This is a genomic window from Teichococcus wenyumeiae (assembly GCF_003696345.1).
Classification (GTDB): Bacteria; Pseudomonadota; Alphaproteobacteria; order Acetobacterales; family Acetobacteraceae; genus Pseudoroseomonas; species Pseudoroseomonas wenyumeiae.
The window spans coordinates 111108-164908 of the sequence record NZ_RFLX01000001.1 but is presented as its reverse complement, the minus strand read 5'-3'; the positions used below and the strand labels follow the sequence as shown (position 1 = coordinate 164908).

Genomic DNA, 53801 nt, shown 5'->3' with positions numbered 1-53801 from the left:
CTCTCATGACCAGCCCGACCCTTCCACAGCCCCCAGCTCCCGATGAGCGGGCAGGCGAAGACACGCAGGCCGCCCGCCATGCCTCGGCGCGCGCCGGCCGCGCCTCAGCGGTGCTGGAGGATTATGTCGAGCTGATCGACGATCTGCTGCGCGAGCATGGCGAGGCCCGGCCCACCGACCTGGCGCGCCGGCTTGGCGTCTCGCATGCCACGGCCATCAAGAGCATCGCGCGGCTGAAGGCGCTGAACCTGGCGCATTCGCGGCCCTATCGCGGTGTCTTCCTGACGCCGGAAGGCCATGCCCTGGCGGACAAGGTGCGCACCCGCCACCGGGTGGTGGTGGACCTGCTGAAGGCCGTGGGCGTGCCGCCGGATGTGGCGGAAAGCGATGCCGAGGGCCTGGAACACCATGTCAGCGACGCGACGCTGGAAGCCTTCGCGAATTTCCTGCGCCGGGGCTGAAGGCTGAAGGCCAAGGGGCGCTGCCCCTTGGAACCCCGCCGTGGTGGTTGAACCACCCCGGACCCCCGACATTCACGGCTTTGAACACTGGTCGCGCCGGAGGTCATGGACCTCCGGCGACGCCGCCTCAGCCCATGTGAACTTTAGAAAATGAATGCGGGGGCCTGGGGGAACTCAGTTCCCCCAGCGGGGTGGGGCCAGGAGGGGCGGCGCCCCTCCTGGCCCCGGCTGGAAGTGCTCAGTTCTTCCCCAGCTCGCCGTCCGTGCGCCGCCACAGGCCCAGCGGATTGCCGTCGCGCAGCGATTCCGGCAGCAGGTCCTGCGGGAAGTCCTGGTAGCAGACCGGGCGCAGGAAGCGGCGGATGGCGAGCGAGCCGACCGAGGTGGTGCGGCTGTCCGAAGTGGAGGGGAAGGGGCCGCCATGCACCATGGCATGCCCGACCTCGACGCCGGTGGGGTAGCCATTGACCAGGATGCGGCCGACCTTGCGTTCCAGCACCGGCACCAGCTGCTTGGCCAGCTCCAGGTCCTCGGGCTCCATCAGGATGGTGGCGGTGAGCTGGCCTTCCAGCCGCTCGGCCACCGCCAGCATGGTGTCCACGTCCGGGCAGCGCACCACCAGGGAGGAGGCGCCGAAGACCTCTTCCAGCAGCGTCTCGTCCTCGTTGAAGTGCTGCGCCGTGGTGGTGAAGAGCGCGGCGCGGCCCTGGTAGGGGCCGGGGCCGGGCTGGCCTTCCGCCACTGTTTCCACCCGGTTGTTGGTGGAGAGGCGGGAGACGCCTTCCTCATAGGCCTTGTAGATGCCGGGCGTCAGCATGGTCTGCGCCCCGCTGGCTTCCAGCGCGGCGCGGGAGGCGTCGAGGAAGGTCTTCAGCCTGTCGTCCTCCACGCCCAGCACCAGGCCGGGATTGGTGCAGAACTGCCCCGCGCCCATGGTGAGCGAGCCGACAAAGCCCTTGCCGATGGCTTCCGCCCGCTTGGCCATAGCGCCGGGCAGCAGGAAGACCGGGTTGATGCTGCTCATCTCGGCATGGACCGGTATGGGCTCGGGCCGGTTGGCGGCGATCTTCATCAGCGCCGTGCCGCCGGAGCGGGAGCCGGTGAAGCCCACCGCCTTGATGCGCGGGTCCGCCACCAGGGCGCTGCCCAGCGTGCCGCCATTGCCGAAGAGCAGGCTGAAGACGCCTTCCGGCAGGCCGCACTGCTGCACCGCCTTCTGGATGGCGCGGCCCACCAGTTCCGAGGTGCCGGGATGCGCCGAATGCGCCTTCACCACCACCGGGCAGCCGGCGGCGAGCGCCGAGGCCGTGTCGCCACCGCCGACCGAGAAGGCCAGCGGGAAGTTGGAGGCGCCGAAGACCGCCACCGGCCCCAGCGCCACATGGCGCTGCCGCAGGTCGGAACGCGGCAGCGGCTGGCGGGCGGGCATGGCGGGGTCGATGCGGGCCTCGATCCAGCTGCCTTCCCGCACCACGCTGGCGAAGAGGCGAAGCTGGCCGACGGTGCGGGCGCGCTCGCCCTCGATGCGGCCGCGCGGCAGGCCGCTTTCGGCGCAGGCGCGCTCGATCAGCTCGTCGCCGATCTCCATGATGCCCTGGGCGCAGGCTTCCAGGAAGGCGGCACGCTGCTCGGGCGCGGTGTTGCTGTAGGTGTCAAAGGCGGCGGCGGCCAGGGCGCAGGCCCGGTCCACTTCCGCCGCGCCGCCGCCGCCGAAGGCGGGGTCCATCTTCTCCCCGGTGGCGGGGTTGGTGGCGCGGATCTCGCTGTCCCCGCCGCGCAGGGCGGTGGCGCCGATCAGCATCTCGCCGGTAACGCTCATGGCTGTTTCTTCCCTCGAACCTTGCCCGGCGCGGCTGGCACCGGATTCGGAGATCATGATTGAGGCGTCCGGGGGTGGCCGTCGAGTCCTGCTATATCAGTTTTCGGATAGGATCACGGGAAGCCCACGAAGACATAGCCCACGCCGCGGACGGTGCGGATGCAGCCGTCCACCCGCTCATCGCCCAGCTTGCGGCGCAGCACCACGATGGCATTGTCCACCGAGCGGTCGCCGAAGCGCCAGGCGCGGCCGAAGGCCAGCTTCGACAGTTCCTCACGCGAGACCGGCTGGCCCTGGCTGCGCACCAGCGCCTGCAGCAGCTCGAACTCGGCGGTGGTCAGGTGGATCGGCTGGCCATTGGGGCGGAACAGGCTGCGGGTTTGTTCCACAAAGCGCCAGCCCGGCGCCTCGGCCGGCATCTCGCTGGGGCGGCGCAGGCGGGCGCGTAGCCAGGCGATCACCTCGCGCCCCGAGACGGGCTTGACGATGAAGTCGTCCGCGCCGGTCTCCAGCCCCAGCACGCGGTCCACCTCGCTGTTGTTGGCGGTGATGACGATGATGGCGGCGCGCGTCATCTGCCGCAGCTGCGCCAGGCGGGAGACGGTATCGACCTTGCCCAGGTGCTGGTCCAGCAGGATGGCGTCCGGCTGTTCCTCGGCCAGCAGGCTCTCCAGGTCCTGCCAGTCATAGCCGGTGCGGATGCGGTAGCCGTAGCGGCCGACAACGGAGGAAAGCTCGTCCGCCCATTCGCGCTGGTCGTCGATAACATAGACCAGCGCCTCGGTGCTGCGGGGAGGTGGGATGCTGATCTGCGGCTCGGCACTCATGATGGCTGGCTTTCCCTGGAGATGCTCTGGGCAGGCAGGGCCGCCCCGGCCGTGCCGGCAGCCTCGGCGATCGGCAGGCGGATGGAGAAGGCGGCGCCGCCCTCGACATTCTCGCCGGTGATCTCGCCGCCGAAGGAGCGGATGATGCCGTGGCAGATGGACAGGCCGAGGCCCATGCCCTGCCCGGCAGGCTTGGTGGTGAAGAAGGGCTCGAAGAGCCGGGCCATGGCCTCGGGGGAGAGGCCACGGCCGGTATCGGTGACGCGCAGCTCGATGCGCCGGCCGCTGATCTCGCCGGCGCGCAGCGTCAGCCGGCGCTGGGCTTCCGGCACGCGCAGCATGGCGTCGCGGGCATTGATGGCCAAGTTCATGATCACCTGCTCCAGCATCACCTGGTTGGCCGAGACCAGGGGCAGCCCGGACGGCACCAGGTTCTCCACCTCGATGCCGGCGCGCTTCAGCACACTGGCGCTCAGCAGCAGGGCGCCGTCCAGCGCCTTCACCAGGTCCACCGCCTCGGTGGCACCGTCATTGGCGCGGCCGAAGACGCGCAGGTGCTCCACCAGGCTCTGCGCCCGCTGCGTCTGCTCCAGAATGCGGTTGAGCTTGGAGACCATCACCGGCACGGCGGCGCGGCCTTCCGTCTCATGCGCGTCCAGCGCGTTCTCGGCGGCCAGCATCATGACGCTGATGGGCTGGGTGATCTCATGCGCCAGCGCCGAGGCCATGCGGCCCAGCGTGGCCAGCTTGGCGCTGGCGATCGCCTGGGCCTGCAGCATCTTCTCGCTCGAGACATCGGCGAGGTAGCCCATGACATCGGCGCCGCCATGCTGCCCCACCGCCAAGACGCGTGCCTGCGCCCGCAGCCAGATGACGCGGCCATCGGCATGGTGGAAGCGGTATTCGGCGGAGGATTCGCCCTCGCGGTAGAGCGTGTTGAGATGCTGGGCCAGCACAGGCTGGTCGGAGGCCGGCACGCGGTCGCGCCAGGCATTGGGGCGCAGCATGGCGGCCTGGTCGAAGCCGGTCAGCCGCTCCACATTCTCGCTCATGCTGGTGATGGAGAAGGAGCGGTCGGCGAAGATCTCGGCGCGGTAGAGCGTGGCGGGCATGGAGCCCAGCATGTCGTTGATGCTGCGCAGCGCGTGGTCGCGGATATGGGTGGTTTCCTCGGCATGGCGCAGGTGCATCCGCCGCAGGTGCCGCCCCACCCAGAGCAGCAGCAGCAGCGTGGTGCCGAGCTGCAGCGCGATCAGCAAGGCTCCGGAGAGCAGCACCAGCCGGCGCAGGCCGCCCTGCGCCGGCAGCGCCGAGGCTTCCAGCACCACCGCGGCATGCACCGCCGGCAGGGGCGCAACCAGTCGGTTCACCGCACTGGTGCCGGCTGAAAGCGCGGCGGGCACTTCGCCGCCGGAAGCAAGGCCGGGACTGGTGATGAGCTGCTCGACGCTGCTTTTCGTCACCTTCAGCAGCGTGCCGTCCCGCAGCATCAGGGCGATGTGGTTGATGCCCTCGCCCGGCGAGGCGTGGCTCTCCTGGGCATGGCCGATGATATGGGCCAGCGCCCGGGGGCGCAGCGCCGCCTGGTAGCTGTGGCCAGGGCGCTCCGCCGCCGGCGGCAGCAGACCGGCCAGCACCAGGGTGCCCTTGTTCCAGAGCAGCGTCGGCAGGGGGAGGTTCCCGTCCATGGACAGCGGCTCAGCAAAAACCTCGCCCACCGTCAGCATGGAACGGCCGGCGGCATCGAGCAGCCGGATGCCGTCCAGGCTGCTGTCCGACACGGAGAGCGCGGTTTCCAACGAAGCTTCCAGCGCCGCGCGCTGAAGCGGCGAGCGGGTCTCGCCCAGCAGCTGGCTGGCCAGGGTGGCGAGGCTGGAGGCCCGCTGCTGGGCGTCGTTCAGCCCCTGATGGATATGGACGGAGGCCTGCGCCATCTCCGCCTCCTGCGCCGTGCGCTGCTGCCGGCCGGTCCATTGCAGGGCCAGCACGGTCCAGAGCAGCGCGGTCAGGATCACGCAGAAGCTGGCGAGAGCAAGCTGTGGCCAAGCCTGCCACAATGGCTGCGCCTTCTCGGCGGGACGGCGGATAAAGGCTGTGGTCTTGCCGGTGGCAGACTGCTGCGCCGTGTCAGAGCGAATTTCGTCTTTGGATCGTCCCATCCCCGCCTCTGAGTTGATCCTCACCGCGCCGCGAGATGAGGTTCAAGTAAACGTGAGTTTTGCATCACGCCAGGGGACTCTGCAACCAATAGGCGAGTTTTTTTCTCATTTCTTGGCAGTTTTGCCGTGATCTGTGACATCCCTGCGCCAGTTTACGAAAATATCTTGACCAGTTTTGTCATGCTCAACGCGCTTTTTCGCCGCTTTCTGGTCCATAAGTCGCGAGATCGTTACTGCGAGTTGCATTTGGCTTCTGTGATGCCACTCTGGCGTTCCGTTCCAAGCTGAGTCCATGCGCTGCCAGATAGAACCCGTCGCTTGTCACCTATGGGTGAGGCGGAAAAGCGCAAGCCAGACAAAAGGATGAGAGCCGCATTTAGCGCGCATCATGACAAAACCCGACAAAGTGCCGTCCTGCGCCTCGATGCCAACGACCTTTTCCGGTGCATCTCGACTGTTACCGGCAACGCGCCGCGAGACATGCTGGTGCCGCCGGCAGCTGTCTTTTCGCAAGCCGGCGCGGGGCAGAACAGGAAGGGCGATAACATGGGAAGCGGCTCAATGAGCATGGGAGGGCCTGGTGCCTCCACCGTCGATGCGCATGTGGCGAAGCGCCTGCGCCTGCTGCGGATGGAACGCCAGATCACCCAGCTGCAGCTGGCCGCCAGCCTCGGCGTCTCGACGCAGTTGATCCACAAATACGAAGCCGGCCGCACCCGCATCAGCCCGGGCCGGCTCTATCTCTGCTCCCGGCTGCTGAATGTACCAGTGGAATATTTCTTCGCGCCCCTGGAAGGTCTCCAGGGTCCCACGCCTCTGCTGCCGCGCCGCGCTGGCGCGGCGAACATCCCCTCTGGCACGGTGTGGCATACCGGGATGTCCAGCGGCCACAACTGAGCCACTCGCCGGCGGGGCTCCCCTCAGGCCCGCCGGCAGCCTGCCTGCTTTTGCGGCCTCATGCGCAGGGCTCTTCCCCTGACCGCCTGGATGCGGCCAGCGGCTCAGGCATCCCCTACCGTCACGGCCACGGTGCCCCGGCCATCACAGGCGGGGCAGGGCTTGTTGTCCAGCCGGCCGCTGCCGCCGCAGCGGCGGCAGGTATTCTCGGCCGTCTGCGGCGCGGCGGGCTCGCCGGCGGCGGGGGTGCCGATCGGTGGGGTCTTGGGCATGGCTTCCTCCGGTGCTGCACCTTTTTCAACACCGGCGCGGCGGCTGGCGTTGCCGACAAGACCAAGGGAAGAGGCATGCCCGGGACACGGCACGTGCCATCCGGCCCTCCGTGGCTTCAGGTCTCGATGTCGTGCAGCACCAGGCCGGGGCCGGGGGCCGGCGCTTCCGCCAGCTTGCGCAGGCCCCGGCGCAGGGCCTCCTCCCCCGCCTGCCAGCGGTCGGCGGTGGTGGCGCGGGAAAAGTCGAACAGCTTGCCGGCCCCGGCCTCGTCCGGCGGGGCGCGGTAGCCGATGCGCAGCACAATGGCGCGGGCGGGCGGCCCGGCCTCGGCCAGCAGCGCGGCCACCTCCGGCTCGGTGCGGCGCTCTTCCGGCACCAGGGCTGCCAGGCGGTGCAGGGAGTCGCGCAGCCGCAGCAGCCGCGCATGGCCTTCCAGCAGCCGCTGCGTCTGGTTGCCCAGCGCCAGATCCCCCGCCCGTGCCAGCGAGCCGGACAGATTGCCCGGCGGCGCGCCAGCGGCGGCGAAGAGTTCCGCCAGGATGCAGAGCACCTCCTGTTCTTCCTCCAGCACCAGGTCCACCGGCGCATTGGAGGCCAGCCCGCCATCCCCCAGCAGCCGCCCTTCCACCTCCACCGGCGCGAAGAGCGGCAGCAGGGCGCAGGAGGCCACCACATGCTCCGGCCCGATGCGGGTGCCGCGGGCGGTGTCGAAGACCACGCGCTTCCCGCTGGTGACATCGGTGGCCACCAGGGTGACGCGCAGGGGGCCGGCATTGAGGCGGTCGAAATCGACCAGCTCCGGCAGGCGGCGGCGCAGCGGCGTGAGGTCGTAGAGCGAGGGCGCCCGCCCCATGATCGCTTCCGGCAAAAAGCGGGGCATGAAGAGGCCGGGGCGGCCGAAGAGCAGGCTTTGCAGCGCCGCCGCGCGGTTATGGGCGCGCCGGAGCGGCCCATCGGCCATCGGCGCGCCGAAGAACAGGGAGAAGCCCGGCAGCGGGTCCTCCGCCATGCCTTCCCAGAATTGCCGCAGCCGCGCCGCCCGCTGTTCCGGCGGATTGCCGGCGAAGATGGCGGCATTGACCGCGCCGGCGGAGGCGCCAGCCACCCAGTCGGGGCGCGGCCCGCCTCCTGCCTCCAGCGCGGCGCAGATGCCAGCCTCGAAGGAGCCGAGCGCGACACCGCCCGACAGCACCAGTGCGTTCAGCATGCGCGCGCCTTCAACGCGACACCGGCCCAGGCTTGATGGCCGGCTGCATGGCTTCCAGCATGCGGAAGCCGGTGGTCATGCTGATATCGGCCATGCGGAAGGGGATGGAGGCCATCTCCACCGACAGCGCCGCGATCGAGGTCGCGGTGGCCAGCGGCGCGCCGCCGCTTTCCGGCTGGGCGCGCCAGCCGCCATCCACCGCCATGTTGTCCTGGGCCGGCTGGAAGAGCGCGCCGGTGCTCTCGCCGCTGGGGCGGTCGGACAGGAAGCCGCGATGCAGCAGGCGGCCGGTCATCCAGCTGGTCAGATGCGGCGCCATCTGCTTCTGCGCGGCGGCCAGCTTGCCGAAGCCGCCGACGATCACCTCGTCCTGCGGCCGCTCGGCCAAGCCCAGCACCGCATCGGCCACTTCCTCGGCGGTATAGACCGGGGGCGCAGCGCGCACGGCGCGGCCGCTGAAATTGGCGGCGTGCTGAAAGAAGGGCGTGTCGATCACCGAGGGCAGCACGGTGCAGACATGGATGCCCGGCTGGTCCAGCACCTCCTGCCGTAGCGCCTCGGAGAATCCGCGGATGGCCCATTTGCTGGTGGCATAGGCGGTGCTGTCGGGCTTGGCGGTGATGCCGACAATGGAGGCATTCTGCACCAGCGTGCCATGCCCCTGGGCGCGGAACTGCCGCATCGCCACGCGGGCGCCGTGCATGTAGCCGAAGACATTGACCTCGATCACCCTCCGCCAGGCCTCGGCCGGGATGGATTCCAGCCGGCCGAAGACCCCCACGCCGGCATTGTTGAACCAGAGGTCGATGCGCCCGAAGCGTTCCAGCGCCGCCCGGCCCAGCGCTTCCACCTGCGCTTCGTCGGTGACATCGGTGGTCTGGACCAGCGCGATGCCGCCGGCTGCCTCGCAGGCGCGGGCGGTTTCCTCCAGCTTCTCCGTCCGGCGGGCCGCCAGCACCAGCCGCGCATGCTGACGCGCGAAGGCCATGGCGGTGGCGCGGCCGATGCCGCTGGAAGCCCCGGTAATGACGACGACATGGCCTTGGGTCTGCGGTTCCATGGGCTTCCTGCTGTCGGGCATGGTGCGAAAGCCGGCGGCGGCGGGTGCCGCCCCGGGCATGACCGACTCAACCGCGCCGCACCAGTCGGGTTGCCGGCGCCTTCCGGGTTTCGCGGCAGTGCAGCATTGCCACGACCTCGCAACAGCCGGCGGTTTCGGGCGTTTACCGAGCCCCAGCAGAAAGCGGAGAGACCATGAGCGGCACGCCCTCCTCCACCTCCGCCGGCACGCCCGGCAAGCCTGGCGACGATGCGCCCGTCGGCACCGAGGGCACAGGTGACGACATCTGCCCCGAATGCCAGGGCACCGGCCGCATCGAGGGCCGCAGCTGCGAGGCCTGCCGCGGCACCGGCATCGTCAACAAAGGCATCGGCGGCGCCTGACATCGCGGGCAGGCGCCGCATCGCCAGACCCTGGCGGAAGATGCCAGTGGCGCCCCGCGCCGGAGAGTTGACGCTGGCACCGGGGCAGCGCCCCATCCATGAACGATCCCTGCCGCCCTTGCGGCAGGGCGGCTCCCAAGGACTGACCGCATGCCCGGCTTTGTGTTCGACAACAGTTACGCGCGCCTGCCGGAGCGCTTCTTCGCCCGGTTGAACCCGACCCCCGTGCGCGCCCCCGCCCTGGTGCGGGTGAATGCCCCGCTGGCGGAAACCCTGGGCCTGGACCCCGCCGCGCTGGCCAGCCCCGAAGGCGTAGCCATCCTGGCCGGCAACAGCATCCCGCCCGGTGCCGAGCCCATCGCCCAGGCCTATTCCGGGCACCAGTTCGGCGGCTTTTCCCCGCAGCTCGGCGATGGCCGCGCCATCCTGCTGGGCGAGGTGGTGGGCCGCGACGGCCAGCGGCGCGACATCCAGCTCAAGGGCTCCGGCCCCACGCCCTTCTCCCGCCGCGGCGACGGCCGGGCGGCGCTGGGCCCGGTGCTGCGCGAATACATCGTGGCGGAGGCCATGGCGGCGCTGGGCATCCCCACCACCCGGGCGCTCGCCGCCGTCACCACGGGCGAGACGGTGCAGCGCGAGACCGCCCTGCCGGGCGCCGTGCTGACGCGCGTCGCCGCCAGCCATATCCGCGTCGGCACCTTCCAGTATTTCGCCGCGCGCGGCGACCTGGAGGCCGTCCGCCTGCTGGTCGATTATTGCATCGAGCGCCATTATCCCCAGGCTGCCGCGGCACCCAACCGCGCCCTGGCGCTGCTGGAGGCCGTGGTGGCCGCGCAGGCGGATCTTGTCGCGCGCTGGATGCTGATCGGCTTCATCCATGGCGTGATGAACACCGATAACACCACCATCTCGGGTGAGACCATCGACTACGGCCCCTGCGCCTTCATGGATGCCTATGATCCGGCGGCGGTCTATTCCTCCATCGACTATGCCGGCCGCTATGCCTACGGCAACCAGGCGCAGGTGATGCAATGGAACCTGGCGCGCCTGGCCGAATGCCTGCTGCCGCTGCTGGACGAGAATGAGGAGGCCGCCCTGGCCGCCGCCCGCCAGGCGCTGACCGGCTTCGCCCCGCGCTTCGAGGATGCCTGGAACAGCGGCCTGTGCCGCAAGATCGGCCTCACCACGGCGGAAGAAGCCGACGTGGCGCTGGTGCAGTCGCTGCTGGACCTGATGGCCACGCAGAAGGCGGATTTCACCCTGACCTTCCGTGCCCTCTGCGGCGCCGCGCTGGGGGATGACACGGCGGCGCGCGCGCTGTTTTCCGACCCCGCCGGCTACGACGACTGGGCTGCCCGCTGGCGCCAGCGGCTGGAGCGGGAGGAAGCGGCACCGGAAGCCCGCGCCGCCGCCCTGCGCGCGGTGAACCCGCTCTTCATCCCGCGCAACCACCGGGTGGAGGCGGCGCTGAACGCCGCTGTCTCCTTCAACGATTACGGGCCCTTTGAGACGCTGCTCGACGTGCTCTCCCGCCCCTTCGAGGACCAGCCGGGGCGGGAAAGCTTCTCCCTGCCGCCGGAGCCGGAAGAGATTGTGCAGCAGACCTTCTGCGGGACCTGAGAGGGCCGGGGGAATGAATTCCCCCGGACCCCTTTCTTTTTTCTTCGAGTCCGGCTTCGGCTGCGCTGGGAACCCGAAAAGAAAAAAGAAGGGAGCTTGAGGGAATTCATTCCCTCAGCCTTTCCGACACCACCAGCCGCCTCATGCGTTGCCCTTGCGCGAAACAGCACAGGGAGCGCCTTGGCATGCAGCAGGGATGGCCCGACCGGCTCTGGATTGTCCGGCATGGGGAAAGCGCCGGCAATGTCGCGCGCGCGGCGGCGCAGGCGGCGCGGCAGGCACGGATCGACATTGCCGAGCGCGACGTGGATGTGCCGCTCAGCACGCTGGGGGAGGAGCAGTCGCGCGCACTGGGCCGCTGGTTCGGGGACCTGCCGCCGGAGGAGCAGCCGGAGGTGATCTTCGCCTCCCCCTATCGCCGCGCGCGCCACACGGCGGAGCTGATCCGGCGCGAGGCAGGGCTGGAAGGGGAGAAGGTCGGCTTCCTGCTGGATGAGCGGCTGCGCGAGAAGGAATTCGGCGTGCTGGACCGGCTGACCACGCATGGCATCGCCGAGCATTTTCCGGAACAGGCCGCCTTCCGCCGTTCCCTGGGCAAGTTCTACCACCGGCCGCCGGGGGGCGAGAGCTGGTGCGACGTGATCCTGCGGCTGCGCTCGGCGCTGGACAGCATTTGCCTGCGGCATGGCGGGCGGCGCGTGCTGATCGTGGGGCACCAGGTGGTGGTGCTCTGCCTGCGCTACCTGCTGGAAGGGCTGACGGAGGAAGAGATCCTGGCGATCGACCGCGAAGGCGACATCGCCAATTGTGGGCTGACGGAATATGCCTACGACAGCAGCCAGGGCCCGGATGGCGGCATGGTGCTGCGGCACTACAACATCACCGCGCCGCTGGTGCGCGAAGGCACCGAGACCACCGCCGAGCCGCATGGCGGCGCGCCGCGATGAGCGCCGCCACACCGGTGGATGCCGCCCTGCTGCGCGGCATGCCGCTGCCGAAGCATGATGGCGGCGGCAGCAAGGATGTGCGCGGCAGCGTGCTGGTGGCCGGCGGCAGCGAGGAAGTGCCGGGCGCCGTGCTGCTCTCCGGCACCGCGGCATTGCGGGCGGGCGCGGGGCGACTGCGGCTGGCCATCTGCGACAGCATGGCGCCGGCGCTGGCGGTGGCGATGCCGGAGGCGCGGGTGATCGGCCTGCCGCGCACGCCGGAGGGCGGCATCGCCGCCACGGCCGCCGCGCCGCTGCTGCGTTATGGCAACCAGGCCAAGGCGCTGGTGCTGGGGCCGGGCATGAGCGGCGGGCGGGAGGCCGAGGCACTGGTGGCCGCGCTGCTGCAGGAGCTTTCCGGCCCGGCGCTGGTGCTGGATGCCGCCGCCCTGGCGCCGCTGGCCGGCTGCCGGGAGGCGCTGCGCCGCCATGCCGGCCGCGCCGTCATCACGCCCCATGACGGCGAGATGGCGCGGCTGCTGGACATCTCGCGCGAGGAGGTGCTGGCCGACCCGCTCGGCATGGCGCGGCGTGCGGCGGCGCTGTTGCAGGTGGTGGTGATCATGAAGGGCGCCTGTTCCCACATCGTCACGCCGGACGGCGATGCCTGGGCCTCGGACCACGGCAATATCGGGCTGGCCACCTCGGGCTCGGGCGATGTGCTCTCCGGCATCATCGCCGGGTTGCTGGCGCGCGGCGCCACGCCGCTGCAGGCGGCCATCTGGGGCGTCTGGGTGCATGGGGAGGCGGGGCACCGCCTCGCCCGCGCCCAGGGCCCGGTGGGCTACCTGGCGCGCGAGCTGCCGGCGGAGGTGCCGCGCATCCTGGCCGACCTCGCCGCCTGAGCGGCGGTAGCCAGCTCAGGCGCCGGGCTTGCTCCCGGTAGGCTTGCCGCCGGCACCCTCCGGCCCGGCACCGCGCCCGGCGCTGGGGCCCTTGTTGGCATAGTCCAGCACCTTCCAGGCCATGGCCTCGGTGTCGCTCGCCGGCTTGCCGCCCTCGGGGTCGAAGGGCTTGTCCTCAGTATCGGGCTCATGCTCCGCGGGGGTGCCATGGGCATTGCCCGGCCCCTGCGCCCCCGGGCCCTGCGGCGTCTTGCCGCCGCCGCTCATGACTCACCCCGCTTCACGGTGCCGGTATCCGCGCCGCCCGTGCTGGCGCCGCCGGTGCCCATGCTGCCGAAGCCGGCGCCCGGCTTGCTGCTGGGCGCCATGCTGCCCGGATTATGGGTGGAAGCGATGCCTTGCGCACCCGTCGCTGGCGGCGTCGGCGGCGTACCCTGGCCGCCGGTGGTGTCGTCGATCAGGCGATCCACGGCGGAACTCTTCTTGGTGTCGTTTGCCATTTTGCTGCTTCCCTGGCTGAGAAGGGGAAAAAGGCGCCAAGCCTGGGCCCGCCGGAGCGTCGGCGTGCCGGTGCCGGCTGAAGGTCTGCACGGCCTTCCCCGGTTTCTCGTTAACCCCGTGATCGGGGGCCGGGTTCCCCATCCGCCAGCGCTTGTTTCCGGCCGACTTTCCCCGCCGCCGGGCGTTAAGGCCCTGCGCCATTCGGCGGCGCAAACTCCTCTGCCAGGACGACACGATGGACTCTGAGCCCGAAGGCCTGCTGGCCGCGCAACTGCTGGAAGCGGCCGATGACGCGGGGGGGAGGGGGCTGATCCATGTGGCGCGCTCCACCGCACGTGCCGAGCGCCTGTTCCAGGCCGCCCGTGCCCTGGCCGACGGGGCGGAAGTGCTGCTGCTGCCGGGCTGGGACTGCCTGCCCTACGACCGTGCCTCGCCTTCCGGCGCCGTGATGGGCAGCCGCATGGCCACCCTGGCGGCGCTGGCCAGGCCCGCCGCCGGCCCGAGGCTGGTGATCGCCAGCCTCGGCGCCGCCACCCAGCGCCTGCCGCCCCCCGATGCCCCCGACAGCCTGGAACTGCGCCAGGGCGAGGTGCTGGACCTGGAGGCGGTGCAGCACCGCCTGCTGTGCCTCGGCTACCGCCTGGATGCGCGGGTGGATGAGCCGGGGGAGGCGGCGGTGCATGGCGCCGTGCTGGATATCTTCCCCGCCGCCGAGGAGGCGCAGCCCTGCCGCATCGAGCATGCGGAGGGCCGCATCGCCGCCATCCGCCGCTACGACCCGCTGACCCAGCGCAGCGTGGCGGAGGTGGAGGCGGTGACGCTCTGCCCGGCCTCCGAGATCGTGAATCCCCAGGACGTGCCGCTGCCCCTGCCGCCGGGCGCCGAGCACGGGCTGGCCGGCTTCTACCCGGCGCTGGTCACGCTGTTCGACCTGCTGCCCGGCGCGCCCGTGGTGCTGGAGCCCGAGGTGGCGGAACTGCGCGCGGAGCGGGAGCGGGAGGTGACGGCCGCCTTCCGCACCCGCCTCGCCCTGCTGGCCACTGAGGAGGAAGCCCCGGCGCTGAGCGAGCCCGCCGCCCTGTTCCTGGATGCCGCGGCCTGGAAGGCGGCGCTGGCCGGCCGCGTCGTCACCACCCTGGCGGAAGCGCCGGAGGAATCGCCGGGCCAGCTCCCGCGCTTCGCGGAAGCGGAAGACCCGGAAGACGCCTTCTTCGATTTCCTGGACAGCGAGCGCGCCGCCGGCCGCCGCGTCGCCCTGGCCGGGCCGCCCCGCGCCGCGCGGGCCCTGCTGCGCCAGGCGCGGGAGCGGCTGGAGGAGGATGCGGTCCCGCTCTCCGGCTGGCTGGCGCTGCGCGCGGCGCCGCCGGGCTGCTTCGCGCGCATCGACGGCGCCCTGGCCGCCGGCTTCCGCACGCCCGAAGCCTCGGTGGTGGCGCTGGCGGATGTGCGACCGTCCTATGCGCGGGAGCGTGGCCAGCCTTCCCCGGAACTGGCCTTCGGCGGCGGGCAGTTGCAGCCGGGCGATGCGGTGGTGCACCTGGACCACGGCCTCGGCGCGCTGCGCGGCGTCGAGACCGTGACGGTGGATGGCGTCAGCGAGGACCGGCTGCTGCTGGATTACGCCGATGGCGCCACCAAGCTGGTGCCGGCGGACGAGACCGACCGCCTCTGGCGCTACGGCGCCGAGGCCGAAAGCGTGACGCTGGACCGCCTGGGCGGCGAGGCCTGGCCGAAGCGCCGCGCCGAGGTGGAGGCGCAACTGGCCGAGACCGCCCAGGCGCTGCTGCGCATGGCGCGGGAGCGGGAGGCGCTGAAGGCGCCGGCACTGCGCCCGCCGCGCGCCGCCATGGCGCGCTTCGCCCAGGGTTTCCCTTATTCCCTGACCCCGGACCAGGAAACCGCCATCGAGGCGACGCTGCAGGACCTCGCCGCCGGGCGGCCGATGGACCGGCTGGTTTGCGGCGATGTCGGCTTCGGCAAGACCGAGGTGGCGCTGCGCGCCGCCGCCGCCGCCGTGCTGGCCGGCTACCAGGTGGCGGTGCTGGCGCCCACCACGGTGCTGGTGCGCCAGCATCTGGACACCTTCCGCCGCCGCTTCGCCGGGCTGGGGGTGCGGGTCGAGGGCCTCTCCCGCCTCAGCGCGCCGGGGGAGGCGCGGGCGGTGCGCGCGGGGCTGGACAGCGGCGAGGTCGGCATCGCCATCGGCACCCAGGCGCTGGCCGCCAAGGGCGTGCGCTTCCGCAAGCTGGGGCTGGTGATCGTGGATGAGGAGCAGCGCTTCGGCGCGCGCCAGAAAGCCATGCTGCGCCGGCTGGGGGAAGGGGTGCACAACCTGTCCCTGACCGCCACGCCGATCCCGCGCAGTTTGCAATCCGCCTTGATCGGCCTGCAATCCCTCAGTGTCATCGCCACGCCGCCGGCGCGGCGGCAGCCGATCCGGACCCTGCAGATCCCCGCCAGCGACGGGCTGCTGAAGGAGGCGCTGGCGCGGGAGAACCGGCGCGGCGGGCAGAGCTTCGTGGTCTGCCCGCGCATCGCCGATATCGCACCGATGCGCGCGCGGCTGAAGCGGCTGATGCCGCGCCTGAAGCTGATCGAGGCGCATGGCGATATGCCGGCGGAGGAGATCGACGAAGCCATGGTGCGCTTCGCGGAAGGCGAGGCGGATGCGCTGCTGTCCACCAATATCGTGGAAACCGGGCTGGATGTGCCGCGCGCCAATACCATGCTGGTCTGGCACCCCGACCGCTTCGGGCTGGCGCAGTTGCACCAGTTGCGCGGGCGCGTCGGGCGTGGCCGGACGCGCGGCAACATCATGCTGCTGACCGACCCGGAGGACCCGCCCAGCGCCGCCGCCGCCCGCCGGCTGCATACGCTGGAAGCCTTCGACCGGGTCGGCGCCGGCTTCGCCATCAGCGCCCGTGACATGGACCTGCGCGGCGCCGGCGACCTGCTGGGGGAGGAACAGGCGGGGCACCTGAAGCTGATCGGCATCGGCCTCTATCAGCACATGCTGGACCGCGCCCTGCGGCAGGCGCGCGGGGAGGCGGTGGCGGAGGACTGGTCCCCCACCCTGGCCACCGGCATCAGCGCCGGCATCCCGGAGGATTACATCAGCGACGACGCGCTGCGCGTGGAAACCCATGCCCGCCTGGGCGAGATCCTGCGCCATGGCGACATGGCGGCGCTGGAGGACCTGGCGGAGGAGATCGAGGACCGCTTCGGCCCGCCGCCGGAGCTGGTGCGGCACTGGCTGGCGCTGGCGCGGCTGCGGCTGCGCTGCAAGCGGCTGGGGGTGCGGCGGCTGGAAGGCGGGCCGCAGGGCGTGGCGGCGCAACTGCCGGGGGAGCGGCTGATCCTGCGCAAGCCCAGCCAGACGGCGGAGGAGCGGCTCTCCCTGCTGGTGCGGCTGCTGGACAATGTCCGCCGCCACCGGGGCAAGCAGGCGGCCTGAGGCTCAGGCCAGCCGCGCCAGGGCCTCGGCCGGGTTCAGGCCAGTGCCGCGCAGGGCGTGGCGCGGCAGGCGGGTGAGGCTGGCGGCGGCGGAGAGGGCAAAGGGCAGGGCCCGCGCCGCCCCCAGCAGCAGCGCCTGCCCGCCGGGCCGCACCAGCAGGCGGGACAGCAGCGTCGCCCGCGCCACCAGCGGGCCGACATCGTGTGCGAGGCGGTGCTGGAAGGCCGCCGCATCCTCTCCCCGCAAATGGCAGGCGGCGGCCAGATGCGCGCTGTGCAGGGCGATCGACATGCCTTCCCCGGCAAAGGACGGGATCACCGCCGCCTGGTCCCCCAGGCGCCAGCAGCCGTCGCTGCCGCGCTGCACGAAGCCATAGGGAATGGCGGCGATGGCCAGGGGGCGCTCCCACAACGGCATGGCGCCGGACAGGCGCCGGGCCAGATGCGGGCAGCTTGCGGTGATGGCCGCCAGCAGCGCCGGCCATTGGCCACCCAGCGCCGCGAAAGCCCCGCGCCGCACCAGCAGGCAGAGATTGGCGCGGCCGCCCTCCACCGGTTGCAGGCCGGCATAGCCGCCGGGAAACAGCCCGATCTCCACCCCGCGCCCCAGCGCCATGGCCTGTTGGCGGGCGAGGCGCAGGTGCAGCTTGAAGCCCAGCAGGTCCGGCTGCCGCCCTGGCGGGCGCCGCCAGCCGCGCAGGTCGTGCTTGCCGGTGGCCAGGAAGGCCTCGCGCGCTTGCACCCGGCTGCCATCCTCCAGCCGCGCCTGCCAGCCGTTGCCGTTGCCGTCGCGCTCCAGCACCCGCACGCCGGCGCCGCGGCGCAACTCTGCCCCGGCAGCGGCGGCATGGGCCAGCAGCGCCTCGTCCAGCCGGCGGCGGGACAGGCTGAAGGCGGGAAAGGGCAGGCGGCAGCAGCGCCCGGCCTCGCCGCGCCCGGCGATGCTCAGGCTGTCCAGCGGCAGGGCGCCCAGCGCGGCGGGGTCCAGCCCGAGCCGGCGCAGGTAGAGCACCGCCTCGCCGGACAGGAACTCGCCGCAGACCTTGTCATGCGGGCCGGATTGCCGCTCCAGCAGCAGCACGTCGCGCCCGGCGGCGGCCAGTTGCCGCGCCAGGGCGGCGCCCGCGAGGCCACCGCCGACCACCAGCGCGTCGTGCCGCCGGCTCACGGCTTCAGCCGGGCGACGCAAAGGCGGAAGGGCGTCCAGCGCGAAATAACGGCGGCATCCGGCGCGATGCCGGCCTCCGCCAGCAGGCGCTGCCAGTCCTGCGTCACGAAGCCCCGCGCGATGGAGACCGGCCCGTCATGCTGCACGAAGCGGTGCATCCGCAGCAGGCGGGAGGCATGGGTGAAGACGTGATAGGGCAGCGGGTGCCGCTCCAGGTCGTTGATGAACCAGCCCAGGCCGGCGGTTTCCTCCATCCAGTGCAGGAAGCGCCGCAGCGCCGCATCCTCCAGGTGGTGGGTGAAGAGGGAGCTGATCACCAGGTCCACCGGCGCTTCCGGCCGGTGCCGCAGCACGTCGGCGGTATGCCAGGTGATGGGCAGCGGCGCCGGCGTGGCCTCCCGCGCGGCGCGGGCGGACCAGGGGCTGAGGTCCACGCCCTCCAGCGCCACGGCCACATCGTGCCGGGAGGCCCAGCGCGCCACTTGGCGCAGCGTGTCGCCATAGCCGCTGCCGGCATCGAGGATACGCAGGGCACGGCCACGCGGCAGGCGCCCGTCGCGCCGCAGCCCTTCCAGGAAGCCGAGGGTGGGGCGGTAGGCCAGGGTCAGGCGATTGGTGCGCTCCAGGTCCACCAGGCAGCCGCGGAAGGTCTCGAAATCGCAGGACGCGTCGTCCATCAGCTCCGGCGCGGTGGAGCGGCGGGCGAAGTCGGGGTGGCTCATGCCGGGCTGGCGGTGTGGAAGAGCATGGTCTCGGCCACCATGCCGGGGCCGAAGGCCATGGCGCAACCACGTTGGCCGGGGCGCGCGGCCTCCAGCATCCGCCGCAGCACGAAGAGCACGGTGGCCGAGGACATGTTGCCATGGTCCCGCAGCACGCCGCGCGAGGTCTCCAGCGCCGTGGCAGGCAGCGCCAGCGCGCCTTCCACCGCATCCAGCACCGAGCGGCCGCCGGGATGGATGGCCCAGAGGTCGATCTCCTCCGGCGCCGCGCCGCGCAGCACGGCTTCCGTGCCCTGCCGCAGCCCTTCCGCCACGCCAGCCGGCACATGGCCGGAGAGCACCATGTCGAAGCCGGCATCGCCGATGCGCCAGCTGATATGCTGCTCCGTTTCCGGCACCAGCACGGCCTGGAAGCTGTCGAGCGCCAGGCCCTCGGGCGCCGCCGTCACCAGGGCCGCGGCGCAGCCGTCGCCAAAGATCAGGAAGGACAGGACCTGTTCCAGGTTCTCCGATTCCTGCAGGTGCAGCGTGCAGAGTTCCAGGCTGACCAGCAGCACCTTGGCGCCGGGGTCGGAGCGCACGATGTGCCGCGCCAGCTTCAGCGCATTGATGGCGGCATGGCAGCCCATGAAGCCGACGCTGCTGCGCTCCAGGCCCGGATTCAGGCCGAAATGGCGCATCAGGGCGAAATCCACCCCCGGCGCCGCGAAGCCGGTGCAGGTGATGGTGATGAGATGCGTCACCGCCGCCGCCTCCGCGCCGAGGCCCAGCGCCTCCACCGCGCGGATCGCCAGTGGTGCCGCCTCCTGCTCGTAGCGCCGCATGCGGGCGGCGGTGGAGGGGAAGCGGCCGAGGGTATAGAAGCCCGCCTCGTCGATGCGGTCCTCCCTCTCGGCACCGCAGGGCAGGCAGGACCAGCGGCTGTCGATCTGGCTGCGCTCGGCCATGCGGCGGAACAGCGCCAGGGCGCGGCGGTCGCGCAGCAGCTTGCCCGCCCGCGCCACGAAGGCGCCGTGCACCTCATGCTCCGGCACCACCGTGGCGATGCGGTTGATATAGGCCGTGGCGCTCAAGGAAGGCTCCGATCCCATGCGGGGCTGCGGGTGATGCGAGAATCGTCTCAGGCTTTGTCGTAGGCGCTGCCATCCTCCGCGCGGCGGGGCGCATCGACGAAGCGGCCATGGGGCGGCACCGCCAGTTGCCGGAATTCCTGCGAGAGCCGGTGCAGCGCCGCGCGCATGTCGGCGCCGCGCATGGCGAGGCCATGGCCGGCGACCACCAGCTCCGGCTCCAGCGCCGCCAGCTTCGCCACCGAGGCCTCGGCGGCCTGCCAGTCATGCGTGAAGTATTTCGGCGGCCCGTGCAGTTCCGGCTCCTGCACGGCGGTGGCATAGGCGCTCTCGCCGGCGGTGGTGATGATGGCATCGCCCGCGATCAGCGTGCGGTCCGCATCCCGCCACAGCGAGACATGCCCGACCGAATGGCCCGGCGTGTGCAGCCAGCGCCAGCCTGGCATCTCCGGCACGCTGCCATCGGCCGGCAGGTCGCGCAGCCGGCTGCCGACATTCACCGGCGCGCGTGGGTAGAGCGGGGACAGCAGCGCCATGGCGCCGCCGCCCACCGTGGGGTCGGGCGGCGGATAGGCGTTGCTGCCATCGAGATAGGGCCGCTCCAGCGGATGGGCATAGACCGGCACGTCCCATTCGGCGGCGAGATCCTCCAGCACGCCGACATGGTCGAAATGGCCATGGGTCATGATGATGGCGGCAGGCGGCACGCCCTCGCCGAAGCGCGCGGCGGCGGCGCGGCGGATGCGGCCGGCGCTGGCGGGAATGCCGGCATCGATCAGCACCCAGTGCCGCTGCCCCGCCTGCCCGAAGAAGAGAACATTGACGAAGACGAGCTGCTTGTAGGCGAGGTCGTCCAGCACCTGGATGATGCCGTCGTCCTGCTGCTCTCCGGTGATGTCCGACCGGTCGAGGGGAACCTGCTGGGCCAAGATTCGCACTCCGCGTCGCTGGCGCGGCCCGCCGGCCGCCATGCTGCGATAACGCGGGCGGCGGCGCCGGGTTCACCGCCGCGGAATTCTTGTGGAGAGAGCAAATTCCTTCAAAAGCAAGAAGCTTGAGCTTGCCTTTTCCACTGTGAATCACAGCCTTGTTCATGCTGTCGAAACTATTGTTGGGGCTGCCCCATTCTTGCTTCGCCAAGGCCATTGAAGCGCGCCCGGCAATCTGGCCGGCGCTGCCCGCAAGTGTTGGAAGAGGATCGGCCATGAGTTCAACCTATCCCACCCAGGGGGGGCGCCCCGATACGACGCCCAACAAGCCGGGCGAGGGCCCGGCCCAGGACCAGGTCCGCATGGCGGCAGAGGATGCCAAGAATGCCGGCGCGGCCCTGAAGGATGAAGCGCAGCGCGTGGCTTCCGAAGTCGCCTCCCAGGGCGCCAAGGTGGCCGAGGATGTCAAATCCGTCGGGCAGGAGCTGGGCTCCGCCGCCGCGGACAAGGCCGAGGCGCTGGCCGAGCAGGGCAAGCAGGCCGGTGTCGAGCGCGGCATCGGGCTGGCGGATGCCACCCGCCGGGTGGCCGATGACCTGGAAGGCACCTCCCCCGAGATTGCCCGCCATGTCCGCACCGCTGCCGATTCCATCGAGAATGTCGCGAACTCCCTGCGCGAGCGCAGTGTTGGCGACCTGATGCAGGATGCGACCAGCTTCGCGCGGCAGCAGCCGGGCGCCTTCTTCGGCGCGGCGGTGCTGGCGGGCTTCGCCATCGCCCGCTTTGCCAAGAGCTCGGCCAGCGGCGTGCCGTCCCAGGGCTATTCTGGCAGCGGTCATGCGGGGCAGGGCCATTCCGGCCAGGGTTATGCCGGCGGCGGCCAGTCCGGCGGCGGCTATGCCGGCCAGCAGCATGGTCGCGGCGGCATGGGCGGCAGCAGCACGACGGTGGGCCGCGCCCATGGGAGCAGCACCACCGGGAGCAGCGGCACCGCCGGCGGCACCACCGCTTCCCCCGCGACGCCCGCCACCACGGACCGCGCGCCCGGCTGGGTGCCCGTCACCGAGGCCGGCAGCAGCGAGACTCTGAAGCCCGCCACCATGCCTGCGGCCACGCTGGGCGGCGCCGCCGCGCATAAGCCGGGCGATGCCAAGCCGGGCAGCATGCCCACGATTGAGAAGGGGACGCCGTGATGCCCTCCGATCTCAACCGCAGCGTGCCGGACCTGATCGGCGACCTGCTGCAGCAGACCTCGACGCTGGTGCGCAAGGAAGTCCAGCTTGCCCGCGCCGAGCTGAACGAGAAGCTCGCGGTGATGGGCGCCGCCGCGGCCGCCATCGGCGTCGCGGCCGCGCTGCTGATGGCGGCGCTGGTGATCATCCTGCAGGCCATCGTGGCCCTGCTGGTCACCTTCGGCCTCTCCATCTGGCTCTCCGGCCTGATCGTGGGCGTGGTGGTGGCCATCATCGCCTATGTGCTGCTGCGCGGCGGCATCAACCGCATGAAGGCGGCCAGCCTGACGCCCGACCGCACCGTCAATCAGGTTTCCCGCGACGCAACCCTGGCCAAGGAGGCTGTGCGATGAGCGCCACCACCGACCCCGGCAACCGCTCCGCCGCCGATATCGAAGCGGATGTCGAGCAGACCCGCGTGCGCGTGGCGCAGACCATCGACGCGCTGCGCGACAGCATGTCCCCCGGCCAGATCATGGATCAGGTCGTGGATTACGCCCGCACCTCCGGCGGCGCCGAATTCACCCGCAACCTCGGCGCGCAGGTGCGCGACAACCCGCTGCCGGTGCTGCTGATCGGCGCCGGCATTGGCTGGCTGCTGCTCTCCAACGGCAACAAGGCTACGCAGGCCGCCGGCCCGGTGCAGCCGCTGCCGCCGCAGCGCATGCTGCCGCCCCCCGCGCCGTCCTCGCCCTCCACCCGGATGCATGTGGTGCACCAGTCCTCCGGCCCAGGGATGATGGAGCGCGCGGCCCAGGCCGGCGCCGCGGTGCGCGATGGCGTGGAGCAGACCGCCAACAGCGTCGGCTCCACCATCGGCCAGGCCGCCAGCAGCGTTGGCGGTGCCATCAGCTCGGCGGCGGGTGCCGTCACTGGTGCCATTGGCGCGGCGGCTTCTTCCGCCAGCAATGCGGCTTCCTCCGCGGCGGGGGCGGTGTCCGACGCGGCTTCCTCGGCGGCCGGCACGGTGTCCGGCATGGCCGGCAGCGCGGCCTCGGCCATGGGCTCGGCCCATGACTCCGCCCGCGCCTATGGGCATGACGCCACTCATGCCGCGAGCCAGGGCATGTATGCGGCGGCGGGCAACGTGAACCAGTTCGGCCAGCAGGTCGGCAACATGGGCGACCAGCTTCGCCACAGCTGGAACCGCGCCAGCACCGAGCAGCCGCTGCTGCTGGGCGCGCTGGGCCTGGCGCTGGGTGCCGTGGTCGGTGCCCTGCTGCCGCGCACGCGGACCGAAGACCGCCTGATGGGCGAGGCGAGCGATGCGGTGACGCAGCAGCTCAGCAGCGCCGCGCAGGAACAATACGCGCAGGCCAAGGATGTGGTGGCCGAGCGTGTTGGCGAAGTCCGCGAGAAGCTGGGCGATGGCGCGCCTTCCGTCTCCTCCCTCGGCGATGCCGTGGTGGGCGCGGCGCAAGGCGTGCGCGAAGCGGTGAGCCAGACCGCGCGCGACCTGGGCGATAGCGCCAAGGCCGGCCTGGACAAGCAGGAAGAGGCGGTGACGGGCCAGAAGTCCGACAAGCCCGCCGACAGCAAGCCCAGTGAGAACAAGACGGGCGAGAACAAGATGGGCGAGAACAAGATGGGCGAGAACAAACCCTTCGACGCCAAGCCGGGCGAGACCAGGCCGACCGACGACAAGTTCGTCGCCAAGCCGGACAAGCCGATGCAGACCATCTGACGCGAACCAGGCCAGCAGCCAGGGCGGCGGACCGGGAAACCGGTCCGCCGCTTTTTCTTATGCCCTGTCCGGGGAAGATGCCGGGCAATAAAAAAAGACCCGCGAAGGCGAGCCTTCGCGGGTCTTTCCTGTGGTGAGCCGTGGCCGCCTTAGATGCCGGCCTTCTCCCCCTGCGCGCGCAGGGAGGCGTATTTGCGCGTGATGGCGTCGAGATTGTCCTCGCACCACTGGGCCATCCGCTGTTCCTCGTTCAGCGACAGGTTCAGCACGGCGGGCGCGCGGGTATCGCCGGCAAGGTCGGCCAGTGTCAGCAGCGACTTGTAGGACGCGATCTCAAAATGCTCGAAGGCGTAGTTGGCCAGGGAGTTCTTGATGATCTCGTCCTGCATCGGGACATGGCCCATGGCGGCCATGTTGCCCATCAGGCCGGTGACGAAATCCTTCACCGAGGAATGCGAGGTGCCCTGCGCTTCCAGCAGGCCGTCCAGGCGGTTGCGCTGTTCCTCGCTTTCCGCGAGGTGCTTGCGCAGCACCGCCTCGACCTCCGGATAGCTTTGCAGGCGGTCGAGCTGGCGGGAGATCAGCTCGATCGCCTGGGTCTCCAGCGCACGGGCATTCACCAGGCCGGTGACGTAGGTCTCGCGATAGCTTTCCTGCATCGACTTCTTCTCCTTTGTGGTGATGACTGTGGTATCAACGTCCTGACCGCGTGACCGATGCAGCGCCACCGAACGAAGAATGCCGCTGCCGCGATTGCCGGCCATCAGATGGAGGACGGCATGTTCCTGTTCCCTGCTCTGGCCTTTCTGATCGGTGTGATTGCGGGCCTGCGGGCCATGGTGGCGCCGGCGGCACTCTCCTGGGCCGCCTGGTTCGGCTGGCTGCATGTCTCGGACATCTGGCTGGCCTTCCTGGGCTGGGGCTTCATGCCCTGGCTCCTGACTCTGCTGGCTCTGGCCGAGCTGGTGCTGGACCAGCGCCCCGCCATCCCCAGCCGCAAGGTGCCGCTGCAATTCGGCACGCGCCTGGTCAGCGGCGCGATCTGCGGCGCCGCGCTGATGATGGCGCTGGACCTGAACACGGCGCATCTGAGTCCTGGGGAAATGGCCACCGAGGGGCTGGTGGCCGGCCTACTTGGCGCCGTGGCGGGCACCCTGGGCGGTGCCGAGGCGCGGGCATGGCTGGCCAGGCGCTTCCGGCGCGATTCCCCGGGCGCCCTGCTGGAGGATGCGGCGGCCGTGCTGGGCGCCGTGGGCATCGTGAGTGCCATGGCGTGAGGCGCTTCGACGCCATCGTGGTGGGGGCCGGGCAGGCCGGCCCCTCCCTGGCTGCGCGCCTGGCGGGGGCCGGCCAGCAGGTGGCGCTGGTGGAGCGCGCCGAACTGGGCGGCACCTGCGTCAACCGCGGCTGCATGCCCACCAAGACTCTGGTGGCCAGTGCGCGCGCCGCCCATGTGGCGCGCCATGCCGCCCGCTGGGGCGTGCTGGCGGAAGCGCCGGTGCGAGTGGACATGCCGAAGGTGAAGGCGCGGGCCGATACCGTTGCCGCCAATGCGCGCGGCAACCTGGAACGCTGGCTGGGTGGCCTGGAGGGGCTGACCCTGCTGCGCGGCCATGCGCGCTTCGAGGCGCCGGATGTCCTGCGGCTGGGCGAGGAAAGGCTGACGGCGCCGCGCATTTTCCTGAATGTCGGTGCCCGCGCCAGCGTGCCGCCGATCCCCGGGCTGGATGGCATCCGTTACCTGACCAGCACCAGCATCCTGCAACTGGACCACCTGCCGCGCCACCTGCTGGTGCTGGGCGGCAGCTATATCGGGCTGGAATTCGCCCAGATCTACCGCCGCTTCGGCGCGGAGGTGACGGTGGTGGAGCGCGGGCCCCGGCTGCTGCCGCGGGAGGATGCGGATATCTCCGCCGCCATCCGCGAGATCCTGGAAGCCGAGGGCATCGCCATCCACACCGATGCCGGCGACCTGCGCTTCGCGGCGCAGCCGGAAGGTGTGGCGCTGCACCGCGAGGGCAGTGCGCCGATCCTGGCCTCCCACCTGCTGGTGGCGGTGGGGCGGCGGCCCAATACCGACGACCTGGGGCTGGAGGAAGCCGGCATCGCCCATGACGCGCGCGGCTATATCCAGGTGGACGACGAACTGGCTACCAATGTGCCGGGCATCTGGGCACTGGGCGATTGCAACGGGCGCGGCGCCTTCACCCATACCTCCTACAACGATTACGAAATCCTGGCCGCCAATCTGCTGGATGGTGAGGCCCGCCGCCTCAGCCAGCGGGTGCCCTGCTACGCGCTCTACATCGACCCGCCGCTGGGCCGCGTCGGAATGACGGAGGCGGAGGCGCGCGCCAGCGGCCGGCCGCTCTTGCTGTCCCACCGGCCGATGTCGCGCGTCGGCCGCGCCATCGAGAAGGGGGAGACCGCCGGCTTCATGAAGGTGGTGGCGGATGCCGAGACGCGGCGCATCCTCGGCGCCGCCATCCTGGGGGTGGAGGGGGACGAGGCCATCCACATGCTGCTGGGCGCCATGGATGCCGGCACGCCCTTCACCGCCTTGCAGCAGGCGGTGCCGATCCATCCCACCGTGGCGGAGCTGATTCCGACTCTGGTACAGGGCCTGCAACCGGAAGCCTGATCGCCACTGGCCGCCGGGCGCGCGCATCCCCATCTGAGGGCCAGCCATGGACATCGAGATCCCGCCCATGGTCGAGCGCATCCTCAGCCGCCTCGACCGCATCGACACCGGCCCGGCCGAGGCCTTCCACCAGGCCGGGCTGCCCGAGGATTTCCTGGACCGCCTGCGGGACGGCCGGCTGCCGGTGCCGCGCGGGCAGCGGCTGGTGCGGCTGGCGGAGGCGCTGGGCACCTCGGTCTCCTACTTGGTCGGCCTCGACCCCGACACCCAGCCGCCGACGGAGCTGCTGGAAGAGGACCAGGCCTCGCTCGGCCTGCTGGCGGGGGATGAGGAGGCGCTGCTGCGCGCCTATCGCCGGCTGGACGTGCCGGGCCGCGCGGCGCTGCTGCATGTGCTGCTGCGCATGGCGGGGCCGGAGCCGGAGACAGCCACCGGCGGCACCCGCAAGCGGCGCGGCGGCTAGGCCGGCGCCTCAGCGCGCCGGGTAGGAGAAGACGAAGTCGGCCCGCACGTTGTGGCTTGTCTTGCCGGCATTCAGGTAGCGGATGCAGAAGCGTGACCGGCCTGGGTCCAGCAGGACCTGCCGCGTGCCGGGCAGGAAGCCGCCATCGCCGAAGCAGGGCGTGCCGCTGGGGCAGGTCCAGGTCTTCGTCATGTTATCGTCGCCAGGGGCGGCATCCTCGCGCTGGCCGCCTGTGCCGGGGGGCTGCTGCGCGGGGGCATCATCCGGCGGGGCGGCCTCGATGCGCTGCGGGGCGCCGGACGTGCCGGGGCTGGCAGCCCCGGCATCCTCGGTGCGGCGGCAATGCACGGCGCTGACAGTGGCGATGCTGTCCCGCGTCAGGCAGAGGCTGGCGGTCTGCCCGGCGGCGACCGCCTGCTCCACCGTATTCTGCCGGGACATGGGCGGGGTATTGGCGGCCGGCCCATAGGGGGGCGCGCAGGTCAGGTTGTCGATCTTCGGTGCGAAGCTGTCGATCTGCTGCGCCAGGCCCGTGCCGGCCCAGGGGCCGGATGCCAGCAGCAGGATGGCAAGAAGCGGTCGTTTCAACATCAACCTCCAGGATGGCGCCTGTGGCCCCAGGCGGCAGGATGCCACGCCGGGGCCGCGCTGTCGTCTGTGGCCGGCGCGGGGGAGGGCGCTGCTTTCCGCCCCGGGAGCCGGCAGGGCTGAACCACCCCGCCCGAGCGGCGTTCATCCTTCATGCCATCCGCAGCACAGGCCGCCGCCGCTCCGCTGAAGGAGCCCTTCGATGTCGACGAGGCCTTCCGCCGGCTGCGCGCCGCTGTCGCAGGCGTACCCAAGGCCGCGATGTTCGAGCTGCGCGACCGGGGCTATGGCAGCCTCTTCGAGCAGCTCGTGGCCAGCCTCATCTCGGCCCGCACACGAGACGAGACGACCATTCCCGTCTGCCTGCGCCTTTTCGCCGTGGCCCGCACTGCGGAGGAGATGGCGGCGCTGGACGAGCCCAGGCTGGTGCGCCTGCTGCATGGCGCCACCTTTCCGGAGCCCAAGGCCCGCGACATCCTGGCCCTGTCGCGGCAGATTATGGGCGAACTGGGCGGGGCGGTGCCGGAGACGCCGGAAGGGCTGATGGCCTTTCGTGGCGTCGGGCCCAAGATCGCGGCGCTGGCCCTCGGCGTTGCGCTCGGGCAGCCGCATATCGCGGTGGATATCCATGTCCACCGCGTCACCAACCGCTGGGGCATCCTGGCCACCTCGACGCCCGAGCGCACCCAGGCCGCCCTGGCTTCGGTGCTGCCGGAGCGATACCGGGTGGAGATCAACGAGCGCCTGGTGCCTTTCGGCAAGCATGTCTGCACCGGGGAGCGGCCGCGCTGCTCCCAGTGTCCGCTGCTGAGCATGTGCCGGCAGGTGGGCGTGACCACGCATCGCTGAGGCATTGCCGCCGTGGCGGTGGCGCCCCGGCCCGGAAGCTCAGGCCGCCTGCCGGAACCTTACCGCCGGTTCCGCAGCCACAGCGTCAGGAACATCACGGCGACCATGATGATGACCCCTGTCCGGTGCTGCGCGATATATTCGAGAGCCTGACCTAGCAGCACGGAGCCATCCTTTTCCGGCCGGCCACCGGGCCGCCTTGCCCCTTGTGTTCATCACATCCGCCCCTGGCTGAACAGTCCTGCCATGGGGGAGGGGGGCAGCAGGCCGCCGGAAACAGGAAAGGCCCGCCGAAGCGGGCCTCTTGTCCGTCGTTGTTCCCCCTGGAAGGGAAACTGGAGCGGGCGAAGGGATTCGAACCCTCGACCCCAACCTTGGCAAGGTTGTGCTCTACCCCTGAGCTACGCCCGCGCTCCATTCGGCGTGGGCGGGCATTTGCCATGCGGGCGGGCTTCGCGCAATGCCTGGATGTGGCAAGGGAGGGTGCGCGGCAACACATGGCCGGACGGGCCCGGAAACAGAAAAGGCCCGCCGAAGCGAGCCTTTGCTGATCACCTGAACACTTCCTTTCGGAAGTTGGAGCGGGCGAAGGGATTCGAACCCTCGACCCCAACCTTGGCAAGGTTGTGCTCTACCCCTGAGCTACGCCCGCGCTCCGTTCGGCGTGGGCGGGCATTTGCCATGCGGGCGGGGCTGGCGCAACCCCCTCCTGCTGGCTCCACGGCGATTTTTCTTCAGGCTTCCTCTGCGGCCACCGCCACTGTCTGGCAGACATCCACCCATTCCGCCCCCACCAGCGCCGCCATGCGCTCCGGCGCGATGCGTAACGCGCTGTTGACCGAGCCCGCCGCCGGCCAGACGGCGTCGAATTCGCGCAAGGAAACATCGCAATAGACCGGCAGCGGCTGCCCCAGCCCGAAGGGGCAGACGCCGCCCACCGGGTGGCCGGTCAGCGCCACCACCTCTTCCGCGCCGAGCATGCGCGGCTTGCCGCCGAAGGCCGCCTTGGCCTTCTTGTTGTCCAGCCGCGCATCGCCGCGCGCCACCACCAGCAGCACGCGCTCCCCCACCCGCAGCGACAGCGTCTTGGCGATCTGGGCGGGCTCCACCCCATGGGCGGCGGCGGCCTCGGCCACGGTGGCGGTGCGCGCCTCGGTTTCCAGGATCTCGAGGTCGGGCGCGTGCTCGGCCAGGAAGGTGCGGACGCTGTCGAGGCTCATGACGGGCTCCGGGCTGTTGCGAGGGGCCGCGACCCTATCCGCCCCGCCAGGGCCATGAAAGGTGGCTTCCGGGCCCATGGCGAGGGGTGGGCGGGCTTGCTTCCGCCCCGGCCGCGCGCATCTATGCGGGAACGAGATTTCTGAAAGCCGGTATGTTTCCCATGGACGCGAGCCTCAACCCCAATCCCGCCCCCTCCGCCGCCGACCTCATCAAGGACAGCGACCAGAAGGGCTTCATGCAGGATGTCGTGGCCGCCAGCCGCGAGGTGCCGGTGCTGGTGGACTTCTGGGCCACCTGGTGCGGCCCCTGCAAGCAGCTGACGCCGACGCTGGAGAAGGTCGTGAAGGCCGCCGGCGGCCGCGTGCGGCTGGTGAAGATCGACATCGACCAGAACCGCGCGCTGGTGCAGCAGCTCTCCCAGATGGGCCTGCCGCTGCAGTCGGTGCCGACGGTGGTGGCCTTCTGGCAGGGCCAGATCGCCGACCTCTTCCAGGGCGCCCTGCCGGAATCCGAGGTGAAGAAGTTCATCGAGGGCCTGCTGAAGGTGGCCGGCGGCCAGATGCCCGGCGCCGATCTGCTGGCCGAGGCCAAGGCCGCGGCCGAGGAAGGCGACCACCAGACGGCGCTGGAGATCTTCGCCGCCCTGGCGCAGCAGGAACCCGAGAATCCCGAGGCCTATGCCGGCCTGGCCCGCGCCCTGATGAACCTGGGGCAGGAGGAGCAGGCGCTGGCGGTGCTGGACCAGGTGCCGGAGAAGCTGCGTACCCACGCAGAGGTGACAGGCGTGCGCAGCGCCCTGGAACTGGCCGCCGAGGGCCGCAAGGCGCGGGAGCGCCTATCCGAGTTCGAATCGCGCCTCGCCGCCAATGAAGACGACCACGAGGCGCGGATCGAGCTGGCCGTGGCGCTGAATGCCATGGACCGCCGGGCCGAGGCGGCCGAGGCGCTGCTGGCCGCCATCAAGCGCGACCGCGCCTGGAACGAGGAAGCGGCGCGCAAGCAGCTGCTGAAGTTCTTCGAGGCCTGGGGCCCGATGGACCCGGCCACGGTGAAGGCGCGGCGCGGCCTTTCCACCCTGCTGTTCCGCTGAGCAGCGGGATGGCCGGCAGCGGGCGGGAGTCTGACTCCGCGATGACCACCCTTCCCGGTGGCCCCGCCCCCCTGCCGGCCGAGATCCCGATCTTTCCCCTGCAGGACGCGCTGCTGCTGCCGGGCGGCCGCCTGCCGCTGAATATCTTCGAGCCGCGTTACCTCGCGATGGTGGAGGATGCTCTGGGCGCCGGCCGCCTGCTGGGCATGGTGCTGCCGGACCCGGCCCTTCCGCGCGTGGCGGGGCGCTCCGGCATCTACCGCACCGGCTGCCTCGGCCGCATCGCCTCCTTCAGCGAGACCGGGGACGGGCGCTACCTGATCACCCTGCTCGGCCTGCTGCGCTACGACGTGCTGGAGGAATTGCCGGACCACCCCGCCGGCTACCGCCGCGTGCGGGCCGATTTCACGCCCTATGAGGCGGACCTGGAGCCGCCGGAGGCGGAGCCGGACCGCACGGCGCTGCTGGCCGCCCTCTGGCCCTATTTCGCCACCCGGCACATCGAGGTCGACCGTGCCGCCATCGAGCGCATCCCGCCCCTGGACCTTGTCACCACGCTCTCCATGATCTGCCCCTTCGAGGGGCGGGAGAAGCAGGCGCTGCTGCTGGCCCCGGACCCGCGCCAGCGCGCCGAACTGCTGACCGCGCTGCTGCGGATCGGCGCGGCCTCCAGCGATGCGCCGGGGCGCCCCATCTGACCACGGCCCGCGGCGATGCGAGTTGACGGCCCGCCCGCCATGGCGCAGGAGTCAGGCTCCATGAGCACCCCGACCGATACCCCCGCCTCCGCGCCGCCCGTCGGCGGCCCCGTGGATCCCCGCCTGCTGGAGATCCTGGTCTGCCCCGTGACCAAGGGCCCGCTGGTCTATGACCGCCAGCGCGGCGAGCTGGTCAGCGAGAAGGCGGGCCTCGCCTATCCCATCCGTGACGGCATTCCCATCATGCTGCCGGACGAGGCGCGCCGGCTGGACTGATGTCCGCCGCCCCCACCGAGCTGCGCCTGCGCCGCGCCGAGAAGCTGCTGGAAGTCTCCTTCCCCGATGGCGCGCGCTTCAGCCTGCCGGCCGAGTACCTGCGGGTGGAAAGCCCCTCGGCCGAGGTGCAGGGGCATGGGCCCGGGCAGCGCAAATGGGTGGCTGGCCGGCGGCATGTCGGCATCATCCGGCTGGAACCGGTGGGGCATTACGCGGTGCGACTGATCTTCGACGACCTGCACGACAGCGGCATCTACAGCTGGGCCTATCTGCGCCAGCTGGGGGAAGAGCAGGCGGAGCGCTGGGCGGCCTATGAGGCCGAGCTGGCGGCGCGCGGCCTTTCCCGCGATCCGCCGCCGCGGCGCTGAGCATGACCGAACCACTTTTCGAGGCCGCCGTGATCGGCGGCGGATTCGCCGGCACCTCGCTGGCTTTGCAATGGCGGGCGCAACTGCCGCCCGGGGCGCGCATCGCGCTCTTCGAATCCGGGCCACGGCTGGGGCCGGGCCTGGCCTATGGCACCACCGACCCCGGCCATGTGCTGAACGTGCCCGCCGGCAGCATGAGCCTGTGGCCCACGCAGCCCGCCAGCTTCACCGAATGGCTTGCCACCCGCCCCGATGCGCCGGAAGCGCCGCCCGAGGGTGGCCCGATCTTCGCGCCGCGCCAGCTTTTCGGCGCCTATCTGGAAGACCAGCTCGCCGCCGCCCTCGAAGGCGCCGGTGCCGCCATCCAGCCGCTGCGCCAGCCGGTGGAGGCGGTGGAACGGCTGCCCGACGGCGGCTTCCGGCTGCGCTCCGGTGCCGAATCCTGGCAGGCGAAGCGGGTGGTGCTGGCGGTGGGCGGCTTCGCGGCCAGGTCCGGTGCCGGCGAACCGCCGCATCTGGCCGGCAATCCCTGGGACCCCGCGACGCTGGAAGGCATCGACCCCGAGGCCCCGGTGCTGCTGGTCGGCATGGGGCTGACCATGGTGGATATGCTGCTCTCGCTGCGGCGGCGCGGCCACCGGGGCAAGGTCATCGGCATCTCCCGCCACGGCTGGCTGCCGTCGGCGCATCCGGCCGGCCCGCTGCCGCCGCCCTGGCCGGTGGAGCCGCCGGACGGCGTCAGCCCCGTGGCGCTCTGCGGCCTGCTGCGCCGCGCCATGGCCGAGGCCACGGCCGCCGGCCGGCCCTGGCAGGCGGTGATCGACGGCATCCGCCCGCATGTGCAGCGCATCTGGCGTGGCTGGAACCTGCAGCAGCGCGCCAGCTTCCTGCGCCATGGCCGCAGCCTCTGGAATTTGCACCGGCACCGGCTGGCGCCCTCGGTCGCGCGCTTCGTGGCGGAGCAGCGGGCTTCCGGCGCATTGGAAACCCTGGCGGCGCGGCTGGGCGAATGGCAGCCGGCGCCGGATGGCACGGTCTCCGCCACCCTGCGCCTGCGTGGCGGCGGGGAAAGGCAGCTTTCGGTGGGCCGCATCATCCTCTGCATCGGTCCCGATGGCGGCAGCGGCTGGCGGGAGGCGGCGCCGGTGCCGGCGCTGCTGGAAGCCGGGCTGGCGCGGCCGGACCCGCTGGGCCTGGGGCTGGAAGTGGCGGGGCCGGACGGCACGCTGCTGGATGCCGAAGGGCAGCCGGTGCCCGGCCTGCAGGCGATCGGACCCCTGACGCGCGGCGGGCTCTGGGAGATCACGGCGGTGCCGGAGATCCGCAGCCAGGCCGCCCTGGTGGCGGGTGCCTGAGATGGACACGCTCGCCCCCGAGGACATCACGCTGTCCGACCGTCTGGAGGCCGCCTCCCGCCGCCATGCGCTGCCCTGCGGCGCCGGCGAGATGGTCTGGCATGAATGGGGCGCGCCGGATGCGCCGCCAATGCTGCTGCTGCATGGCGGCGCCGGCTCCTGGCGCCATTGGGCGCGCAATGTCGAGGCCCTGGCCACGCGCCGCCGCGTGCTGGCGCCGGACCTGCCGGGCCTGGGCGAATCGGCACCGCCACGGGCGGGCATCGACCTGCCCGGCTATGCCGCGCTGATCATGGCGGGCTTCCGGACCCTGGTGGGGGAGGCGGCGCGCTACGACCTCGCCGGCTTTTCCTTTGGCGCCATCATCTCTGGCCAGATCGCCTCGGAAGCGGATGCGCGGCTGCGCTCGGTGACGCTGCTGGGCGCCGGCGGCATGGGGCTGGCGCGGATTCCGGTGCGGCTGGCGAAGGTGCGGGACAAGCGCGGCGAGGAACGGCAGGCCGCGCATCGCGCCAACCTCGCCATGCTGATGATCGGCGACCCGGCGCGGATCGACGCGCTGGCGATGCACATCCAGGAATGGAACAGCGACCGCGCGCGGCTGAACAGCCGTGGCCTGGTGACCGAGGGCGCGCTGCGGCGCCTGCTGCCCGGCATCCGGGCGCCGCTGGCCATGGTCTATGGCGAGCGCGATGCCATCGCCTATCCCTTCATGGAGCAGCGCGAGGCGGCGCTGGCTTCGGCGCTGCCGGGATCGAGCTTCCAGGTCATCCCACGCGCCGGCCATTGGGTGCAGTTCGAGGCGGCGGAGGCCATCAATGCCCTGCTGCTGCGCCGGCTGGACGGGGCGGAACCGCCGGCTTAGCCTTTCCCCTGCAAGGAACAGGGGAAGCCGATATGCGCTTCGGCATCGGGGACGCGGTGGTGGATGTCATCGCCGATATCGACCGCTTCGCATTGCCCGCGGGCTTCCTGCCGGATTGCGACCTCGAGGCCCTGCTGCCGCACCGGGACCTGCTGGAACCGGACCACGTGGATTTCGCCGGGGGCACCTTCCTGCTGGGCGTGCAGGCTCTGCTGCTGCGCGTCGCCGGGCTGGTGGTGCTGGTGGATACCTGCGTCGGCGAGAACAAGTCCCGCCCCAACCATCCCGCCTGGCATGAGCGCAGCGCCACCGGCTTCCTGGAGCGGCTGGCCGCCGCCGGCGTGGCGCCGGAAGCAGTGGACGTGGTTTTCTGCACCCATCTGCATGCCGACCATGTCGGCTGGAACACCCGCCTGCTGAACGGCCGCTGGGTGCCCACCTTCCCGCGCGCCCGCTACCTCATCGGCAAGCGGGAACTGGCGCAGTGGATGGGGCGCGCGCAGCAGGACCCCGGCGTCAACCACGGCTCCCATGCCGACAGCCTCCTGCCGGTGCTGGAAGCCGGGCTGGTGGAGACGGTGGAGGATGGCTACGAACTGGCCCCCGGCGTGACCCTGGTGCCGCTGCCCGGCCATACCAAGGGCCAGATGGGCCTGCGGCTGGAGCGTAATGGCGCCCGCGCCATCTTCTGCGGCGATGCCATCCACACGCCGGTGCAGGTGCTGCGGCCGGAATGGTCCAGCCGCGTCTGTGCCGACCCCCTGGCCGCCGCCGCCACGCGGCGCGAGCTGCTGGAATGCGCCGCCGAGGACGGCACGCTGCTGGTGCCGGCGCATTTCCGCAACTGCGGCTGCGCCCGCGTGCGGCGGGAAGGCGGGGGCTTCCTGCTGGTCTTCGGCCCCGGCTGAAGCCCCCGTCGCGGCTCAGGCCCGCGCCAGGATCGCCTGCGCCTTCAGGATCACCGGACGGTCCACCATCTCGCCGCCCACGGCCACGGCGGCATTATCGGCGCCGCCGGTCGCGGCCTCGACGATGCGGCGGGCCCAGGCGATCTCGGATTCGCTCGGCATGAAGCCGGCATTCACCGCCGCCACCTGCTTCGGATGGATGCAGAGCTTGCCGCCGAAGCCGAAGGCGCGGGCGCGGGCCGTGTCGCCCGCCAGCAACTCGGCATTGTCCAGCGCGGCGGTGACGCCATCCACGGGGGAAGCCGCGCCGCCGAGGCGGGAGGCGAAGACGAGCTGGGAGCGGAAGGCGGCCAGCGGCGCCCCTTCCTCCGGGATGCCGAGGTCGAGCTGGAAATCCACCGAGCCGAAGGCCAGCCGCACCACGCCGGGCGCCGCTGCCAGCGCGGCGGCCTCGGCCAGCCCGCGCGCGGTTTCCACCAGCGGCACCAGCGCCGCCCGCGGCGCGGCCTGGTGCAGCCGGGCGAGGGCGGCGGGCGACTCGGCCTTGGGCAGCAGGATGCCGCCCACCGAGGCCTGTGCCACCAGGGCCAGATCGGCCTCCAGATAGGGCGAATCGGCGGCATTGACGCGCAGCAGCACCGGGCGCGGCGCTGTGGGCAGCCAGGCGGCGATGGCGGCGCGGGCCTCTTCCTTGCGCCCAGGGGCGACGGCGTCCTCCAGGTCGATGATCACCTGATCGGCCCCGGCGGCCAGGGCCTTGCCGAAGCGCTCCGGCCGGTCCCCGGGAACAAAGAGAAAGGAGCGCGCGGCGGCGATGGCCTCAATGGCGGACATGGTGCTTCCCTTGGTCGTTCTGGCGGCGAAGGCTAGGCCGCGAGGGCGCGGGGAGAAAGCCATCACATGATCGCGGGCTTCTCCACCGGCGCGCTGCGGGCGGCGGCGGCGGCCTGTTCCGGCGGCAGGGCCGGGTCCCAGAGGCGGGCGATGAAGCGCTGCCCATTGGCCGGTGCCGAGGCGGTGGAGGCCAGCCAGACCATCGGCGGGCCCATCAGCGCGGGGTCCAGCAGGTTGCCGTCGGCGCCGCGCCGGCTGGCGCCGCCGGGCAGCAGCTCGGTATTCGCGGCGCCGCCCGGCAGCAGCACATTCACCGTCACGCCCGTGCCCGCCACATCCTGCGCCCAGCAGCGCGAGGCCGCCTCCAACCCCGCCTTGCTGGGGCCGTAGGGCGCGTAGCCCCGCCGCACCATGGTCTGGTCGCTGGTGGAGATATTGACGATGCGGCCATCCCGCTGCGCCAGCAGATGCGGCATGGCGGCAGCGGCCATGTTGAAGGCGCCGTTGAGGTTGATGTCGGTGATCAGCGCCCAGGTTTCCGGCGGCACGGTCCAGAAGGGCACCGGCTCGGTGGTGAAGCGCTCGCTGACCAGGCGCATGCCACGCCCGGCATTGTTCACCACGCCATGCAGGGCGCCGAAGCGTTCCAGCGCGATGGCGACGGCGCGGGCGCAATCGGCTGGGCGTGTCACATCGGCGGTGATGGCCGCCAGCCGGCCGGGGCCATGCGCCGCCGCCGCCGCCTGTTCCGCCGCCTCCAGTTCCGCCGCGGCGCGGGCGCCGGTGATCAGCACGCGGCCGCCCGCGGCGAGCAGCGCCTGCGCCATGGCGAGGCCGAGGCCACGCCCGCCGCCGGTGACGATCACGACGCGGTCCTGCAACATGCTATGGTCCTTTTGTGGAATCTGGCGTGGCGACGCCATGGAATGGGAAGCCATCATGTCGAATGCGGCGGAACGCGCCTATCAGAGCATCCGCCAGCGGATCATGGACGGCAGCTTCGCTCCTGGCACGCCCTTGCGGGAAGAGATGCTGGCGGGCGAGATCGGCGTCAGCCGCACGCCGGTGCGCGACGCGCTGCGCCGCCTGCTGGCCGATGGGCTGGTGGAAAGCACGCGCAACCGCGGCACCTTTGTTGCCGAGATCACCAGCGACGATCTGCACGAGGTCTATCATCTGCGCGCCACGCTGGAGGGTTTCGCGGCGAGCCGCGCCGCCACCCGCATCACCGCCGAGGAAATCGCGGCGCTGGAACGGCTGGCGGATGAGATGGAAGCGCTCGACAGCAGCGGCACGGATCTTGAGGCCCGCACGGTCCGCTTCCATGCGCTGAACACCGAGTTCCATACGGTGGTAGTGCGCGCCGCGCGGTCCCGCCGCCTGGAGGGGATGCTGGGCTGGGCCTTCCAGGTGCCGCTGGTGCTGCTGAAGCAGTACCGGATGCAGGAATGGGTCAACATCGCCCGCTCCAACCGCCAGCACCGCGACATCATCGAGGCCCTGGCCGCCCGCAACCCGGAATGGGCGGGGCTGATGATGGGCGCGCATCTGAACGCCACGCGGCCGGCCAGCCTGATGGCGGAGATGGAGCGCAAGATGGCTGCGTTTGTACACAATGAAGGCCAAGCTAGCCCATAAAAGCGTCATCGGGCTAAGCGAAACCGGCTGCAAATTCGCTGTTCGGCCATTTTTGTGATGCGCTGACGGAAAAAACTGTACACAATGATCCCGATCAATGCGGCAACGGGGGATCTCCGGGGTGCAGTACGATTTCGTGCCGATGCCGGCGCGCAAGCCTCTGAAATGGCCGAACGGCGCCCGCATCGCCCTGATGCTGACGACCAATTTCGAGTACTGGGACCGCACCAAGGACACCGACAAGCCCTTCTACCCGGGCGGGCCTTCCATCATCACCGACACCCTGCCGGGCAATGTCTACGACAACCCGAACTGGACCTGGCGCGAATACGGCCAGCGCGTCGGCGTCTGGCGGATGTTCGAATGCTTCGAGCAGGCGGGGGTGCCCACCTCCTGCACCATGAATGCCAAGATGGGGCTGGAGCGCCAGGCGGTGGTGCGGCACGCCATCGACCGCGGCTGGGAACTGGTGGCGCATAACTATGTGCAGACCGACCTACTTTCCAACTACCAGTTCGACATCGAGGGCGAGCGGCAGGTGATCCGCGAAACCTTGCGGGTCTATGAGGAGGTGGTGGGCCGGAAGGCGCGCGGCTGGCTCTCCTCCTCGCTGCGCTCCACCCCCAACACCGCCGATATCCTGGCGGAGGAGGGGCTCTCCTTCCTCACCGACCTGCTGAACGACGACCAGCCCTACCTGATCCGCACCGAATGCGGCAGGCCGCTGGTCTCCATCCCCTATACGTCCGAGGTCAACGACTTCACGGTCTTCCTGCGCCAGGGCAAGGATGTCGATGGCGCCTTCCGGGTCTTCAAGGAACAGTTCGACGAACTGTACCGGGAGGGCGCCACCAGCGGCCGGCTGATGAATATCGGGCTGCACCCGCATGTCATCGGCCAGCCCTTCCGCATCCGCGCGCTGCGCGACTTCATCGCCTATGCCAAGAGCTTCCCGGATGTCTGGTGGGCGACGCGGGAGGAGATCGCCGACTGGTACCTGGAGAATCACGCCGGGCATATCGGATGATCCTTCTCCAGCAGATCATCAACGGGTTGATGCTGGGCGGCCTCTACGCGCTGGTCGCCGTCTCCTTCACCTTTGTTATCGGCATGCTGAACTTCCTGAACTTCAGCATCCCCGGCATCTTCATGCTGGGCGGCATGCTGAGCTGGGCGCTGATGGTGCAATACGCGCTGCCCTGGTACGCCGCCGTGCCGCTGGCGCTGCTGGCCGGCATCCTGGCCTCGCTGCTGGTGGAGCGTTTTACTTATCGCTACATGCGGACCCGCTTCGGTGATGCGACGGAACACGCCATCCCGCTGGTCAGTTCCATCGGCTTCCTGATCCTGTTCCAGGGCCTGGTGCAGATCCGCTGGGGCGCCGACCTGCACAACTTTCCCTCGCCCTGGGAGAATACCAGCCTGCGCATCGGCGGGCTGCTGATCAGCGTGCCGCAGGTGATCTCGCTGGCGCTGGCGCTGACTTTGGTCTTCGGCCTCACGGTGCTGCTGCGCAGCACCTCGCTCGGCCGTTCCCTGCGCGCGGTGGCGGAAAGCCCGGATACGGCGCAGCTTCTCGGCATCGACCTGCCGCGGCTGATCCCGGCGGTGTTTGTGGTCGCCGGGCTGCTTTCGGCGCTGGCGGGCGTATTGTTCGCGCTGAACTACCTGCAGGTCTCGCCCGTGATGGGCGACGAGATTTCCTCCTTCGCCATGGCGGCCATGGTGGTGGGCGGGCTCGGCAGCGTCTGGGGCGCCATCGCCGGCGGGCTGCTGCTGGGGCTGCTGGAAGTGCTGACCATCTTCTTCCTGGGCGCCAAGGTCATCAAGCCGGTGGTCTGGGGCGCGCTGTTCCTGCTGATCCTGCTGCGGCCGCAGGGGCTGTTCGGCAAGCCCTCCGTCGGGCGGGGGAAGTTCTGAGCCATGAGCGGTTATCTCGCTGGCATCCTGGCCCTTTTCTCCATCAACCTGCTGCTGGCCTATGCGGTCTTCCTGCCGGCGGCGGCGGGCATGCTGAACCTGGGCGCGGCCGGCTTCATGGCCATCGGCGCCTATGTCTCCGCCTATCTCGACGTGGAATACGGGTTGCCGCTGCCGCTCTGCCTGCTGGCCGGCACCGCCGCCAGCACGGTCATGGGCTGCCTGATCGCCTTTCCCATCCTGCGCACGCGCGGCGTCTACATGGTGCTGGCGACGCTGGCTTTTGGCGAGATCGTGGCGGGCCTGCTGATCAACATGGAAGCGGTGGGCGGCGCCGCCGGCTATCCCGTCACCAGCTTCATCGACATGCCGGCGATTGCCGCGCTGGCGGCCTGCGGCGTGCTGCTGGTGGTCTATATCCTTTCCACCCGCTTCGGCCTCGCCATGCGCTCCATCCATGACGATGAGCAGGCGACGGCGCTGTTCGGCATCCATGTGCGGCGGGTGAAGGTGCTGGCCTTCACCATCGGCGCCGGCTTCGCCGGGCTGGCGGGGGCGCTCTACGGCCACCACTACAACTATATCGAGGTGGCCAACTTCAACCTGATGCTCAGCACCTATACGCTGCTCTATGTTCTGATCGGCGGCACCCAGACCGCCTTCGGGCCGCTGGTGGGCGCCGCCATCTTCTCCCTGCTGCCGGAAGTGCTGCGCGGCAGCGAGCAATGGCGCTTCGTGATCTTCGCCGTGCTGATCATCGCCGTCATGGCGCTGCGGCCGGAAGGCGTGGTGACGCGGCACGGCCTCGCGCGCCTCTTCGGCCGCAAGCGGGAGGCCGGCTGATGGCGGACCTGCTGACACTGGATGGCGTCTCGAAATCCTTCGGCGGCCTCAAGGTCATCCAGGACTTCAGCCTCTCGGTCGCACCCGGTTCGCGCATCGGGCTGATCGGGCCCAATGGCGCCGGCAAGACCACGGTCTTCAACCTGATCACCGGCGTCTATCCCGTCACCGCCGGCCGCATCCTGATGGGCGGCGAGGATATCACCCGCCTGCCGGACTGGCGCCGCGCACGGCATGGCATGGCGCGGAGCTTCCAGAATATCCGCCTGATGCCGCATCTCTCGGCGGTGGAGAACATCATGCTGGGCCAGCACCTGCGCGCCCGGCGCTGGTGGGACCAGATGGCGCCACTGGGGCTGATGCCGCGCAACCGCTGGAAGCGTGACGCCGTGGCGGCGCTGGAGGCCGCAGGCCTCGCCCGCTATGCCGATGCGCTGGTCTATAACCTGCCTTACGGCGTGCAGAAGCGGCTGGAGCTGGTGCGCGCCGCCGTGGCCGGCGCCCGGCTGCTGATGCTGGACGAGCCCGCCGCCGGCCTGAACCCCACCGAGCGCGAGGAACTGCTGGCGCATATCGAGGGCCTGACCAGCGGTGGCACCGCCCTGCTGGTGGTGGAGCATGAGATGGGCTTCGTCCGCCGCCTCTGCGAACGCGTGGTGGTGCTGAACTTCGGCCAAAAGATCGCTGAGGGCCGGCCGGAGGAGGTGCAGCGCGATCCGCAGGTGCTGGAAGCCTATCTCGGCACCGGCGCCGCCACGGGGGCCGCCGCCGATGCTGCTTGAGGTCGAGGACCTGCATGTCCGCTACGGCCGCACCCATGCGGTGGCCGGCGCCACGCTCTCCGTGGCCGAGGGCGAGATCGTGGCGGTGCTGGGCGCCAATGGCGCCGGCAAGTCCTCGCTGCTGAAGGCCATCCTGGGCACGGTGAAGCCGGCTGGCGGGCGCATCCGCTTCGCGGGCGCCGAGATCACCCAGGCCCCGGTGCCGCAGCGCATCCGCGATGGGCTGGTGCTGGTGCCGGAAGGCCGGCGCATCCTGGTCTCCATGACCATCGAGGAGAACCTGCTGCTCGGCGCCGGGCTGCGGCGGGACCGCGCCACCCTGCCGCGCGAGATGGATGCCATCTACGACCGCTTCTCCAATCTCGCGGCGCGGCGGGACATGCCGGCGGCGGTGCTCTCGGGCGGCGAGCAGCAGATGCTGGCCATCGGCCGCGCCATGCTGGCCAAGCCGCGGCTGATGATGCTGGACGAACCCTCCCTCGGCCTCTCGCCGCTGCTGGTGGACCGCGTCTTCTCCCTGCTGCGGGAGCTGAACGGGGGCGGCATGGCGGTGCTGCTGGTGGAGCAGAACACCCGCAAGACGCTGGAGCTGGCCGCGCGTGGCTCCGTGCTGGAGCTCGGGCGCATGGTGATGGCGGGCAGCGCGGCGTCGCTGCTGGCCGATGAGGGGCTGCAACGCGCCTATCTCGGCGCCGGCTGACACATCCAGGCGAAGGATCAGGATCATGGCGATCAAGCGACGCGATCTGATGGCGGCCACGGCGGCGGCGCTCGCCCTGCCGGCGCTGCGCAACCCCGCCCTGGCAGCGGCGGATGAGCTGGTGATCGGCTTTTCCCATGTCGCCACCGGGCCGCTGCAATCCCTGTTGATCACCAACAAGGTGCCCATGGAGATGGCGCTGGCCGACATCAACGCGGCCGGCGGCGTCAACGGCAAGAAGCTGCGCGTCTCCACCTTCGACACCGCCGGCGATCCGCGCCAGGCCCAGGTGGCGGTGCGGCGCTTCGCGGAAGACGAAGGCGCGCTCTGTATCCTCGGCCCCGCATCCTCCGGCGAATGCCGCGTGGCCTTCCCGGCGGGGGAGCGTCTCGGCATCGTGCAATGCTCCAACTCCGCCACCGCGCCGGGCATCACGGACAAGATGACCTTCGCCTTCCGCGACACCTCGGACGAGCTGACGCAGTTCCGCCGGCTGCTGAAGGTGATGAAGGCCAAGGGCATGGCGGCCGGCAGCGCCTCCATCATCTATGCGACGGACGAGTTCATCTCCAAGACACTGGGGGAGAGCGTCTTTCCCCAGGCCTTCAAGGAAGCCGGCATCCCGGTGGCCAAGGCGGTGGGCTTCCCCATCCAGGCCTTCGACGTCTCCGCCCAGGTGGGCGAGCTGATGCGCAACCCGACCGATATTGTGGCGCTGGGCGGCACCATCGAGCCGGCGGTGAAGGTGCTGAAGGAGTTGCGCCGCCAGGGCCACAAGGGCCGCATGATCGGCAGCGGCGTGATGTCCGACCCCACCCTGCCGGACAAGGTCGGCGCGGATGGGGAAGGCGTGCTCTACCCCAGCTTCTTCTACAGCGGGCTGAACGACCGCACCCGCGCCTTCACCGCCCGCTTCGCCGAAGGCACAAAGCAGGCCGGCCTGCCGCGCACCAGCCCGCACCACACCGATGCCGCCACCTACGACATCGTCCAGATCTATGCCGAGGCGATGCGCCGGGCACAGGTGACCGGCGAGCCCGGCAAGCTGAAGGCCGAGCGCATCGCCATCCGCGACCAGATGCAGAAGATGGAAAGCTGGAACTGGGAAGGCGTGCTGGGCCGCACCTGGTTCTACCCCGATGGCGCCGCCCGCCTGCCCGCGCATGTCATCGAGGTGCGCGACGGCAAGCTGCAGCTCCTTGATTCGCTCTACGAGGGCTGAGGGATGGACCTGACCCGCCTGGGCCCGGAGCCCGGCGCACGCTGCCTGGTGCTGGGCGGCTGCGGCGGTATCGGCCGTGCCTATGTCAGCGGCCTGCTGGCCGCCGGGGCCCGCGTCGCCGTGCTGGACCTGCCGGCCTCCATGGCCGAGCGCCCGCCGGAGCCAGGCGTCGAGGCCGTGCCGGTGGATGCCACGGACGAGGCCTGCGTCACCCATGCCATCGAGCAAGTGGGCGAAGCCTGGGGCGGCATCGATGTCTTCGCCTTCCTCACCGGCATGAACACCGGGCTGAAGCCGCTGGCGGAGATGACCACCGCCGATATCCGCACGGTGCTGGAAATCAACCTCGTCTCCGCCTTCACCACCACCCGCGCGGCGCTGCCTTACCTGAAGCGCTCCCCGGCGGCCGCGGCGGTCTATGTCTCCTCCGGCCTGCATGCCTTCGTGGAGCCGGGCTTTTCCGCCTACAGCGCCTCCAAGGGCGGCCTGGTCTCGCTGATGAAGGTGGTGGCCAAGGAGGGCGCGCCAACGCTGCGCGCCAATGCCGTCGCCCCCGGCGCGGTGGAGACCGCCTTCCTGACCGGCGGCCTCGGCCATGGCGGCAAGGAGGGCGAGCCCGGGGCCTTCATCAGGCAGTTCGGCGACGCGCATGCGGAAAAGGTGCTCTCCTCCATCCCGCTGCGCCGCATCGCGCAGCCGGAGGATGTGGCGGCGCCGATGCTCTTCCTCAGCGGCCCGGCCTCGCAATACCTGACGGGGCAGGTGATCTACGTGAACGGGGGTCGCTTCGCCCCATGAGCCTGGCACCTGTCACCAGCGCTGCCTCGGGCATCGGCCGCGCTGCGGCGCGCCGCCTGATGGCACCGTGTGAGCAGGTCAGGTTCATCGCCTCCCTCGCTTCGCCTGCCGCCGCTCCGCCGGCCCGGCAGGTGCCGAACCTCCTCCGGTGGGCGTGCCTTCACCGGATGACGCCCCGCCGCCGAACCTCCGATCGCTGAAAAGGTAGAATTCCTGTGGCTGATGATCTGGCTTCCCCCGCTGTGCTGAAATCCGCCGGCCCCCGCGCGCCGGTGCTGGTGGCGGGTGCCGGGCCTGTTGGGCTGGTGGCCGCCGCCGCGCTGGCCGAGGAAGGCATCCCCGTCACCATCGTCGAGGCCGAGCGCGACCTGCCGGACGGGCTGCGCGCCTCCACCTTTCACCCGCCGACGCTGGACATGCTGGACCGCTTCGGCCTGTCCAGCATCCTGGTGGAGCAGGGGCTGATCTGTCCGCAATGGCAGTTCCGCGACCGCCGCGATGGCCCCGTCGCCACCTTCGACCTGTCGCTGCTGGCCGGCGAGACGGCGCATCCCTACCGCCTGCAATGCGAGCAATGGCGCCTGACCCGCCTGCTGCGGGACCGGTTGATCGAGAACCCCGCCGTCAACTTCATGTACGATGCCCGCGCCGTGGATGCGTCGCAGGATGCCGATGGCGTGACGCTGGTGATCGAGCGCCCCGACGGTTCCCGTGAATCGCTGCAGGGTTCCTGGCTGATCGGCGCCGATGGCGCGCGCAGCGCCGTGCGCAAGGCGACAGGCATCGGCTTTGAGGGGCAGACGATTCCGGAACTCTACCTGACCTGCTCGACCACCTTCCAATATCAGGAGGCGATGCCGGACCTCACCAACATCGCCTATATCTCCGACCCCGAGGAATGGTTCGTGCTGCTGCGCACCACCAGCGTGTGGCGCCTGCTGCTGCCGACCGATGCCAATGAGCCGGAAGAGGTGATGCTCTCCGACGCCCGAATCCAGCAGCGCATGCAGGAAGTGCTGCCCAAGGCCGGCGATTACGAGATCCGCCACCGTACCGCCTACCGCGTGCATGAGCGGGTGGCGGAGCGGTATGTCAGCGGCCGCATCCTGCTGGCGGGCGACGCCGCGCATGTGAACAATCCGCTGGGCGGCATGGGCATGAATGGCGGCATCCACGACGCCTTCAACCTGGCCGAGAAGCTGGCGCAGGTCTGGCACGGCGCCGATGCCGCGCTGATGGGCCGCTACGAGCGACAGCGGCAGAAGGTGGCGCGGGATGTGGTGCAGCAGCAGGCGCTGCGCAACCGCGCCACACTGAACCAGCGGGACCCGGCGGTACGCCGCGCCTCGCTCGACGAGCTGCGCGCCACGGCGGAGAACCCCGCGCGGCACAAGGAGTATCTGATGCGCACTTCCATGATCGCCTCGCTGCGCGCGCTGGACGAGGTGGCCTGAGCGCTAGCCAGGAAAGAGCGGCACGAGGTTCTTGGGCCTGTATTCGATCTCTTCCCCCTCGGTCTCGGCGTCATTGGCCAGCAGGGTGACCTGCTGGCCGAAGCGCTGCGCCAGGCTCGGGTGCAGGCTTTCGTTGACGGTGTCGAGCGGCCTGCCGTCCTTGTCCATCGGGCGGTAGAGCCGCTCCAGCACCGTGACCTTGGGCGGTATGTTCCGGATCTGGCGGATGGTCGGCGTCAGCCGGTCCTTGCGGGACCAGTTCAGTCGCGATTCATGCTGCGGCGCCAAGGCGTCTTCCTGCTGCGGCAGCATGTCCCAGTCCAGCTTCAGCCCGGCCTTCTCGGCTTCCTGCGCCATCCAGCGCAGCGGAATGTCGGCCAGCAGCCGGCTGCCATAGCCGCCGCCGACATCGGAATGCGCACCGGCGAACCAGACTTGGCTGACGTCGCAGCCCTTCGGCGCCGCGCCGGTCCAGAGCGTCGGCTCGAACTCGTCGCGATGCTCATCCACCGCCAGGGCATGGCGCCCGACCCGGACGATGCGGGAGGGCGTGGTATCGTGGAACTCGTAGTCCTTGGCGGTCAACTCGTTCAGCACGGTGCCCGGGATGCCCAGCGCGCCCACCGTGTCCCAGACGCCCAGAAACGCGATCTGGATGTCCTGGTGGCAGCGGGAATGGTATCTCCGGCAGAAATCCTCCGGGGAGCGATGGGCTTCCTTGCGGTAGTAATCCCAGGCGATTGAGAGGTCGTCCAGCGTCTGCCGCATCAGCAATCCGCAGGCGCTCATGAAGCCGGCCAGGCTGCGCGCCGTGAAGGCGCCGCGGGAAAATCCGAAAAGGAAGATCTTGTCCCCCGGCACGTAATTCTGCGCCAGGAACATGTAGCCGGAGCGGATATTGTCATCGACGCCTTCGCCGGTTGCGCCGCCGAGCAGTTTCTGCAGCGCAATGCCGGTGGAGCCCACGCCGCGCAGGTAGAGCGTCAGTTGCGGCAGGTCGCCGCTGGTGGCACGCACGGCGCGGGCGATGCGCGCCACATTGGTCTCCGCGCGGCGGCTGTCGGCATTGTTCCAGGTGCCGTCGAAACAGACGATCAGGCGCTTCATCCCCCAGCCCTCCGCAATTTTATTGCGAAAACGGTACAATGAAGCGGCTGTTGCTGGCCAGCGGCAATCGCGGAAGGGCGGGGGGCGCCCCTCCGCAGGCGGTTATTCGGCGGTGGCGCCGGTGGCCTTCACCACGTCGCGCCAGCGCGCGGTCTCGCGCGCCATGTGCTGCGCGAATTCCTCGCGCGTGCTGGGCTTCGGCACCGAGCCCAGCTCGATGATGCGCGCGCGCAGCTCCGGCTCGTTCAGGCTGGCGACGACTTCCTTGTTCAGCCGCTCCAGGATCGGCTCCGGCACGCCGGCGGGCGTGACCATGCCGAACCAGCCGGTGGCGGTGACGTCCACGCCGGCTTCCTGCAAGGTCGGCACCTCCGGGAAGGCGGGCTGGCGTTCGCTGCCGGTGACGGCCAGCGGGCGCATCCGGCCGGACTTCGCCATCTCCGCCACCGCCGAGATCGACTGGAACAGCACCTGCACGCGGCCTTCCAGCATGTCCGTGTTCAACTGGCCGGAGGAGGTATAGGGCACGTGGGACATCTCGATGCCGGTGGTCAGCGCGAATTGCGCCCCCACCAGATGCTGCGAGGAACCCGCGCCCACCGAGCCGAAATTGATCTGCCCGCGATGCTTCTTGGCATATTCAACGAATTCCCTCACCGTCCTCACCGGCAGGCTGGGCGGCACCACCATCAGGTTCGGCACCAGCGCCATCATCGAGACCGGCGCGAAGTCCTTTTCCGGGTCGAAGGGCAGGTTCTTGTAGAGCCACTTGTTAACGGCATTGGAAGCGATCGAGCCCACGCCTACCGTGTAGCCGTCGGGGACGGAGCGCGCGACATTGGTCATGCCGATATTGGTGCCGGCGCCGGGCCGGTCCTCGACCACCACCGGCTGGCCGAGGCGGATGCTCAGGCGCTCCGCCAGCAGGCGCGCGAGCACATCGCCGGCACCGCCGGCCGGGCCCGGATTCACGAAGCGGATGGGACGAGAGGGCCAGGCATCCTGCGCAAATGCTTGCGCCTTGGGCAGGGTGGCGGCGGCAGCGGCAGCCAGAAGGCCGCGGCGCGGGAGTCGGAAGCCAGAAGCAGACGGGTCGGTCAGGGGCATCATGCGGTTTCCTGCTGCACTCCGTGCCATCGTATGCACATGCCGCGCCAGAAGCGCGAAATTTTCGCTTCACCACGCGAATTGGCTGGAATGGCAGCTTGGAATCTGGCTTGCCGCAACAGCAATCTTGCGGCCGCGTCGGTTGCGCCGCAGTCAGCGCAAAGGCACCGCCGGCGTGCCGCCGACGCAAAGCCCGGGCGCGACATCGGAAATCACCGCCGCACCGACGCCCACCACCGCGCGGGCGCCGACCGCGACGCCCGGCTTCAGCGCGGCGCCAAGCCCCACCAGTGCCGTGGCGCCGATGCGCACGCCGCCGCCCAGCACCGCGCCGGGCGCGATATGCACGGCATCCTCCAGCCGCGAATCATGCTCAACAATGCAACCGGTGTTCAGGATGGCGTGCCGCCCCACCTCGGCGGCGGCGCCCACCACCACGCGCGGCAGCAGCACGCTGCCGTCGCCGATGCGCGCGCTGCCCGCCACCACGGCGGAGGGGTGGCGGATCACGGGCAGCGCATAGCCCAGGCTGGCGAGCCACTCGCCCAGCGCCTGCCGCCGCAGGTTGTCGCCCAGCGCCACATGCGCGGCCTCCAGCCCCTGCTGCCGCAGGGCCTCGGCCGCCGCCAGCGGGCCCAGCAGCGGGATGCCGGACAGGCCGGCAGAGGCAGGGTTGTCGTCCAGCACCCCGGCCGGGGGCGGCCAGCCGGCGTCGCGCAGGGTTTCCAGCACCGCGCGGCCATGGCCGCCGGCACCGATCAGCAGGATGTGCATCTGTCTTGTTCCGCTCGCGCTTGGCACCACCCATGGCATCGCGTATCGCGCATTGCATGATCTTCCGTCTTCTGCGCTGCCCGGCCGCCAGCCGGCATCTATGCTGCCCCGGGGCCGAGACGCCAGGGGCGGCACGATGACCTACTGGCTCGATGTCGAGGACCTCTTCGAATACGCGCTGATCAGCCGCCGCCCGAGTGGCATCCAGCGCCTGTCCTTTGAGCTTTACCGCGCCCTGGTGGCGCTGCGGCCGGGCGAGATCGCCTTCTGCCGGCATGACCGCATCCGCGGCACGCTGCGCACCGTGGCCTGGGCGGAGGTGGAGGCGGTCTTCGCCGGGCTGACCGGCAAGGGGCAATCCGCCTCGGCCGCGCCGCTGCGCGAGAAGGCGCTGCCGGTGGGGCAGGCGGGGCGGGTGCGGCGAATCGCCTCCCGCCTGCCGGCCGATATCCGTGTGCCGCTGGGGGAGGCGGTGCGCAGCCAGACGGCCGCGCTGCGGGCCGGGATGCGCACCGGGCGGGGCCTGATGCAGGCCGGCCGCCGGCTGCTGCGCCCGGCGCCCGGCGCCCAGAACGGGCCGGAAGCCGTGGCCGGCCAGGATCTGGCCGAGGCCGCGAAGCCCGGCGACATGCTGCTGATCCTGGGCTCCCCCTGGTTCCGCACCGATTACGCCGAGCTGCTGCAGGCCATGCGCGCGCGCACCGGGCTTGGCATCGCCATGCTGGTCTATGACCTGATCCCGCTGACCCGCCCGGAATTCTGCGACCCGGGGCTGGTGCGCACCTTCCGCGCCTGGTTCTCCAGCACCATGCCGCTGGTGGACCGCTTCCTGGCCATCTCCCGCGCCACGGCGCGGGATCTGGAGCGCTATGCCGCCGCCACCGGCCTGGTGCTGAAGCACCCGGTGGCGGTGCTGCCCATCGGCACCGGCTTCGGTGAGGCCGCGCCGCCGGTCGTCTCGGCCCGCGTGGCGGCGCTGGAGCCCGGCTATGTGCTGCTGGTCTCCACCATCGAGGCGCGCAAGAACCACCTGCTGGCCTTCCGCGCCTGGCGGCGCCTGGCGGAGCAACTGCCGCCCAGCCAGGTGCCGACGCTGGTCTTCGCCGGCCATGTCGGCTGGATGGTGGCGGACCTGATGCAGCAGCTGGAGAATTGCGGCTGGCTGGGCGGCAAGGTGGTGCTGCTGGAGGACCCCAGCGACGGCGAGCTGGCGGCGCTTTACGCCGGCTGCCGCTTCACCCTCTTTCCCTCCCATTACGAGGGCTGGGGGCTGCCGGTGACGGAAAGCCTGAGCTTCGGCAAGATCTGCGTCTGCTCCTCCACCACCTCGGTTCCGGAGGCGGGCGGGTCCTTCTGCCTCTATCACGATCCGGAGGATGTGCCGGAGGCCGTGGCGATCCTGCGCCGGCTGATCTCGCACCCGGCCGAGGTGGCGATGATGGAAGCGCGGCTGCGGCAGGAATTCCGCCCCCGGACCTGGACAGAAAGCGCCGAGGCACTGCTGCAGGCTGTGGAAGGCTGAAGTTCCACCAGCCAGAGTTGTGTGGCATTGCGGCAACGGTGTGGCATGTAAAAACCATCACCACGGCCGGGGGGCCTGGGTCGGCTGGTGGAAGTGACGTAAGCTCGACCCAGACCGCGATCTCCCCCGATCGCTGCGGTCTCGGACCTCCTCCCCCGGAGGTCCCCCATGGCAGCACCGGGCATTCCCCTGCTCGGTGCTGCCGCCTCAACCTTCGCTAGGCTTCCACCAGGATGCCGCTCAGGCCCATGGCCAGCAGCGCCCGCAGGTCCGGCAGGTCCAGCGCGACGCAGCCCTCGGTCGGCGCGTAGCCGGGGCGTGCCAGGTGCAGGAAGATGGCGCTGCCACGGCCGCGCACCACCGGGTCGTCGTTCCAGCCCAGCACGCCTACGATGTCGTAGACATGGTCCGCCCGCCACAGCTCCTCATGCCGGCCGGGATAGGGCAGGCGGACAGGACGGTTGTAAGCGAGGTCGGCCGAGTCGTCGCACCAGCCGTCCTGGGCGCCGATGGGCTCCACCGGCACGGCGCAGGCGGGGGCGGGCAGGCGGTCGGCACGGTAGAGCACCCGGCGCAGCGGCAGCAGCCCGGTGGGGGTGGCGCCGTCGCCTTCCTCCTTGCCGGCGCGGATGCCGCCACGGCCCAGGGCGCAGCGGAAGGTGCGGTCGCGCAGCCGCAGCAGCCCGTCCGGCCGCGCCACGGCGATGTTGGCGCCGATGGCCGAGCTCATCGCAGCAGATGCCCGAAGCGGGTAGCCTTGGTCTCGAGATAGTGATCGTTGATACCATTGGCGGCGAATCGGTGCGGCTCCCGCCCCACCACCTCGATGCCGCAGGCGGCGAGGCCGGCCACCTTGTCCGGGTTGTTGGTCAGCAGCCGGATGCGCGGGATGCCGAGCTGGCGCAGCATGGTGGCCGCCACCAGGAAGCCGCGCTCGTCGGCGCCGTAGCCCAGGGCGCGGTTGGCATCCAGCGTGTCCAGCCCCTGGTCCTGCAGCGTATAGGCGCGCAGCTTGTTCACCAGCCCGATGCCGCGCCCCTCCTGCGCCAGGTAGAGCAGCACGCCGGCGCCATCCTGCGCCATGCGGGCGATAGCGCCGCGCAGCTGCGGGCCGCAGTCGCAGCGCAGGCTGCCCAGCAGGTCGCCGGTGAAGCATTCGGAATGCACCCGGGTCAGCGGCGCGCCGCCGGCGGCGCTGAGCCCTTCCGGGTCGCCCACCAGGATCGCCAGATGCTCGATGCCGCCATCGGCGGCGCGGAAGGCGACGATGCGGGCCTCCGGCGCATCCTCCAGCGGCACGCGGGCCTCGGCCACGCGGGTCAGCGTGGTGGCGGCGGTGGCGGGATAGGCCAGGATATCGGCCGCCGGCAGCGTGAAGATCCCGAGCGGCGCGGCCTCCGCCACGCGGGCCTCGGGCACCGGCACCGCCACCAGCGCGGGCAGCAGCCGGCCCAGCTTGGCCAGCACCAGGGCCGCGAAGGCCAGCGGCGGCGGCGCGGCCAGTTCCGGCGCTTCCGGCAGGAGCTGCTCGGCCACCGGGTCCGCCAGGCTGCGCAGCCGCGCCGGGTCCAGCAGGGCAGGCGGCAGGGTCAGGGCCACCGGCGCTTCCTCGGTGCCGGCAGCCGTGGCGGTGGGAATCGGGCGGTGCAGCACCGCCGCGGCGCGGGATGGCGCCAGCAGCAGCAGGGCCGGGGCGGCGCCCAGGGCCGCCAGTTCCGCCAAGCCGCGCGCGCCCACCGTTTCCGCCGCCGCGACCAGCAGGGCAGAGCCGGGGTTCTCGCGGCCGCAGCGCAGCAGCACCGGCGTGCCGCGCCGCAGGTCGCTGGCGGCGCGGTGCACGCGGCGCAGGGCCAGGCTGGCGGCATCCGGCACCAGGGGACCGGGCTCCGGGTCGTGCTGGCCAGGAAGGCGTGCCTTGGGCTGGGTATTCCGCCGGGTCTCCGAAGTGGGAGTGCAGGAGACCGGGCCTGTGCTGGTCATGGAGTCGGTTCCGTCTGGTGCTGGCACGTGGCACGCCCGTGCCAGGATGGCGGCCGGCGTGGGCGGGAAAGGCCGAAAACAAGGCTCCAACATTATGCCTCCGGAGCCTGTCAGCAATGTGGCATGTGTTGCAGGATTGCCATCTCCCGCCAATCGCGCGAAAAAGAACCTCTTGATGAGCCCGCTACACGTGGGGGTTGCTGGCTGAGCATGGCGGCGGCACGATGCTGTTGCCCTAGAAAGGCATCGGCAACGCTTTGGCGGCTCGTACGTTGGGGGTTTTGATGCTGAATCACTGGCTTTGTCGGGAGATCTCATGACCGGCCCGCGGCCGATCCTGATCGTGGACGACGACGTGGCGCTGCGCGCCACCTTGTCGGAACAACTGGCGTTGGACGGGGAATTTGCCCCCCTGGAAGCGGAAACCTCGGCGGAAGCCGCGGACCAGCTCCTGGGTGGCGAGTCTCCCCGCTGCGACGCCGTGCTGCTGGACATTGGCCTCCCTGATGGTGATGGGCGGGATCTTTGCGCGCGGCTACGTCGCGAGGGTGTGAAGATCCCCATCATCATGCTGACCGGCGCCGATGGTGAGCAGGATGTTGTGCGCGGCCTCGATGCCGGCGCCAACGACTATATCGCCAAGCCTTTCCGGGTGGCGGAGCTGCTGGCGCGGTTGCGCGCGCAGCTGCGGGTCTTCGACAACAGCGAGGATGCTGTTTTCGTGATCGGCCCCTATACCTTCCGCCCCTCGGCCAAGCTGCTGCTGGAGCCCGCCAAGAACCGCAAGATCCGGCTGACCGAGAAGGAAGCCGCGATCCTGAAGTTCCTGTACCGGGCCGGCGGCCGCGCGGTGGCGCGTCAGGTGCTGCTCAACGAGGTCTGGGGCTACAACGCCGCCGTGACCACGCATACGCTGGAGACACATATCTACCGCCTCCGGCAGAAGATCGAGCCGGACCCGACGAATGCCTGCCTGCTGCTGACCGAAGGCGGCGGCTACCGGCTGGACCCGCAGGCGGGGCGCGTCGCGGCCTAGGCCGCGCCAGCCACGGCTGCGGCCATCGGAAACGGAAAAGGCCGGCCGGGAGAGATCCCGGCCGGCCTTTTCGCGTCCGTGCCGCGCGGTCAGACGATCTTCGCGGCTTCCTCGAAGGGCAGGCGCGGCAGGCGGCCGAAGGTGCCCGAGGGGTCGCCATAGCCAAGGTTGATCAGCAGGTCGGCCTTCCAGGTGGTGCCCTCGAAGAAGGCGGCATCCACCTTGCCGGCGTCGAAGCCGCTCATCGCGCCCGCATCCAGGCCGATGGCGCGCGCCGCCATGATCAGGTAGCCGGCCTGCAGCGTGGCATTGCGGAAGGCGGTCTTCTCCGCGAAGGCCGGGCTGCTGGTGAACCAGGACTTGGCGTCGGCATGCGGGAAGAGGAAGGGCAGCTTGTCGTAGAAGGCGGTGTCATAGGCCACCACCACCGTCACCGGCGCCGACATCGTCTTCTCCAGGTTGCCGGCGGAGAGGGCGGGCTTCAGCTTCTCCTTGGCTTCCGGCGAGCGGATGAAGAGGAAGCGGCCAGGGCTGGCATTGGCGCTGGTGGGCGCCATCTTCAGCAGGTCGTAGAGTTCGTGCAGCTTCTCATCGGTGACAGGCTTGTCCTGCCACTTGTTCATGGTGCGGGCGGTCAGGAACAACTGGTCCAGCGCGGCACTGTCGATCTTGTCGGCCATCCGATTCGCTCATCCGATATTGCGTTGCGAAAGGGATAGGCCCGAACTTGGCCGAAGCCAATCCGGCGGCCGGATGGCCATTATCACCAGAATCCATGGCGCCAGCAGCGGGCCGGCGCCACGGGAGAATGCTTCAGACCTCGACCTGCTCCACCGCCACCACTTCCGGCACATAGTGGCGCAGCATGTTCTCCACGCCATGCTTCAGCGTGGCGCGGGAGGAGGGGCAGCCCGAACAGGCGCCCTGCATGTGCAGCTTCACGATGCCGTCGCGGAAGCCGCGGAAGACGATGTCGCCGCCGTCGCCGGCCACCGCCGGGCGCACGCGGGTGTCCAGCAGTTCCTTGATCTGGGCCACCACCTCGGCATCGGCCGGGTCGGTGTCCTCGATCTCCTCGCCACTGTCATCCTGGCCCAGCATCACCGGCCGGCCGGCCATGGCATGTTCCATGATGGTGCCCAGCACCACCGGGCGCAGCGCCTGCCAGTCGGCGCTCTCCGCCTTGGTGACGGTGATGAAGTCGGACCCCAGGAAGACGCGCGCCACGCCTTCCAGCCCGAACAGCGCTTCCGCCAGCGGCGAGCGGGTGGCGGCTTCGGCGCTGGTGAAATCGGCGGTGCCGCGGGCACCCATCACATCCTGGCCCGGCAGGAACTTCAGGGTGGCCGGGTTGGGCGTAGCTTCCGTCTCGATGAACATTCTTCGGCTTCCGTGCGCAGGACTCGATTTTCACCAGTGCATGTGGTGGATCGTGGTGCCGCATGCAACCGGAAAGGCCATGCGGC

General features: G+C 70.7%; 56 protein-coding genes and 2 tRNA genes. 32 read left to right on the top strand and 26 right to left on the bottom strand.

Annotated features, from left to right (window positions below; genetic code table 11):
• Positions 1–5 precede the first annotated feature (5 nt).
• On the top strand, positions 6–461 hold the full coding sequence (gene mntR, locus EBE87_RS00800; RefSeq protein ID WP_120637780.1) for a manganese-binding transcriptional regulator MntR: 456 nt from the start codon (positions 6–8) through the stop codon (positions 459–461).
• A 238-nt stretch (positions 462–699) separates the two neighbouring features.
• Here mntR and EBE87_RS00795 read toward each other — a convergent pair whose 3' ends face one another.
• The 3 genes from EBE87_RS00795 to EBE87_RS00785 form a co-directional block, all read right to left on the bottom strand.
• Complete coding sequence (locus EBE87_RS00795; RefSeq protein WP_120637781.1) at positions 700–2280, bottom strand: aldehyde dehydrogenase (NADP(+)); 1581 nt, start codon at positions 2278–2280, stop codon at positions 700–702.
• 113 nt (positions 2281–2393) lie between these two features.
• Positions 2394–3107 carry a response regulator transcription factor gene (locus EBE87_RS00790; protein WP_120637782.1) on the bottom strand — a complete coding sequence of 238 codons (714 nt, stop codon included), beginning with the start codon at positions 3105–3107 and terminating at the stop codon, positions 2394–2396.
• Entirely contained in the window at positions 3104–5266 is a 2163-nt protein-coding gene (locus EBE87_RS00785) for a sensor histidine kinase (protein ID WP_147426021.1), read from the bottom strand. The genes EBE87_RS00790 and EBE87_RS00785 overlap by 4 nt, the downstream gene beginning before the upstream one ends.
• Before the next feature lie 327 nt (positions 5267–5593).
• Between EBE87_RS00785 and EBE87_RS00780 the strand changes: the two genes are divergently transcribed.
• A complete protein-coding gene (locus EBE87_RS00780; protein ID WP_120637784.1) occupies positions 5594–6163 on the top strand; it encodes a helix-turn-helix domain-containing protein in 570 nt (189 codons plus the stop codon).
• Between the two features lie 104 nt (positions 6164–6267).
• Here EBE87_RS00780 and EBE87_RS28905 read toward each other — a convergent pair whose 3' ends face one another.
• The 3 genes from EBE87_RS28905 to EBE87_RS00770 form a co-directional block, all read right to left on the bottom strand.
• Entirely contained in the window at positions 6268–6435 is a 168-nt protein-coding gene (locus EBE87_RS28905) for a hypothetical protein (protein ID WP_158600851.1), read from the bottom strand.
• A 116-nt stretch (positions 6436–6551) separates the two neighbouring features.
• A complete protein-coding gene (locus EBE87_RS00775) occupies positions 6552–7643 on the bottom strand; it encodes a patatin-like phospholipase family protein (protein WP_120637785.1) in 1092 nt (363 codons plus the stop codon).
• Positions 7644–7653: 10 nt separating this feature from the next.
• A complete protein-coding gene (locus tag EBE87_RS00770) occupies positions 7654–8703 on the bottom strand; it encodes an SDR family oxidoreductase (protein WP_120637786.1) in 1050 nt (349 codons plus the stop codon).
• Positions 8704–8897: 194 nt separating this feature from the next.
• Here EBE87_RS00770 and EBE87_RS00765 point away from each other — a divergent pair, with 194 nt between their 5' ends.
• From EBE87_RS00765 to EBE87_RS00750, 4 genes are all read left to right on the top strand, one after another.
• Positions 8898–9086, top strand: a complete 189-nt coding sequence (locus EBE87_RS00765; protein ID WP_120637787.1) for a J domain-containing protein — start codon at positions 8898–8900, stop codon at positions 9084–9086.
• A 150-nt stretch (positions 9087–9236) separates the two neighbouring features.
• Positions 9237–10706 carry a protein adenylyltransferase SelO gene (locus EBE87_RS00760; RefSeq protein ID WP_120637788.1) on the top strand — a complete coding sequence of 490 codons (1470 nt, stop codon included), beginning with the start codon at positions 9237–9239 and terminating at the stop codon, positions 10704–10706.
• 185 nt (positions 10707–10891) lie between these two features.
• Complete coding sequence (locus EBE87_RS00755; protein WP_120637789.1) at positions 10892–11653, top strand: histidine phosphatase family protein; 762 nt, start codon at positions 10892–10894, stop codon at positions 11651–11653.
• A complete protein-coding gene (locus tag EBE87_RS00750; protein WP_122139821.1) occupies positions 11650–12537 on the top strand; it encodes an NAD(P)H-hydrate dehydratase in 888 nt (295 codons plus the stop codon). Before EBE87_RS00755 ends, EBE87_RS00750 begins: the two co-directional genes overlap by 4 nt.
• A 15-nt stretch (positions 12538–12552) precedes the next feature.
• Here EBE87_RS00750 and EBE87_RS00745 read toward each other — a convergent pair whose 3' ends face one another.
• Both EBE87_RS00745 and EBE87_RS00740 read right to left on the bottom strand, forming a co-directional pair.
• A complete protein-coding gene (locus tag EBE87_RS00745; RefSeq protein WP_120641195.1) occupies positions 12553–12804 on the bottom strand; it encodes a hypothetical protein in 252 nt (83 codons plus the stop codon).
• The gene (locus EBE87_RS00740) at positions 12801–13037 is read right to left on the bottom strand and encodes a hypothetical protein (RefSeq protein ID WP_120641194.1); all 237 of its coding nucleotides are present in this window, start codon (positions 13035–13037) and stop codon (positions 12801–12803) included. The genes EBE87_RS00745 and EBE87_RS00740 overlap by 4 nt, the downstream gene beginning before the upstream one ends.
• A gap of 236 nt (positions 13038–13273) precedes the next feature.
• Here EBE87_RS00740 and EBE87_RS00735 point away from each other — a divergent pair, with 236 nt between their 5' ends.
• On the top strand, positions 13274–16492 hold the full coding sequence (locus tag EBE87_RS00735) for a DEAD/DEAH box helicase (protein WP_122139820.1): 3219 nt from the start codon (positions 13274–13276) through the stop codon (positions 16490–16492).
• Positions 16493–16495: 3 nt separating this feature from the next.
• Here EBE87_RS00735 and EBE87_RS00730 read toward each other — a convergent pair whose 3' ends face one another.
• The 4 genes from EBE87_RS00730 to EBE87_RS00715 are packed head-to-tail and all read right to left on the bottom strand — an operon-like array spanning position 16496 to position 20389.
• Positions 16496–17659 (bottom strand): NAD(P)/FAD-dependent oxidoreductase, encoded by a 1164-nt coding sequence (locus EBE87_RS00730; RefSeq protein WP_120639203.1) that lies wholly within the window; start codon positions 17657–17659, stop codon positions 16496–16498.
• Positions 17656–18381, bottom strand: a complete 726-nt coding sequence (locus EBE87_RS00725; protein ID WP_120639202.1) for a methyltransferase domain-containing protein — start codon at positions 18379–18381, stop codon at positions 17656–17658. Before EBE87_RS00725 ends, EBE87_RS00730 begins: the two co-directional genes overlap by 4 nt.
• Entirely contained in the window at positions 18378–19454 is a 1077-nt protein-coding gene (locus EBE87_RS00720) for a type III polyketide synthase (protein WP_233553294.1), read from the bottom strand. Before EBE87_RS00720 ends, EBE87_RS00725 begins: the two co-directional genes overlap by 4 nt.
• A gap of 47 nt (positions 19455–19501) precedes the next feature.
• Positions 19502–20389, bottom strand: coding sequence for an MBL fold metallo-hydrolase (locus EBE87_RS00715; protein ID WP_408887687.1), 888 nt, complete (start codon positions 20387–20389; stop codon positions 19502–19504).
• Positions 20390–20655: 266 nt separating this feature from the next.
• On the opposite strand from EBE87_RS00715, the gene EBE87_RS00710 reads away from it, so the two are divergent.
• The 3 genes from EBE87_RS00710 to EBE87_RS00700 are packed head-to-tail and all read left to right on the top strand — an operon-like array spanning position 20656 to position 23296.
• A complete protein-coding gene (locus EBE87_RS00710; protein ID WP_120639199.1) occupies positions 20656–21573 on the top strand; it encodes a hypothetical protein in 918 nt (305 codons plus the stop codon).
• Positions 21573–21965 carry a phage holin family protein gene (locus EBE87_RS00705; RefSeq protein WP_120639198.1) on the top strand — a complete coding sequence of 131 codons (393 nt, stop codon included), beginning with the start codon at positions 21573–21575 and terminating at the stop codon, positions 21963–21965. The genes EBE87_RS00710 and EBE87_RS00705 overlap by 1 nt, the downstream gene beginning before the upstream one ends.
• Positions 21962–23296, top strand: coding sequence for a DUF3618 domain-containing protein (locus tag EBE87_RS00700; protein WP_120639197.1), 1335 nt, complete (start codon positions 21962–21964; stop codon positions 23294–23296). Before EBE87_RS00705 ends, EBE87_RS00700 begins: the two co-directional genes overlap by 4 nt.
• 149 nt (positions 23297–23445) lie before the next feature.
• Here EBE87_RS00700 and EBE87_RS00695 read toward each other — a convergent pair whose 3' ends face one another.
• A complete protein-coding gene (locus EBE87_RS00695; protein WP_120639208.1) occupies positions 23446–23955 on the bottom strand; it encodes a ferritin-like domain-containing protein in 510 nt (169 codons plus the stop codon).
• Positions 23956–24075: 120 nt separating this feature from the next.
• Between EBE87_RS00695 and EBE87_RS00690 the strand changes: the two genes are divergently transcribed.
• From EBE87_RS00690 to EBE87_RS00680, 3 genes are read left to right on the top strand one after another with little or no spacing between them, the layout of a single operon-like run.
• Complete coding sequence (locus EBE87_RS00690; RefSeq protein WP_199707520.1) at positions 24076–24573, top strand: DUF4126 domain-containing protein; 498 nt, start codon at positions 24076–24078, stop codon at positions 24571–24573.
• Entirely contained in the window at positions 24570–25937 is a 1368-nt protein-coding gene (locus tag EBE87_RS00685) for an FAD-containing oxidoreductase (RefSeq protein WP_120639196.1), read from the top strand. The genes EBE87_RS00690 and EBE87_RS00685 overlap by 4 nt, the downstream gene beginning before the upstream one ends.
• A gap of 46 nt (positions 25938–25983) precedes the next feature.
• Positions 25984–26400: a hypothetical protein gene (locus EBE87_RS00680; protein ID WP_120639195.1), complete on the top strand. Its 417-nt coding sequence runs from the start codon at positions 25984–25986 to the stop codon at positions 26398–26400.
• 9 nt (positions 26401–26409) lie between these two features.
• On the opposite strand, the gene EBE87_RS00675 is transcribed toward EBE87_RS00680, so the two are convergent.
• Positions 26410–26991 (bottom strand): hypothetical protein, encoded by a 582-nt coding sequence (locus EBE87_RS00675; RefSeq protein ID WP_120639194.1) that lies wholly within the window; start codon positions 26989–26991, stop codon positions 26410–26412.
• 150 nt (positions 26992–27141) lie between these two features.
• Here EBE87_RS00675 and EBE87_RS00670 point away from each other — a divergent pair, with 150 nt between their 5' ends.
• Positions 27142–27837, top strand: a complete 696-nt coding sequence (locus EBE87_RS00670; RefSeq protein ID WP_120639193.1) for an endonuclease III domain-containing protein — start codon at positions 27142–27144, stop codon at positions 27835–27837.
• A gap of 336 nt (positions 27838–28173) precedes the next feature.
• Here EBE87_RS00670 and EBE87_RS00665 read toward each other — a convergent pair.
• The 3 genes from EBE87_RS00665 to EBE87_RS00655 all read right to left on the bottom strand — a co-directional run bounded on the left by EBE87_RS00665 (position 28174) and on the right by EBE87_RS00655 (position 29057).
• Positions 28174–28248, bottom strand: a tRNA-Gly gene (locus EBE87_RS00665).
• 166 nt (positions 28249–28414) lie between these two features.
• Positions 28415–28489, bottom strand: a tRNA-Gly gene (locus EBE87_RS00660).
• Positions 28490–28571: 82 nt separating this feature from the next.
• On the bottom strand, positions 28572–29057 hold the full coding sequence (locus EBE87_RS00655; RefSeq protein ID WP_120639192.1) for a YbaK/EbsC family protein: 486 nt from the start codon (positions 29055–29057) through the stop codon (positions 28572–28574).
• A 161-nt stretch (positions 29058–29218) separates the two neighbouring features.
• On the opposite strand from EBE87_RS00655, the gene EBE87_RS00650 reads away from it, so the two are divergent.
• The 7 genes from EBE87_RS00650 to EBE87_RS00620 are packed head-to-tail and all read left to right on the top strand — an operon-like array spanning position 29219 to position 34618.
• On the top strand, positions 29219–30148 hold the full coding sequence (locus tag EBE87_RS00650; protein ID WP_120639206.1) for a tetratricopeptide repeat protein: 930 nt from the start codon (positions 29219–29221) through the stop codon (positions 30146–30148).
• A gap of 41 nt (positions 30149–30189) precedes the next feature.
• The gene (locus EBE87_RS00645; RefSeq protein WP_120639205.1) at positions 30190–30846 is read left to right on the top strand and encodes an LON peptidase substrate-binding domain-containing protein; all 657 of its coding nucleotides are present in this window, start codon (positions 30190–30192) and stop codon (positions 30844–30846) included.
• A 60-nt stretch (positions 30847–30906) separates the two neighbouring features.
• Positions 30907–31122 carry a Trm112 family protein gene (locus tag EBE87_RS00640; RefSeq protein ID WP_120639191.1) on the top strand — a complete coding sequence of 72 codons (216 nt, stop codon included), beginning with the start codon at positions 30907–30909 and terminating at the stop codon, positions 31120–31122.
• The gene (locus tag EBE87_RS00635) at positions 31122–31490 is read left to right on the top strand and encodes a gamma-butyrobetaine hydroxylase-like domain-containing protein (protein WP_199707518.1); all 369 of its coding nucleotides are present in this window, start codon (positions 31122–31124) and stop codon (positions 31488–31490) included. The genes EBE87_RS00640 and EBE87_RS00635 overlap by 1 nt, the downstream gene beginning before the upstream one ends.
• Positions 31491–31492: 2 nt before the next feature.
• Positions 31493–32845, top strand: coding sequence for an FAD/NAD(P)-binding protein (locus tag EBE87_RS00630; RefSeq protein WP_122139819.1), 1353 nt, complete (start codon positions 31493–31495; stop codon positions 32843–32845).
• Position 32846: 1 nt separating this feature from the next.
• Positions 32847–33710 carry an alpha/beta fold hydrolase gene (locus tag EBE87_RS00625; protein WP_120641155.1) on the top strand — a complete coding sequence of 288 codons (864 nt, stop codon included), beginning with the start codon at positions 32847–32849 and terminating at the stop codon, positions 33708–33710.
• Between the two features lie 32 nt (positions 33711–33742).
• Entirely contained in the window at positions 33743–34618 is an 876-nt protein-coding gene (locus EBE87_RS00620; RefSeq protein WP_120641156.1) for an MBL fold metallo-hydrolase, read from the top strand.
• Between the two features lie 15 nt (positions 34619–34633).
• Here the strand turns inward: EBE87_RS00620 and EBE87_RS00615 are convergent, their stop codons facing one another.
• Positions 34634–35452 (bottom strand): HpcH/HpaI aldolase/citrate lyase family protein, encoded by an 819-nt coding sequence (locus EBE87_RS00615; protein ID WP_122139818.1) that lies wholly within the window; start codon positions 35450–35452, stop codon positions 34634–34636.
• Between the two features lie 62 nt (positions 35453–35514).
• On the bottom strand, positions 35515–36336 hold the full coding sequence (locus EBE87_RS00610) for an SDR family NAD(P)-dependent oxidoreductase (RefSeq protein WP_122139817.1): 822 nt from the start codon (positions 36334–36336) through the stop codon (positions 35515–35517).
• A 37-nt stretch (positions 36337–36373) separates the two neighbouring features.
• Here EBE87_RS00610 and EBE87_RS00605 point away from each other — a divergent pair, with 37 nt between their 5' ends.
• The 9 genes from EBE87_RS00605 (at position 36374) to EBE87_RS00565 (ending at position 44809) form a co-directional block, all read left to right on the top strand.
• A complete protein-coding gene (locus EBE87_RS00605) occupies positions 36374–37090 on the top strand; it encodes a GntR family transcriptional regulator (RefSeq protein ID WP_158611634.1) in 717 nt (238 codons plus the stop codon).
• 97 nt (positions 37091–37187) lie between these two features.
• Positions 37188–38117 carry a polysaccharide deacetylase family protein gene (locus tag EBE87_RS00600; protein ID WP_199707736.1) on the top strand — a complete coding sequence of 310 codons (930 nt, stop codon included), beginning with the start codon at positions 37188–37190 and terminating at the stop codon, positions 38115–38117.
• Positions 38114–39010 (top strand): branched-chain amino acid ABC transporter permease, encoded by an 897-nt coding sequence (locus EBE87_RS00595; RefSeq protein WP_120640029.1) that lies wholly within the window; start codon positions 38114–38116, stop codon positions 39008–39010. The genes EBE87_RS00600 and EBE87_RS00595 overlap by 4 nt, the downstream gene beginning before the upstream one ends.
• Positions 39011–39013: 3 nt before the next feature.
• The gene (locus tag EBE87_RS00590) at positions 39014–39853 is read left to right on the top strand and encodes a branched-chain amino acid ABC transporter permease (RefSeq protein WP_120640028.1); all 840 of its coding nucleotides are present in this window, start codon (positions 39014–39016) and stop codon (positions 39851–39853) included.
• The gene (locus EBE87_RS00585) at positions 39853–40635 is read left to right on the top strand and encodes an ABC transporter ATP-binding protein (protein WP_120640027.1); all 783 of its coding nucleotides are present in this window, start codon (positions 39853–39855) and stop codon (positions 40633–40635) included. Before EBE87_RS00590 ends, EBE87_RS00585 begins: the two co-directional genes overlap by 1 nt.
• Positions 40625–41335, top strand: coding sequence for an ABC transporter ATP-binding protein (locus tag EBE87_RS00580; protein WP_120640026.1), 711 nt, complete (start codon positions 40625–40627; stop codon positions 41333–41335). The genes EBE87_RS00585 and EBE87_RS00580 overlap by 11 nt, the downstream gene beginning before the upstream one ends.
• A gap of 25 nt (positions 41336–41360) precedes the next feature.
• On the top strand, positions 41361–42557 hold the full coding sequence (locus tag EBE87_RS00575; protein WP_158600992.1) for an ABC transporter substrate-binding protein: 1197 nt from the start codon (positions 41361–41363) through the stop codon (positions 42555–42557).
• A 3-nt stretch (positions 42558–42560) separates the two neighbouring features.
• Positions 42561–43355, top strand: a complete 795-nt coding sequence (locus EBE87_RS00570) for an SDR family NAD(P)-dependent oxidoreductase (protein ID WP_120640024.1) — start codon at positions 42561–42563, stop codon at positions 43353–43355.
• Between the two features lie 215 nt (positions 43356–43570).
• Positions 43571–44809, top strand: coding sequence for an FAD-dependent oxidoreductase (locus EBE87_RS00565; RefSeq protein ID WP_233553365.1), 1239 nt, complete (start codon positions 43571–43573; stop codon positions 44807–44809).
• A gap of 3 nt (positions 44810–44812) precedes the next feature.
• On the opposite strand, the gene EBE87_RS00560 is transcribed toward EBE87_RS00565, so the two are convergent.
• The 3 genes from EBE87_RS00560 to EBE87_RS00550 form a co-directional block, all read right to left on the bottom strand.
• A complete protein-coding gene (locus tag EBE87_RS00560; protein ID WP_120640023.1) occupies positions 44813–45916 on the bottom strand; it encodes a DUF2235 domain-containing protein in 1104 nt (367 codons plus the stop codon).
• Between the two features lie 102 nt (positions 45917–46018).
• Entirely contained in the window at positions 46019–47026 is a 1008-nt protein-coding gene (locus EBE87_RS00555; RefSeq protein ID WP_158600991.1) for a Bug family tripartite tricarboxylate transporter substrate binding protein, read from the bottom strand.
• Positions 47027–47176: 150 nt separating this feature from the next.
• On the bottom strand, positions 47177–47797 hold the full coding sequence (locus tag EBE87_RS00550; RefSeq protein ID WP_158600990.1) for an acetyltransferase: 621 nt from the start codon (positions 47795–47797) through the stop codon (positions 47177–47179).
• Positions 47798–47933: 136 nt separating this feature from the next.
• On the opposite strand from EBE87_RS00550, the gene EBE87_RS00545 reads away from it, so the two are divergent.
• Entirely contained in the window at positions 47934–49319 is a 1386-nt protein-coding gene (locus EBE87_RS00545; RefSeq protein ID WP_122139816.1) for a glycosyltransferase family 4 protein, read from the top strand.
• Positions 49320–49536: 217 nt separating this feature from the next.
• Here EBE87_RS00545 and EBE87_RS00540 read toward each other — a convergent pair whose 3' ends face one another.
• Entirely contained in the window at positions 49537–50049 is a 513-nt protein-coding gene (locus EBE87_RS00540) for a L,D-transpeptidase family protein (protein WP_120641188.1), read from the bottom strand.
• Positions 50046–51299, bottom strand: coding sequence for a GTP cyclohydrolase II (gene ribA / locus EBE87_RS00535; protein ID WP_122139815.1), 1254 nt, complete (start codon positions 51297–51299; stop codon positions 50046–50048). Before ribA ends, EBE87_RS00540 begins: the two co-directional genes overlap by 4 nt.
• 316 nt (positions 51300–51615) lie before the next feature.
• Here ribA and EBE87_RS00530 point away from each other — a divergent pair, with 316 nt between their 5' ends.
• Positions 51616–52335, top strand: coding sequence for a response regulator transcription factor (locus EBE87_RS00530; RefSeq protein WP_120640889.1), 720 nt, complete (start codon positions 51616–51618; stop codon positions 52333–52335).
• A gap of 89 nt (positions 52336–52424) precedes the next feature.
• On the opposite strand, the gene EBE87_RS00525 is transcribed toward EBE87_RS00530, so the two are convergent.
• Complete coding sequence (locus EBE87_RS00525; RefSeq protein ID WP_120640888.1) at positions 52425–53015, bottom strand: malonic semialdehyde reductase; 591 nt, start codon at positions 53013–53015, stop codon at positions 52425–52427.
• A 133-nt stretch (positions 53016–53148) separates the two neighbouring features.
• The gene (locus EBE87_RS00520; protein WP_120640887.1) at positions 53149–53715 is read right to left on the bottom strand and encodes a NifU family protein; all 567 of its coding nucleotides are present in this window, start codon (positions 53713–53715) and stop codon (positions 53149–53151) included.
• Positions 53716–53801 lie beyond the last annotated feature (86 nt).

Coding starts and splice junctions, on each gene's coding strand:
- EBE87_RS00585 (WP_120640027.1), top strand. CDS start 39,853: ATGGCGGACCTGCTGACACTGGATGGCGTCTCGAAATCCTTCGGCGGC.
- EBE87_RS00635 (WP_199707518.1), top strand. CDS start 31,122: ATGTCCGCCGCCCCCACCGAGCTGCGCCTGCGCCGCGCCGAGAAGCTG.
- EBE87_RS00725 (WP_120639202.1), bottom strand. CDS start 18,381: ATGAGCCACCCCGACTTCGCCCGCCGCTCCACCGCGCCGGAGCTGATG.
- EBE87_RS00540 (WP_120641188.1), bottom strand. CDS start 50,049: ATGAGCTCGGCCATCGGCGCCAACATCGCCGTGGCGCGGCCGGACGGG.
- EBE87_RS00760 (WP_120637788.1), top strand. CDS start 9,237: ATGCCCGGCTTTGTGTTCGACAACAGTTACGCGCGCCTGCCGGAGCGC.
- EBE87_RS00740 (WP_120641194.1), bottom strand. CDS start 13,037: ATGGCAAACGACACCAAGAAGAGTTCCGCCGTGGATCGCCTGATCGAC.
- EBE87_RS00630 (WP_122139819.1), top strand. CDS start 31,493: ATGACCGAACCACTTTTCGAGGCCGCCGTGATCGGCGGCGGATTCGCC.
- EBE87_RS00775 (WP_120637785.1), bottom strand. CDS start 7,643: ATGCTGAACGCACTGGTGCTGTCGGGCGGTGTCGCGCTCGGCTCCTTC.
- EBE87_RS00625 (WP_120641155.1), top strand. CDS start 32,847: ATGGACACGCTCGCCCCCGAGGACATCACGCTGTCCGACCGTCTGGAG.
- EBE87_RS00600 (WP_199707736.1), top strand. CDS start 37,188: ATGCGGCAACGGGGGATCTCCGGGGTGCAGTACGATTTCGTGCCGATG.
- EBE87_RS00580 (WP_120640026.1), top strand. CDS start 40,625: ATGCTGCTTGAGGTCGAGGACCTGCATGTCCGCTACGGCCGCACCCAT.
- EBE87_RS00595 (WP_120640029.1), top strand. CDS start 38,114: ATGATCCTTCTCCAGCAGATCATCAACGGGTTGATGCTGGGCGGCCTC.
- EBE87_RS00770 (WP_120637786.1), bottom strand. CDS start 8,703: ATGGAACCGCAGACCCAAGGCCATGTCGTCGTCATTACCGGGGCTTCC.
- EBE87_RS00590 (WP_120640028.1), top strand. CDS start 39,014: ATGAGCGGTTATCTCGCTGGCATCCTGGCCCTTTTCTCCATCAACCTG.
- mntR (WP_120637780.1), top strand. CDS start 6: ATGACCAGCCCGACCCTTCCACAGCCCCCAGCTCCCGATGAGCGGGCA.
- EBE87_RS00735 (WP_122139820.1), top strand. CDS start 13,274: ATGGACTCTGAGCCCGAAGGCCTGCTGGCCGCGCAACTGCTGGAAGCG.
- EBE87_RS00550 (WP_158600990.1), bottom strand. CDS start 47,797: ATGCACATCCTGCTGATCGGTGCCGGCGGCCATGGCCGCGCGGTGCTG.
- EBE87_RS00710 (WP_120639199.1), top strand. CDS start 20,656: ATGAGTTCAACCTATCCCACCCAGGGGGGGCGCCCCGATACGACGCCC.
- EBE87_RS00645 (WP_120639205.1), top strand. CDS start 30,190: ATGACCACCCTTCCCGGTGGCCCCGCCCCCCTGCCGGCCGAGATCCCG.
- EBE87_RS00620 (WP_120641156.1), top strand. CDS start 33,743: ATGCGCTTCGGCATCGGGGACGCGGTGGTGGATGTCATCGCCGATATC.
- EBE87_RS00545 (WP_122139816.1), top strand. CDS start 47,934: ATGACCTACTGGCTCGATGTCGAGGACCTCTTCGAATACGCGCTGATC.
- EBE87_RS00575 (WP_158600992.1), top strand. CDS start 41,361: ATGGCGATCAAGCGACGCGATCTGATGGCGGCCACGGCGGCGGCGCTC.
- EBE87_RS00795 (WP_120637781.1), bottom strand. CDS start 2,280: ATGAGCGTTACCGGCGAGATGCTGATCGGCGCCACCGCCCTGCGCGGC.
- EBE87_RS00650 (WP_120639206.1), top strand. CDS start 29,219: ATGGACGCGAGCCTCAACCCCAATCCCGCCCCCTCCGCCGCCGACCTC.
- EBE87_RS00525 (WP_120640888.1), bottom strand. CDS start 53,015: ATGGCCGACAAGATCGACAGTGCCGCGCTGGACCAGTTGTTCCTGACC.
- EBE87_RS00680 (WP_120639195.1), top strand. CDS start 25,984: ATGGACATCGAGATCCCGCCCATGGTCGAGCGCATCCTCAGCCGCCTC.
- ribA (WP_122139815.1), bottom strand. CDS start 51,299: ATGACCAGCACAGGCCCGGTCTCCTGCACTCCCACTTCGGAGACCCGG.
- EBE87_RS00670 (WP_120639193.1), top strand. CDS start 27,142: ATGCCATCCGCAGCACAGGCCGCCGCCGCTCCGCTGAAGGAGCCCTTC.
- EBE87_RS00530 (WP_120640889.1), top strand. CDS start 51,616: ATGACCGGCCCGCGGCCGATCCTGATCGTGGACGACGACGTGGCGCTG.
- EBE87_RS00655 (WP_120639192.1), bottom strand. CDS start 29,057: ATGAGCCTCGACAGCGTCCGCACCTTCCTGGCCGAGCACGCGCCCGAC.
- EBE87_RS00520 (WP_120640887.1), bottom strand. CDS start 53,715: ATGTTCATCGAGACGGAAGCTACGCCCAACCCGGCCACCCTGAAGTTC.
- EBE87_RS00615 (WP_122139818.1), bottom strand. CDS start 35,452: ATGTCCGCCATTGAGGCCATCGCCGCCGCGCGCTCCTTTCTCTTTGTT.
- EBE87_RS00790 (WP_120637782.1), bottom strand. CDS start 3,107: ATGAGTGCCGAGCCGCAGATCAGCATCCCACCTCCCCGCAGCACCGAG.
- EBE87_RS00555 (WP_158600991.1), bottom strand. CDS start 47,026: ATGATGCCCCTGACCGACCCGTCTGCTTCTGGCTTCCGACTCCCGCGC.
- EBE87_RS00755 (WP_120637789.1), top strand. CDS start 10,892: ATGCAGCAGGGATGGCCCGACCGGCTCTGGATTGTCCGGCATGGGGAA.
- EBE87_RS00610 (WP_122139817.1), bottom strand. CDS start 36,336: ATGTTGCAGGACCGCGTCGTGATCGTCACCGGCGGCGGGCGTGGCCTC.
- EBE87_RS00785 (WP_147426021.1), bottom strand. CDS start 5,266: ATGGGACGATCCAAAGACGAAATTCGCTCTGACACGGCGCAGCAGTCT.
- EBE87_RS00695 (WP_120639208.1), bottom strand. CDS start 23,955: ATGCAGGAAAGCTATCGCGAGACCTACGTCACCGGCCTGGTGAATGCC.
- EBE87_RS00700 (WP_120639197.1), top strand. CDS start 21,962: ATGAGCGCCACCACCGACCCCGGCAACCGCTCCGCCGCCGATATCGAA.
- EBE87_RS00690 (WP_199707520.1), top strand. CDS start 24,076: ATGTTCCTGTTCCCTGCTCTGGCCTTTCTGATCGGTGTGATTGCGGGC.
- EBE87_RS00640 (WP_120639191.1), top strand. CDS start 30,907: ATGAGCACCCCGACCGATACCCCCGCCTCCGCGCCGCCCGTCGGCGGC.
- EBE87_RS00560 (WP_120640023.1), bottom strand. CDS start 45,916: ATGAAGCGCCTGATCGTCTGTTTCGACGGCACCTGGAACAATGCCGAC.
- EBE87_RS00745 (WP_120641195.1), bottom strand. CDS start 12,804: ATGAGCGGCGGCGGCAAGACGCCGCAGGGCCCGGGGGCGCAGGGGCCG.
- EBE87_RS28905 (WP_158600851.1), bottom strand. CDS start 6,435: ATGCCCAAGACCCCACCGATCGGCACCCCCGCCGCCGGCGAGCCCGCC.
- EBE87_RS00780 (WP_120637784.1), top strand. CDS start 5,594: ATGGGTGAGGCGGAAAAGCGCAAGCCAGACAAAAGGATGAGAGCCGCA.
- EBE87_RS00705 (WP_120639198.1), top strand. CDS start 21,573: ATGCCCTCCGATCTCAACCGCAGCGTGCCGGACCTGATCGGCGACCTG.
- EBE87_RS00675 (WP_120639194.1), bottom strand. CDS start 26,991: ATGTTGAAACGACCGCTTCTTGCCATCCTGCTGCTGGCATCCGGCCCC.
- EBE87_RS00605 (WP_158611634.1), top strand. CDS start 36,374: ATGGAATGGGAAGCCATCATGTCGAATGCGGCGGAACGCGCCTATCAG.
- EBE87_RS00765 (WP_120637787.1), top strand. CDS start 8,898: ATGAGCGGCACGCCCTCCTCCACCTCCGCCGGCACGCCCGGCAAGCCT.
- EBE87_RS00570 (WP_120640024.1), top strand. CDS start 42,561: ATGGACCTGACCCGCCTGGGCCCGGAGCCCGGCGCACGCTGCCTGGTG.
- EBE87_RS00750 (WP_122139821.1), top strand. CDS start 11,650: ATGAGCGCCGCCACACCGGTGGATGCCGCCCTGCTGCGCGGCATGCCG.